Consider the following 56,713-nt stretch of genomic DNA (forward strand, 5'->3'; position numbering starts at 1 on the left):
GCCGGTCGCGGGGTCGATGGCGAAGAGCGCCGCATCCGCGCCGCCGGTGATGGCATAGGCCAGGCCCGCGCCCTCGCTGTCGTTGTCGTCGCTCGCCGAGACGTCGAGCGCCAGCGTCTGGTTCTCCGCCACCGAGACGGCGGCCGGGCTGGTGATCGAGGGGGCGGCGTTCTCGGGGGCATCCGTCACCGTGACGGTGATGTCCTGCACATCGGTCAGGCCGCCGGAATCGCTGACCGTGACCTGGACCTGGTAGGCATTGTCGCCGTCGGCATCGGCCGGGTTCTCGTAGTCCGGGGCGGCGAGGAAGCTCAGCGTGCCGGTCGCGGGGTCGATGGCGAAGAGCGCCGCATCCGCGCCGCCGGTGACGGCATAGGCCAGGCCCGCGCCCTCGCTGTCGTTGTCGTCGCTTGCCGAGACGTCGAGCGCCAGCGTCTGGTTCTCCGCCACCGAGACGGCGGCCGGGCTGGTGATCGAGGGGGCGGCGTTCGGGAACCTGATCGATCGCTCTGCGCTGTTGTCCGCCAGGTCAGTCGCTACGGCCGTATAGGTGACGGTGCCGCCTGCATAGTTCTCGTCAAGGAACTCCCAGCTCCCTCCCTCCGCTATCACCGTGCCGATCAGCACGCCGTCGCGGTAGATGTCGACGCTGGCACCCGCTTCCGCTGTTCCCTCAAGGCGCACTCCGCCAGCGGCTTCTTCGACGGCTGAGGTGATCTCTGGGTCCGGCGTGGTCGTATCAATGACGACGTCGAACGGATCGGAGGTTACGATGTGTGAGCCCTTGCCAGTTTCAGCGGTGAAGCTGTAACTGCCATCCGTCAGAACTCCGGTCGTGAAGGACCAATTGCCGCTATCGTCGGCGGTCGTGGTGCCGAGCAGCACGCCATTGGCGAAGAGACGTACTTCGATACCGGGATCGCTGGTGCCAGTGAGCGTCGGAGTGCTGTCGTTGGTCAGGTTGTCGTCGATACCACCTGAATTCTCGCCAAAGGCGGTGATTTCCGGGGCAATGAGTTCCCCTTGGGCCCAAGGCGGTTTCGGCATCGCAACTCTCCTTCACGCCACCCGTCGGCGGACATCGCTGACGTGGCGCGAAGCCCTGCAATGCCCGTAGCGCCTGGAGTCACCGCTGTCGAAAACGCTCCCAAGAAGGCGCTTGTCTCGCTGGCACCCGGAACCGTGTTTCGATCTGAAAAGCAGCCAACATAACTGGATATGACGGCCGCCGCGTTGCGAACGCAGCCAGATGAACCGCCGTGTCGTTTCCGAGTGTGTCAGTCGTCAGCCCCGCCCACCGTGCCGCGGGTGTCCGGCGGCGGACCCACCGGGCACAGATCACGACAAGCTGAGACCATGACTGTACCTTCGACGATACCAACTTGAGGCGTTCAAGCCATTCCAATTCTGGACTACCCCGAATGGGGTGTCCTTGGTGGGGACGTGCAGACCGGGCCACACACGTCTCGCCAAGGGCAGGACGCTGTCCCGTGTGTCACGCAAAGATCGCCCCAATCGGCAAGCGCGGTTCGTCTGAAGCTGGCTTCGGAACCGAGGGTGCAATCGGATATGACGTGATTGCTGGAGCCATGCCCGCGTGCGCTGCCGCCGCATCCGAGGGGACCGCTGTATCGTTCGGTCGCCGCGTCCAAACGGTAGGCTCGAGGTTCCTGTGGAATTTCATCCAACCGCCCGCCTTCGCGCGATCTGCCACCCCGGGCCCCGTCATCGCGGCATCGTCGGCCTCCACGCAATCGATCACGAGGGCATGTCGCTTGAGCGTTCGCCCAATGGAATTGAGGCCGTCTGCTTTCAGCTGTCGAGGCCGTCGCTCTCGTGATGGCCAGCACGCGAAAGGCAATGGCGCTCGCTGTGAGACCTCCCACCCTTCTCGTGGACGTGCCCAAACCGGTGGCCCCTTCGCCCCTCGACGCGACGTTCCCGGGTCCCGGCCGCAAACACCTGCCTGTACAGGCACCCGCAGAAGCGGGCCGGTTCATGGCTGATTGCGAGGCCCCGCGCGCGAAGAATTCCCACGGCGCTCCCGAGTGGCATCGTCAGAGACGGCATTAATCCGGGCGAAGAAACGCAGACCTTTCTTATCGGTCCGTGAACTTCGGCGACCCGGTGAAAGCCCGACCCAAGCGAAAGCCCGGACGCGGAAGATAGCGGGGCCCATGTACCATGCGGTCAAGACCCTTCCGGTTGAAGAGACTGCGCGCCAAGCCTCGGGAATTGCGCCAAAAGACTCGAAAGATCCGATGGATCTATTGGGTGCAAGGGAAAATGGCGGAGAGACAGGGATTCGAACCCTGGAGACGGTTTCCCGCCTACACACTTTCCAGGCGTGCGCCTTCGACCACTCGGCCACCTCTCCGGTGCGCGTGGGTTTATCCGCAACCCGGGGAGACATGCAAGGGGATAAACGCGCTTTCGTGACAGCTCGGTGCTAGTCGACCAGGTGCATGTTCACGCGGCGGTTTCGGGCGCCCTTCTTCTCGATCTTGCCGATGCGGATGCGGCCGATCTCGCCAGTGGTGGCGACGTGGGTGCCGCCGCAGGGCTGGAGGTCGATCTGGGCGGCACCCTGCCCGATGCGCACCAGCCGCACCCGGCCCTGGCCCTTGGGCGGGGCGACGGACATGGTCTTGACCAGGCCCGGGTTCGCGTCGAGTTCCGCGTCGGTGATCCAGTCCTCGGTGACCGGCAGGTCGCGGTCGATCAATGCCTGGAGCGCCGCTTCGAGCGCCTCCTTGTCCTCCGGCGCTTCCGGCATGTCGAAATCGAGCCGGCCTTTCTCCGAGGAGATCGCGCCGCCGGACACCGGAAGCGGAATCGCGACCGAGAGCAGATGCAGGCCGGTGTGGACGCGCATGTGGCGGAACCGCCGTTCCCAGTCCAGCGCCTGGCGCAACGCGGTGCCGACGGGCGGCAGGCCGGCGGGTTCGGCAGGCACCAGCACGATCTGGTCGCCCTCGCCCTTGAGAGTCGTCGCGATGCGCAGGATCTGGTCCCGCCAATGGAGTGCGCCGCTGTCGCCAGGCTGGCCGCCACCCTGCGGATAGAAGATCGTCGCATCCAGCACGATGCCGCCCTCGGCCGTATGGGCCACCACCGTGCCGATGGTTTCGCGGGCGTAGGGATCGGATCGGAACAGCATTTCGGTCATCGGACGTCCTCGCTTGGAAATTCCGGGTCGGAATCGGGCCGGATCGGGCCGGGCGTCGAAGCCGACCTCGTGTCTGTCCCCGTATCGGGCAACGGCGCCTGCGCGGGCGTCGGCGCGCCGCCGCGCAGGGCCTCGGGGTTGCGCAGCCAGATGTCGCGCTGCGCGAAGGGAATCTCGATCCCCTCTGCCGCGAAACGTTCGGCGATCTGGTGGTTGAGCTCGCTGCGGGTCCCGAGGCCGAAGTTGATGTCTCGCAGGATCACCCGCATCTCGAAATCGAGCGAATCCGCCCCGAAGCCCTGGAAGACGACCATCGGCGGCGGGTTGACGATCACCAGCGGGTGCGCCTCGGCGATTTCCTGGAGGATCTCGGCCACCTTGCGCGTGTCGCTGCCATAGGCCACGCCCACCGTCAGGATCAGCCGTCCGGTCAGGTTGCCGCGGGTCCAGTTGGTGACCTGTCCGGTCACGAAGTCGGAGTTGGGCACCACGACATCCGTCCGGTCGAAGGTCTCGATCGTTGTGGCGCGCACGGAGATCTTGCGTACTGTCCCCATCACGCCGCCGACCTCTACCCAGTCGCCTTCGGTAACCGGGCGCTCGATCAGCAGGATCAGCCCCGAGACGAAGTTCTGCACGATGTTCTGCAGGCCGAAGCCGACGCCAACGGAGAGCGCCCCCGCGACGATGGCGAGGTTGCTGAGGTCGAGCCCCGCGACCGAGACGGCGACCATGGCGGAGAGCGCGATACCGACGTAACCGAGACCGGAGATCATCGCCTTCTGGGCGCCCGGATCGAGCGAGGTGCGCGGCAGGACGGAGGAGGACAGAGCGCCCTGCACCAGCCGCGTCAGCAGGAAACCCGCGCCGAAGGCCGTTACCAGCACCACGAGCAGCGAGGGCGAGATCTGGGTGCCGCCGATGGTAAAACCGTCCCGCAGATGGGTCCAGATCTCGGCCAGGTCCGCGACGCGGGCGCCCCAGATCAGCGCGAAGAGCGGAAGCGCCGCGATCACGATCAGGAAGTTGATGATCACCGGCAGCAGGCCGTCGCGCGCCTGGCCCGGCTCGGAGAACAACCCGATGATGCCGGATGACAGGCGCTGGAGGTAGGCGATCAGCGCCAGCAGCCCCAGCGTGAGCCCCGGCGACAGGGTCAGTGCGATGCCTGCCCGCGTGTACCCGATCATCGCGAGCACCGGGCCGATAAACGCCAGCAGTCCCACGAAACGGCCGATGGCGCCCACGAGATTGTCGAAGAACCGGCGCTCGGCAGCCTCGGCGTCGGCCTCGTCGGCCTTGTCCACCCGCTTGCCGCTCGCCACGAGCAGGCGCGCCAGCCCCCCGACGCAGATCGCCGTCGCGACGATGATCGGAAACGCATAGGCCGAGATCGTGGCCGACCCGAGCGGGAACAGGTCGACAAGCTGGGTCACGACCACGGAGAGGCCCATCAGCACCCCGAGCGAGGAGCTGTAGAACCGACCGCGCACGCGCTCCCGCGAAGACAGGGTCAGGCTGGTGGGCCAGTTGTCGTCCTTGGGAAAGGTCTGACCGCCAAGCCAGCGGGCAAAGGCGAAGGCGATGCCGCCGCCCGCCATGGAATCGATCACGGATTCGCCCACGGGTCCGAAGGCGGCGGTCAGCTTCAGCGCCGCGGCCAGGACAGCCAGCCCGATCAACGGCAGCAGGAACTGGTTGATCGAGAGGATCATCGCCGCGACGAAGCGCTTGTCGCCGCCGGGACGGTTCTTGACCATTCGGCGCACCGTCCGGCCCATCCAGCCGCGACCTGAGACGAGCAGGAGCAGCGCCAGCGCAAGCATCAGCACGATCGATGGCAGGTTGTCCCGGAACTCCTGGCGATGGCTGTCCTGGGAGATCGCCTCCCGGACCTCTCCAGACAGCGTGCTGACGATCACCACGGCATCTTCGAGCGCCGCGCGCAGGCTGGACGGCATGATCGGCGCCGGATTCCGCTCCAGCAGGCGCTGTTTCTGGCGTTCGCGGATCAGGCGGTCGAAACGGCCGATCAGGCTCTGGGCAAGGGCGTAGCCTTCCTCCGCCCGAACGACCGGCGCAATGCGCGCCTGGTATTCATCGTTCAGGGCCGTTCGCCGGGCTGCGACGTCCTCGGCCTCGGTTGTCCCCTCCTCGGGAGGCGGGCCGAGCGCGTCGATCTGGCTTTCCAGCGTTCCGATCCGGTCGGCGTCGCGTTGCTGCTCGGCATTGAACCGGGAGCGCCAGTCGTTGAGGGTGCGGCGCAGGCTTTCCAGCTCGCTGATCGAGGCATTGCCGGAGTCGAGCATTTCCTCCGCCTCGGTCGCCTGTTCCTCCCAAGCCCGGTAGTCCGCATCGTCGAGCGGTGCGTTCGCATCGGACGCCGCGACGGTGCCCTGCGCCGCCTCCTGCGCCCAGGTCGCGCCCGAGAACAAACCGGCCCCGCCTGCCCCGTTGCCCCACTGGGCGGGCAGCAGCGCCGCGGTCGCAACGAGGACCAGCAGCGCGGCGAGCAGGCGGCGCATGATCACGCCTCCTCGAAGACGGCCGGCAGATCGCGTGGCGCTCCCTCGAGCCAATGTGGCACCGGCAGGCCCTTTTCCTTCAGGAATGCCGGGTTGAAGAGCTTGGACTGGTAGCGCGTGCCATAGTCGCAGAGCACGGTGACGATGGTGTGGCCCGGGCCCATCTCCTGCGCCATCCGCATCGCGCCGGCCACGTTGATGCCAGAGGAACCGCCGAGGCAGAGCCCCTCGTTCTCCAGCAGGTCGAACACGACCGGCAGCGCCTCCGCGTCGGGGATCTGGTAGGCCATGTCGGGTTGGAAGCCCTCGAGATTGGCGGTGATCCGCCCCTGCCCGATCCCCTCGGTGATCGAGCCGCCCTCCGGCGCGGCGGTGCCGGTCGCAAAGAGCGAGAACATCCCCGATCCCATCGGATCGGCCAGCCCGACCTTCACGCCCTTCGGCTGAAGCGCCGCGCCGACGCCCGCCAGCGTGCCACCCGAGCCCACGGCGCAGATGAAGCCGTCGACCTTGCCGCCGGTCTGCTCCCAGATCTCCGGCCCGGTGCCCTCGACATGCGCCTGCCGGTTGGCCACGTTGTCGAACTGGTTGGCCCAGATCGCGCCATTGGGATCGGTCCGGTTCAACGCCCCGGCCAGCCGGCCGGAATATTTCACGTAGTTGTTCGGGTTCTTGTACGGCACCGCCGGCACCTCGACGAGCTGTGCGCCGGCGAGGCGGATCATGTCCTTCTTTTCCTGGCTCTGGGTCTCGGGGATCACGATGACCGTCCGGAACCCCATCGACGCGCCCACCAGCGCCAGCCCGATGCCGGTGTTGCCGGCGGTGCCCTCGACGATCGTGCCGCCGGGGCGCAGCGTGCCCTTGGCGATCGCGTCGCGGATGATGAACAGCGCCGCGCGATCCTTGACCGACTGGCCGGGGTTGAGGAACTCGCACTTGCCCAGGATCTCGCAGCCCGTCGCCTCGCTGGCCGCGCGGAGCCGGATCAGCGGCGTGTTACCGACGGCATCGGCGAGGTCTGTCTTGATCTGCATCGTCTGGGCTCCCTCAACTAGGCTGCCCCCCTTGCTATCCGAGGGCGGGGCCGTGTCAACTGCCCGAGCGCAGCGTCTCCCTCAGACGTGAGAGGTGGAGAACCAGCAGGATCAGCGGCCCGACGTTGATCTCGCCGCTGTCGAGCAGCGCCATCGCGCGGTCGAAGCTGATCACGTGGCTGCGAATGTCCTCGCCCTCGCCCTCCAGCCCGGCGATCCCGGCCACCTCGTCGGGAAGGTCCGCCGTCGCGATGTAGCCATAGAGGAACTCGCTCTTCGCTCCCGGCGTCGGGTAGTATTGCGCAACAAGGTGGAGCTGGCCGAGCTCCAGCCCGGCTTCCTCCTGCGCCTCTCGGCGGGCGCTCTCCTCGGGCGTTTCGCCGCCGTCGATGCGGCCGGCGATCGCCTCCAGCATCCAGGGCTGCGCATCGCCGCGGGCGAAGGGCCCGGCGCGGAACTGCTCGATCAGAAGGACACGGTCGCGGATCGGATCGTAGGGCAGAACGGTCACCGCATCGGCAGAGATGAACGCCGTCCGGTTCAACTCCGGCCCGTGCTCGCCGGAAAACTTGCGGTGGCTGAAATCGTATTCCTCCACCGAGAAGAACTGCGAATAGGCAAGGCTGCGCCGCCTAAGGTGCACGTCCTCGGGGCGCGCACGGCGGCGCAGGGTCGTCGGCGCGGCCTTGCGCGCGTTGAGCCGCGCCTGCGCCCGCGCCCGCATCGGGCCAAAGCGCCGCGCCACCTCCGCCGGCGGACGCTGGTCCATGTCGGCCATCACCTCCTCGGCGGTCAGGCAGCTCAACGGGCCCCAGCGTTCCGCCCATTCGGCGAGATCCCAGGGCGCGCCGGGGGTCAGCCCGACCTCGGGCGGCACGTACATGCGCGCCCGCACGGGGCCTTCTTCGGCAATCACCTCGACCGGGACCAGCCGATAGCCGAAACCGCCTTCGTAGTAGTCGAGCCGCGCCAGCGCCTGCTCTCCAGGATTGGCCAGCAGGACGCCCAGAGCCTCCGCCCCGGCGCGTTCGAGGATCATGGGAAAGCTCTCGCCCTCGGCCCAGACGACCGCATGGCCCATCAGTCGCGCCGGCCGAACCTCTCCACCGCCGGGCGCGCCGGTCACCACCTCGCGCAGCGGCGCATGGCACAAGCTGCCATAGAGAAAGATCGGCGTCATGAGGTCAGCCCCGCTGCTTCAGGCGGGCCCGGGAGTCAGGCCCAGCGTTCGGCCGCCCATTCCGACAGGCACGCTGCGAGAATCCCCCCGCAGACCAGAACGATCGGCACCTGCGGATCGCTTAGCATCAGCATGAAATATTTTGCAATCAGGTCCATCACGGCAGCCAGGGCCTCGGTCGGGCCATCGTAATACAGCCGGGTCGAGCGCTTGAGCATCTCGTAGCAGGCCCAGATCAGCAGCACGTAGAACAGCATGACGCCAGTGGTGCGCACCCCGGCGCCCGCGGCCGAGTAATACCCGTGCCCGGCAAGGCGGCCCATGGTGGACCAGCCGCAGATCATGCCGACCAGCGTGTTGAGCGGAGTCAGCAGCCCGAACTGCGTGCCTTCGGGCAGCAGCGGCTTGTACACCTCGGAGGCGAAGAAGGCCACGAAGGCAAAGGCCACTGCGGCAAAGAGCTTGGCGGCGGTCGGCATTCGGATCGAGGCTCCTCTATGGCGCGTTTCACGCGGTCCGATTGACGGTGATCTGCGTTACATCACAGTTTCGGGACAAAAATGAGGCAGCACAGGCACAAAGATAGAACTCCCACATCCGGCGGAACCGCTCGTCGAAGCCGAGCGCCGAGATCTCGTCCCACCGCTCGTTGAATGTGGCGTGCCAGCGGCGCAGCGTCTGGCTGTAGCTGTCGCCGAACTCGACCGACCCCAGCACCGCCAGCCCGGCCTTCTCGACCTCGGCGCGCAACACCGACGGGCTGGGGAGCATTCCGCCAGGAAAAATGTACTTCTGAACGAAATCGACACCCTTGCGATAGATATCGAAGCGGCGGTCCTGCACGGTGATGATCTGGAGCGTGGCGTTCCGCCCGGGCTCGAGGCAGTTGCGCAGGGTTCGGAAATAGGTCGGCCAGTACTTCTCGCCCACCGCCTCGAACATCTCGATGGAGGCGATCCCGTCGTAGCGGCCGCGTTCGTCCCGGTAATCCTGCATCCGGATTTCCACCTGATCGGCAAGACCGGCGCGGGCGATGCGGGCGCGGGCGAAATCGTGCTGCTCCCGGCTGATCGTCAGCCCGGTGACCTTCACACCCCGCTCCCGCGCCGCGAACTCGGCGAAACCGCCCCAGCCGCAGCCGATCTCCAGCAGGTGGTCGCCGGGCCGCGCGCCCATGCCGTCCAGCAGGCTCGCGTATTTCCGGGTCTGGGCTTCCTCCAGCGTCTCGTCGCCCCGGTCGAAACAGGCCGAGGAATAGGTCATCGTGCGGTCGAGCCAGAGTTGGTAGAAATCGTTGCCGAGGTCGTAATGGTAGGAAATGTTGCGGCGGGCCTGGGCGCGGCTGTTGTCGCGCAGCCGGTGGCGCAACCGCTCGTAGAGCCGCACCAGCGCCATGCCGCGGAACTCGTCATAGATCTCGTCCTCGGCGCTGTGGACGTAATCCATGAAGGCCTGCAGGTCCGGCGTGGTCCACCAACCGTCCAGATAGGCCTCGCAGAACCCGAGATCGCCCTCGCGCACCAGCCTGGCAAAGATCTCCTCGTTGACCACGTCGAGCCGCGCCACCGGGCCGGGGCCGGAGCCCTCGGCGCGGAACACGCGGCCGTCCGGCAGGGCGATGTCCAGCCGCCCGCGCGGCACGAGGCGCGCACGGTCGAAGACGTGGGAGAAATAGCGCGGCAGCCCGGTTTCGCCCGTGGTGGTGGTCCTGATCTGCATGTTCCCCTCCGGCATGACGCCCCTGTCCCCTGTGCGCGGCCCGCTTCGGCCGCGACAGGATGATCGGACCCGAGCCTGACCCGCGCGTCAAGCCTCGGGCCACAAACCTTTGAAAAATCGGCCAGCCCCGGCCGTCGGCTCAGCTCCGGCGTTCCTCGTAGGCTGCAAGTGCCCGCGCCCGACCGTCCGGCAGCGAGACCACCGGCTCCGGATAGGCATCGCCCGGAGACAGGTTCCAGCCTTTCGGGATCGCCTCGTAATAGGCCAGCGCAGTCTCCGGCGGAGAGCCCTGCCCCTCGGCGATCCAGCGGTGGAGATAGCGCTCCTTGGGGTCGAACTTCTCGCGCTGCGTCTCTGGGTTGAAGATACGGAAATAGGGTGCCGCGTCGGGGCCGGAGCCCGCCACCCACTGCCAGCCCATTGCGTTGGAGGCCGGATCCCAGTCCACGAGGTGCTCCTCGAACCAACGCTGGCCGATCCGCCAGTGGGTCATCAGGTGCTTGGTCAGGTAGGAAGCCACGATCATCCGCACGCGGTTGTGCATGGTCCCGGTCACCTGCAACTCGCGCATCCCCGCGTCGACCAGCGGGATCCCGGTGCGGCCCTGTTTCCAGGCCAGTACCTCGGGGCGGTCCTCGTCCTCGCTCCAGGAAAAGGCGTCCCATTCCTCGCGCCAGTTGCGGTCGAGGATCCGCGGCGTATGCCAGGCGAGGTGCCAGGCGAACTCGCGCCAGACCAGCTCCTTCAGGTAGGTCTCCGCCCCCGCATTTCCCTCGTGCCAGGCCCGCATCGCACCGTGCCAGAGCGTGCGCGGGCCGATTTCGCCGGTGGCGAGAAAGGCGCTCATGCCGGAGGTGCCGTCTGCGGCCGGCGCATCGCGGTCGGCCTTGTAACTTTCGAGCCTCTCGTCGAGGAACCGCTCGAAGCGGCCGCGTGCGGCGGCCTCGCCCACCTCGACATGGCGCGCCAACACCGCCGCCCCGCGCCGCATCTCCGCGCCCATGGCCCAGTCGGTGAGCCGCTCGCTCTCGGGCCAGGCCTTCGGCGCGGCAATCCGCTTGGGCGCGGCACAGGGCGGCGCAACCTCCCTGCCCTTCACCGCCTTCCAGAACGGCGAATAGACCCGATACGGCCCACCATCCTTGGTCTGCACCTCCCAGGGCTCGAAGAGGAGCGCGCCCGCAAAGCTGCGCGCGCCGATCCCGGCGTCCTTGAGCCCCGCCTTGACGCCCGTGTCCCGCTCGACCGATGCCGGGTCGTAGGCGCGCGTCCAGTAGACATCCGTCGCGCCGGTCTCCTCGGCTAGCGCCTGCAGCGCCTCCTGCGGAGGACCGCTGCGCAGGATCAACCGCGAGTCCTTTGCCTCCAGCAGGTGTGAAAACACTTCCAGACCGCGCCCCAGCCGCCACTTCGGCGCCGCGCCCAACCCGTCGGTCAGCGCATCGCGAATGAACACGGGGATCACCGGGCGACCGGAGGCGCAGGCATCGGCCAGTGCGGGAGCGTCGTGGAGCCGCAGGTCGCGGCGCAGCCAGAGAAGGATCGGGGATGCAGACGTCATGATGCGGCCTCGTTGGGGAGCCTTGATCTAGCGCGTCCTGAAAAAGGGCAAGCCGCGGCGGTCACTTCCCGGCGGGTTTCCCGTCAGCGGCCGAGCAACGCGATCCGGATCACGTCCCATTCCTCCTCGACCGTGCCCGGGTGCCTCGTCTTGCCCGCCCGGCGATACCAGTAATCCGCATTGGAATAGTCGCCCTCGATCCGGTGCACCAGTGCGTGGATCCAGTCGAACGCCGGCGCGCCCTCGTGCTGCTGGCAGATCTCGTGCGCGGCCTCCATCTGGGGACCCGTCCGGAGGTCGCCTGCCTTCAGATGGTCCAGCGCGGCGCGTATCTGATCGTCGGACATGGTGGCTCTCCAGTGGCTGTTCCCTGTCGCCATCCTGGAGGAGCGACAAGGTCCATAAGAACGGCAGCGCGCACCGGGACGCAAGCGCCGCTAGAGCGTTGCATCGAGCGCGGCGATCAGCTTCTCGATCTCTGCCGCGCTGGTGTAATGCACGAAACTCAGGCGCAGAACGCCCTTCTTCCTGTCCACCCCGAGCGCCTCCAGCGGCCGCACGGCATAGAAATCGCCGCCCCCCGCCATGATCCCATGCCCGGCCAGTTCGCCCGCCACGGCCTCGGCATTGCGGTCGAGCGCCACCGCAACCGTGGGCGCCCGACCCTCCGCCTGCCGCGGGCCGATCAGCCGCAGGTCGTTGCGCCCGGCGAGGTAGTCCAGCAGCGGCTGCAGCAGCGCGGTTTCGTGGTCGCGCATCAGCGCGTGCACCGCGTCGCCGGTCTCGGCCGGGCTCTTCCCGGCGATCCCGTGATGGGCGGCCAGCGCCTCGATGTAATCGACCATGCCGGCGCAGGCGGCGACCTGCGCATGGTCCGGCCCCGCCGGGGTGAAGCGCTTGTAAAGCGTCTCGCCATTGAAGAAATGCGCCTGGTTGGGTAACTCGAAACCGAGCTGGCGGCGGATCACCATGATCCCCTGGTGCGGCCCGTAGGTCTTGTAGCTCGAGAACAGATACACATCCGCCCCGAGCGCGCCCACGTCCGGGAAGCCGTGCGGCGCATAGGACACCCCGTCGACGCAGACAAAGGCGCCCTCGGCATGGGCCAGCGCGGTGATCGCGGCGACGTCGTTGATCTCGCCCACCACGTTGGAGCAATGCGGGAAGCAGACCAGCCGGACGTTGCCATCGGCCAGCAGCGGCTCCAGCGCCTCCGGGTCGAGATGCCCGGTTTCGGGGTCGATCCGCCACTCGCGCACCTCGATCCCCTCGTCGGCGAGCCGCCGCCAGGGACCCGAATTTGCCTCGTGGTCCTGGTTTGTCACCACGATCGCTTCACCCGGCGTCAGCCAGCAGCGCACCGCATTGGCCAGCACATAGGTGTTCTGGGTGGTCGATGGCCCGAAGCTGAGTTCATCCGTCTCGACACCGAGCAGCGCCGCCAGCCGCGCGCGGGCCTCGTCCATCTCGGCGCCCCCGAGTTCGGCAACGGCATAGGGCGCATAGGGCTGCACCTTGCGCTGGTGGTAAAAGCGGGTCAGGCGGTCGATCACCGGGCCGCATGTATAGGAGCCGCCCGCGTTCTCGAAAAAGGCCTGGCCATCCAGCGAGGGTTCCGAAAAGGCCGGGAACTGCGCCCGGACGAAATCCACATCGAGTGCCATGGGTCCTCTCCATTCCGCCGCGTATGATCGCGCCATAGAAAGGACAAAGGGCGGCGATGCGCAAGCACCGCCGCCCGTCAATCGCCCCGGCATTCCCCGAGGTCAGCGCGGCTCGCTGGCCAGCCCCTTTCCGATCGCCACGCACATCAGCAGCAGGATGATGGTGAATGGCAGCCCGGTGGAGATCACCATCGCCTGCAGCGCCGTCAGCCCGCCGCCAAGCAGCAGCACGATCGCCACGGCGCCCTCGAAGGTGCACCAGAACACCCGCTGCGGCACCGGCGCGTCGACCTTGCCGCCCGCGGTGATCGTGTCGATCACGAGGCTGCCGGAATCCGACGAGGTGACGAAGAAAACGATCACCAGGATGATCCCGAGCGTCGAGGTGAGGCCGGCGAGCGGCAGCCCTTCGAGCATCGCGAACAGCGAGAGCGGCGGGTTGTAGCTGTCGATCACCTGCGCCTTAACCGGGCTGTTGACCGGGTCGGCCAGCACCTGCTCGATCGCGGCGCCACCGAAAACGGCCATCCAGAGCACGCAGACGAGGCTCGGGATGATCAGCACGCAGATCACGAATTCCCGAACGGTGCGGCCACGGCTGACGCGGGCGATGAACATGCCGACGAAGGGCGACCAGGAGATCCACCAGGCCCAGTAAAACGCCGTCCAGCCATTCATGTAGTCCGTATCCACGCGGTTGATCGGGTTGGAGAAGGCCACGAGATCGCCGAGATAGCTGACCAGCCCGGCACCGAAATCGCTGAGGATCACCATCGTTGGCCCGACCAGCAACACGAAGAGCAGCAGCGCCGCCGCCATCACCATGTTGACCTCGGAGAGCACCTTCACCCCACCGTCGAGGCCGCGCAGTACCGAAACCAGCGCGACCACCGTGATCAGCGTGATCAGAACCACCTGCACCTCGACGTTGTTGGGCAGGCCGAACACGTGCTCCAGACCCGCGTTTGCCTGCTGGGCCCCGAAGCCGAGCGAGGTGGCGAGACCGAAGAGCGTTGCGAAGACGGCCAGCGTGTCGATGACGTGGCCGGTCCAGCCCCAGACGCGCTCGCCGAAGATCGGGTAGAAGGCCGAGCGGATGGTCAGCGGAAGCCCCTTGTTGTAGCTGAACAGCGCCAGTGCCAGCGCGACGACGGCATAGATCGCCCAGGGGTGCAGGCCCCAGTGATAGATCGTCGCCGCAAGCCCCATCCGCTTGGCCGCCTCGACATTGGCCTCGATGATCGTGCCGTCCTCGGCGATCGGCGACGGCACCCCGAGCGGCTCGGAAATGGCCATGTGGTAGACCGGCTCCAGCACCCCGAAGAACATCAGCCCGATCCCCATGCCGGCGGCAAAGAGCATCGCGAACCAGCCGGCGTAGGAATAATCCGGTGTCGCATCCTGCCCGCCAAGGCGCACGCTGCCCCAGGGCGTGACGATCAGAGCAAGGCAGAACAATACGAAGATGTTCGCCGCTCCGAGGAAAAACCAGTTGAACGTGCTGGTCAGCCAGGGCCGGAGCGCGCCGAAGGCCTCGGTCGCCTGCTCGCGGAACACCAGCGCGTAAAAGACGAAGAGGACGATCGACAGGCCCGAGATCAGGAAGACCGGGTTGTGGACGTCGAAACCGAACGGTCCCACGCTGCCCTCGACATTGTCCTGGCCGATCTCGTAATCCGTCTCGATCAACTCTACCGGCCCTTCCGGCTCCGGAATTCCCTGCGGTGTTTCATCTGTCATTTCAGTCCCTTTCCGAAAAGTCTTGAGGCGTCGTCCTGGTCACGCGCAGTCAGGTGCGCACCACGAAGACCGAAGCCTTTGAATGCATTGCGATGGTGCCGCCGTTCGACGGCCAGACGTAGTCCATCGGGTTCGGCAGGTGGCTCGCCATGACGATCAGGTCCGCCTCGATCTCGCCCGCCGCGCGGATCAGCGCGGGATCGAGATCGATGGTCGGGTCATGGGACAGGATCGAATGGAAGCCCGTCTCGATCCCCTCTGCCTTGCCCTGTTCCTCGGCAAAGGCGGCCAGCAGGCGCGCGAATTCCTCCGGCGTGTGGGCCAGCTTGCCTGGCAGCGCCGTCGTCACGCCGGCATAGGTCACCGGCGCGCCATAGAGCCGGGACAGGTCCGCGGCGCATTTGAGCGCCTTCTTCAGCGTGCCGATGTGGGCGAGATCGACCGGAACCATGATGCGGCTGAACATCTTACACTCCCTGATTTTTCCGCAGCGTGCCGGGTCCCGGGGCCAACCCCGTCCGACACATGGTAGGGCCGACAGGGGCGATGCCCAGCGACCGGCGTGCGGTTTTGCCATCCTGCGGCCGGGAACGGGCCCCGACACCGCGCACGGCTCCAACCCTACGCCATTCCGTCAGAAAAAGCGAATGCTGCCCGTCGGTTGCCGCCGACAGTTCCCGAGTGGCGCGATCGGGGCCGGCCGCGTGCGATTACGCCTCCGCCCGCGTCAGGCGTTCACGTTGACAACGACACGGCCACGAACCCGCCCCTCCAGGATCTCTGCGGCGAGCCGCGGCAGATCCTCCAGCCGCGCCTCGACCATCATCCCCTGCAGCCGGTCCTTCGGGAGATCGGAGGCAATCCGCTGCCACGCCCGCAGTCTCGCATCGTAGGGCTGCATCACCGAATCGATGCCCAGCAGGTTCACACCGCGCAGCAGGAACGGCACCACCGTCGCCGGCAGTTGCGCTCCGCCGGCAAGCCCGACCGCCGCCACCGAGGCGCCGTGTTTCATCTGCCCAAGCACCCGCGCCAGCATCGCGCCCCCGACCGCGTCGACACAGCCCGCCCAGGTCTCCCGCTCGAGCGGACGTTTGACAGTATGGTCCAGTTCGTCCCGGCTCACCATCTTCGAGGCCCCGAGCAGCGCCAGGTATTGCGCCTGCTCCAGCCGCCCGGTGACGCCGGCCACCTCGTACCCGAGATTGGCCAGGATCGCCGTCGCGATGGAGCCCACGCCGCCGGTGGCGCCGGTCACCAGCACCTCGCCCGCCTCAGGGGTCAGCCCGTGATCCTCCAGCGCCATGATCGCCAGCATCGCGGTAAAGCCGGCGGTTCCCACCGCCATCGCCTGTTTCGTGGTCAGCCCTTCGGGCAGCGGCACCAGCCAGTCGGCCTTGACCCGCGCCTTCTGCGCGTAACCGCCCCAGTGCAGCTCCCCGACCCGCCAGCCGGTCAGCACGACCTTGTCGCCGGGGCTGTAGCGCGCGTCCTCACTGGCCTCCACGGTGCCGGCAAGATCGATCCCCGGCACATGCGGATAGGTCTTCACGAGGCCCCCGCCCGGGCCGATACAGAGCCCGTCCTTGTAGTTCAGGGTCGTGAACTCCACCCGAACCGTCACCTCGCCCTCCGGCAGGCGCGACTCGTCGATCTCCTGCACCGAGGCGCTGGTGCTGCCGTCCTCGGCCTGTTCCACGATCACGGCGCGCATCGCCCGACCCTCCCTGCTGTTCCGTTGCTGCCGGACCGCGGGCCGGCGTCAGATATCCTCCGGCATGAACACGAGGTCCGTGGCCGCCGGCTGCGCCCCGGCCGCTGTCAGCATCGCATGGACCTGGCCGCGGTGATGGGTCTGGTGATTGAACATATGCGCCACGCAGGTTGCAACCGGCCGCGACATTTGCCGCCCCGTGGAACCCGAGGTCCAGCGCAGCTCGCCCCGCAACGCTGCCGGTCGCAGCTCGCGCGCCCAGAGTTCAAGCCGGCCGTCGGCCCGCATCCGGTCCGCTTTCCACGCGGCCAGCGTCGGGCAGAGCGTGAGGCTCTCCGGGATCCCGCCCTCCGGCCGCACCCAGTCCGCGATCCGCGACATCCACATCCGGTCGGCCCAAAGCAGGTGGTTCAGGGTCGCAAAGATCGACCCGAAAAAGGCGCCGCGCGCGCGGGTCAGCTCGCCCTCGTCCAGCGCCTCGCAGCAGGCGATCACGGCGCTGTTCTGCCAACGGTTGTAGCGCGCCATCTCGCGGGCGTAATCCACTGAAATCATCGGACGAAGCTCCGTCTGCGACCGTGCGATGGCAATATCTCGACGCCGGCGCGCCCGCTTGTCAATGAGAATGCCGCGGCGCAGCAGCGCCACCCGCCGCGCGCATCGCGCGCGGCCACCCCCAACCGCCGGCGGCGCATCCCCGATGCGGCCCCGGCGGGCGGGAGCGCCCCGGCTACCGTCTCTAGCTGCTGCCGATCAGGATACCCGCCGCCAACACCAGCGCCCCGCCGAACACCACCTGCAACGCCGCCCGCCAGAACGGCGTATCCATGTAGCGTTTTTGGATCCAGGCGATGGTCCAGAGTTCGATGAAAACGACGCTCACCGCGATGATCGTCGCGGTCCAGAAATGCGGGATCAGGTAAGGCAGCGCGTGGCCCATGCCGCCCAGGGTCGTCATCACGCCCGAGGCGATGCCCCGCTTGACCGGGCTGCCCCGCCCCGACAGTTCCCCATCGTCCGATGCCGCTTCGGTGAACCCCATCGAGATCCCCGCGCCCACCGACGCCGCGAGCCCCACGAGAAAGGTGTTCCAGGTATCGCCGGTCGCAAAGGCCGCTGCAAAGATCGGCGCCAGGGTCGAGACCGACCCGTCCATCAGCCCCGCGAGCCCCGGCTGAACCCAGGTCAGCACGAACTGGCGGTGAGCATTGCGGTCCTCGGTATCCACCGCCTCCTCGGTCAGGTGCGTCTCGGCCAGGTCGTCCGCTCGCCGCTCGTGCTGCGCCTCGGCCGCCGCGAGGTCGCCCAGCAGCTTGCGGGTGGCGGCGTCGGTCACCCGGCCGGCGGCCGCCCGGTAGAAGCGCTCCGCCTGGAATTCCATGTCCCCCGCGATCTCGCGGATCTTCTCGAGTGGCAGCGACTCCATCAGCCAGACCGGCTTTCGGGCATAGAACCCGGCCACATGCTCTCGCCGCACCAGCGGAATCACCTCGCCGAACCGGCTCCGGAACAGCTCGATCAGCGCCGCCCTGTGCCCGTCCTCCTCCTCCGCCATGCCGTCGAATACGGCCGCGGTGGACGGGTAATCGCCGCGCAACCGTGCCGCGAAACCGCGATAGATCTGCGCGTCGTCCTCTTCGGAGGAGATCGCGAGGGCGAGGATTTCCTGCTCCGACAGATCGTCGAAGCGCTTTCGGCTGGAAAGGAGGGAGCGCATGGGGATACCCGGCATGAATTAGAATGATTCCAAACTATCACCCTGTCCCGTGTCGGCAAGCCCCGAATGACGCTTGAATCGTCGCAGCCAAAGCCCTATTTCTGTCATGTCTCTTCGGGGACTATGGCGATAAACGCGCTCGTAATAAGCGGCTCGGACCCGGGGGCGGTACCCGGCGGCTCCACCAAAAATCCCGCGTTGGGGGATCATGGGGCCGAAATAGGATCGACGGACGTCTAAAGGGGTTTGCTTTCGCTCGGTGAGGTACCACCGTTACCGGTCCGATAAGCATAATTGCCAACGACAATCGTGCTCCGGTGGCAGTCGCTGCGTAATGCAGTGACCAAAACCGAAATCTAAGCCCAGTCGCCTAGCAGCGGTCTGGCGGGGTTCGCAGGCACCTGGCAACAGAAGCCTGCACTTCCCTCCCTCCTTTCCTGCACCGGTTCAGCATTTGTTCAGCAATGGTCCGTAGCGTGACCCGTGCAATCAGGAGTTGAGCCATGGGTTCCAAGACAGACTTGCTTCAGGGCTTCTACGACCGGGTCTGGGTCGACGGCGCGATCGACGAAGCCGGGCGATTTTTCGACACCTCGGCAGAGGCCAGCGGCCTCATGCCCGATCTGGCGGTCGGAGCCGTGGAGTTCCACGAATTCGTCGCCGCGCTACTCGAGTTCCTCGAGGTTCACCGCGTCACCTTCGAGAAGACCGTCGAACAGGGCGAGTGGCTGTCGGTGATGGCATGTTTCGAGGCGAGCGTGCTCGCCAACGGCCAGACGATCACCGGCAGCGGCATGTTGATGGCGCGGATCGTCGACGACCGCATCGTCGAGGCATTCAACTGCATCGATTTCCTCGGCCTGTTCGAGCAACTCGGGCTCGTGCCGCCTGACGCCCTCGCCCTCGGCATGACCGGCCACCGATTTCAGTAGGTCCCTTGCGGGGCGATCCGTCGCGGAGTCCAGACGGACTGGCCCCGAACTCTCCATTCTGGCGGGCACCGGCACACGCTCGGCGGTTGCGGTGCCCTCCGCCCGGGGCCGGATTGACGCTCGCATGTGCGCATGAAACAAACGGGGCGGTCGCGGCGATCCCGGGCCAGAGGAGATCCAAGGAGCCGCCGTTGATCAGCCTGCCGCACCGGACCGTTTTCGTGCACATTCCCAAGTGCGGCGGTCAGAGCATCGAGGCGGCGTTCTGCGAGGATCTCGGTCTGGACTGGGCCCGGCATCGCCACCTGCTGCTGATGTTCGAGCGGCCGGAGAACGGAGGCTGGGGCGGCTCCGTCAATCGCCTCGCCCACCTGCCGGCCCGCGACTACGTCGACCACGACTACCTGCCCCGGGGGCTCTGGGAGACATTCTTCACCTTCTCGACGGTGCGCAACCCGTTCGCCCGTCTCGAATCGCTTTACTTCTATTCCCGGGCGAACAAGCGTGCGGATTTCGAGGCATTCGTGAATCGCATGGTCCCGCGCCGCATCGCCAACGAGATGTATCGCCCGCAGTCGACCTTTCTCACCGACGCGGAAGGCGAGGTTCTCGTCAGCCGGATCTACCGGCTCGAAACGCTCTCGCGCGACTGGTCCGACATCCGCCGGCGCGCCGGCCTGTCGACGGATCTACCGCACAAGAACCGCTCCACCCGCGCGCCGCTGGAATGGACCGACCGGATGCGGGACATTGCGCGCGAGGTCTATGCCGATGACTTCACGCTGCTCGCCTATGATCCGGAAACCGGCGCGCCGATGGGCGATGCCCTACCTTCCGGCGCCGGTCCCGCCACGGCGGGCGTGCCGTCGCATGGGCCCGGATGACCGGTTTTCCACACGCCGCCCCGCCACGCCAAGGAGGGGTATCATTCAATTCCAAATCCCCTATGCTGGCGCTGACGGGGATAGTTAACAGAGAGTCCTGACCACCCATGTCGCAGAGTATCGACTACGGAAAACTCATGCACCGGGCGATGCGCGGCCTGATCCAGGAGGTGCTTGGCGAAGTCGCCACACGCGGACTTCCGGGCCAGCACCATTTTTTCATCACCTTCGACACCACGCACCCCGACGTTGCGATCGCCGACTGGCTGCGCGACCGCTACCCGGAGGAGATGACGGTGGTGCTCCAGCATTGGTTCGACAACCTGGACGTGACCGACGAGGGCTTCTCCGTGACCCTGAATTTCGGGGACACGCCGGAGCCCCTCTATATCCCCTACGACGCGATCGCGACCTTCGTGGACCCCTCTGTCGAGTTCGGCCTGCGGTTCGAGACCGGCCACGCCGACGAGGATGACGAGGACGACGCCCATGCCTCCGAGCCCTATGACGAGGACGACGAGGAAGCCCCGCTGGCCGAAAACATCGAGCCCGAGCCGGTGAAGGACGCGGAAATCGTGAGCCTCGATTCCTTCCGGAAGTAACGCCGCCTCGCCACGAAACACCACCTGCCGCCGGGCCCATGGCATCCTGCGCCAATTGGCCCGGCCCGACGGGCATCTGTTGCTGTTGCCCCGTCCCGAACCTGCGGATAAACCCCATCCGACCGCCAACCGGAGGATGACCGCGATGTCGCAGACCCGCACCGAAACCGACAGCTTCGGCCCGCTTGAAGTTCCCGCAGACAAGTACTGGGGCGCCCAGACCCAGCGTTCGATCATGAACTTTCCCATCGGATGGGAAAAGCAGCCGGTGCCGATCGTCCGCGCGCTCGGTGTGATCAAGAAAGCCTGTGCCATCGCCAACACGGCCTCGGGCAAGCTGCCGAAGGACCTCGGCGAGGCGATCCAGACCGCCGCGCAGGAGGTGATCGACGGCAAGCTGGACGACAACTTCCCGCTCGTGGTCTGGCAGACCGGTTCGGGCACCCAGTCCAACATGAACGCCAACGAGGTCATCGCAAACCGTGCGATCGAGCTTCTCGGCGGCGTCATCGGATCCAAGGACCCGGTGCACCCGAACGACCATTGCAACATGGGCCAGTCGTCCAACGACACCTTCCCGACCGCCATGCACATCGCCACCGCCATGCAGGCGCGCGACGTGCTGCTGCCGGGCCTGCGCAAGCTGCACTCGGCGCTGCAGGCGAAGGTCGTGGAGTTCGACGGCATCATCAAGATCGGCCGCACCCACACCCAGGACGCCACGCCGCTGACCCTCAGCCAGGAATTCTCCGGCTATGTGCATCAGCTCAAAAAGTCCATCGAACGCGTTGAAATTGCTCTGAAAGATATCTACGAGCTGGCCCAGGGCGGCACCGCCGTCGGCACCGGGCTCAACACGGTCGAGGGCTGGGACGTGGAAGTCGCCGGCCACATGGCCGACATCACCGGCCTGCCCTTCGTCACCGCGCCGAACAAGTTCGAGGCGCTGGCCGCGCATGACGCGATGGTCGAGATGTCCGGCACGCTCAAGACCGTCGCCGCCTCGCTCTTCAAGGTCGCCTCGGACATCCGCCTGCTCGGCTCCGGCCCGCGCTGCGGCCTCGGCGAACTGCTGCTGCCCGAAAACGAGCCCGGCTCGTCGATCATGCCCGGCAAGGTCAACCCGACCCAGTGCGAGGCGATGACCCAGGTCTGCTGCCACGTCATGGGCAACGACATGGCGGTCGGCATGGCCGGCTCCCAGGGCCATTTCGAGCTCAACGTCTACAAGCCGATGATGGCCTACAACGTGCTGCAATCCATGCAGCTTCTGGGCGATGTCTGCTCGGCCTTCACCGACAATCTCGTCGAGGGGCTGAAGGCCGACCGGGAGCGGATCGAAAAGCTGCGCGACGAATCGCTGATGCTGGTCACCGCGCTCGCCCCGACCATCGGCTACGACAACGCCACCAAGGTCGCCAAGACCGCACACAAGAACCGCACCACGTTGAAGGAAGAAGCGATCAACCTCGGTTTCGTCGACGAAGCCACCTTCGACGCCGTCGTGCGGCCTGAAAACATGGTTGGCCCGAAGCCGAAAGGCTGAGCCAGCAAGTGCGCAAGATTGCCCCGCCCGCATACCGCGGGCGGGTTTTCCATTTAAGACAAGTGGTTACGCCTCGCCCTTGATGGGGGCTGCGTCTTCGGTCCGGTTGCCGAAAGGGTATCTTCCAACAAAACGCGTGGTGCGTCCTCCACGGGGCTTGCTCTAGCCGGCCCAGTCAGAGCAGGCGCTCTCAAGGTTGAGCGGTCCGCTGTCGAACCAGCCGAGCACCTCGCGCCCTCCCGCTCCGCCCTTGCTCAGCACCACCGCCACCCACGAGCCTTCCGGGATATAGCCGAAACCGATCCTGTCGCCGCGCTCGATCGTCGCCAGGTGCCGAGCACCGCCGGCGTATCCCGAGAGGAGCGGCACGGAGGGGCCGATCCAGTTCAGGCAGGCCGAAGCGCCGTTGTCAGGCAGCGGCATGTCGGACAGACGGCGGTAGTGCTCCATCAGTGGAAGCTCCAGGTATGTGGATCCGGTATCGACCTTGCAGCCGATCTGCCGCTCCAGCGTCTGGATCGCGGCGACCTGCCGGGATTGCGGCGCGGCGAGCGCCACATCCTTGCCGAGGCAGTCGCCGTTGTCATAGAGCGCCTGGCCGAGCGCGGTGCCGAAACAATAGCCGGCCCGGTCCATGATGAGGTTGCGCATGAACCAGAGCTGGTTGCACTCAGCCTGGCCGTAGGGCCAGACATCGGCGCCGGCGGGCGATGCGAGGGTCAGGAAGGCGGCGAGGAATACGCGGCGAAGGGACATTGAAAACACCTCATGAAAATGGCGGAACGCCTTGGGGTGCCGCCAGTATCCATGGGAAGCCCTCGCCGGTCGAGAGCCGGCGAAGATGTCTTTCACCGGAGGCGCGGCGGCGCTAGGCTGCTCGCATGGCAGACCCGATCAATCTCAACCGGTTTCGCAAGGCCAAGGCCCGCAAGCAGGCGCGCGAGGACGCCGACCGCAATTCCGTTCTGTACGGGCTACCAAAGGCCAAGAAGACGCGCGCGCGTGCCGAGGCCGAGCGAATTGCCCGCCTCCACGAGGGCGGTCGACGCGAGGACGGCTCGGAATCGGACGAGACCGGCGACTAGGGCTTTTCCGCCACAAGGATTCCGCGCCTGATTCGAGGGGCTTGCGCCATGGGGCGGCAGGGTCGATCCTGATTTCACAAGAACGAGGCGCGCCACGCGCCCGCGCCGCAACGACGGCCACGAGCAGGATCGGACCCCAAGGGCATGGAAAACGCCCCCAAGAGAGCCTTTGCACGGGCGCATCCCGTGCCGCGTGCGGAGCGTTTCCCGCACCCCCTGGTTTTGCGCCCGGAACATCTGTCGGACGGACCAGCGCGGGAGTTGCGTCCCGGTGCCTGGCTGGTTTCGGCAGTCGCCGCCGAGGCGCGGATCATGACGCCGACCGGCCCGTGCCCCGCGGGACGGCTCGTGCCGGGCGAACGTGTTCTGACACTTGGCGCCGGCGCCTGCCGCGTGTTGTGGACCGGACGGCGCTGCGTGACCGGCGGGCAGCTGGCGGGGTCTCCGGATTTCGGTGCGGTTCTCGTGCCCGAGGGGGCATTCGGTGGCGGTGCGCCGCGGCGTCCGCTGCGGCTCTCACCGCATGCCGGGGTGCTGGTGTTTCCCGAGGGCGGACCGGCGGAGGGGGTGCTGGTCCCCGCGCGCGATCTCTGCGGCCATGCCGGCATCGCGATGGCCCCGGCCGCGACCGTCACCTATGTCCAGCTGCTGCTGGAGCGGCACGCGGTGATCTTGGCAGACGGCCTGCCGGTGGAGAGTTTCCATCCCGGCGCACTCGATGAAGGCCCGTGGAACTGCGGGCTTCGCGCCGAGATCCTGAGCGTGCTGCCGGACCTGGAGCATGACCTCGGCCTCTACGGCCCCGAGGCCCGCGGCCGGGCGACGCGCCGGCGATGAGCCGTCCGGTCAAGCGTTCGCTGACCCTATCGGGGCACCGCACCAGCGTCTCGCTCGAGGACGAGTTCTGGCGCGCCTTCCGCGAGATCGCCGCCGAGCGCGGGCAACCGATCAACGCGCTTGCCGCGGAGATCGACCGCGACAGGGGGCTGGACATGGGCCTTGCCTCGGCGATCCGGTTGTTTGTGCTGGCGGAATATCGAAGTCGGCTTGGAATTTAGATTTTTCAGTGACTTGCGGGGCGACGTTCGTGCAGGCGCAGCCAGATCCCGTCCCGCGCCCTTACGGTGAGTTGCGCCTGTGGTACCGGCACTCGCCCGGCGACGGTTTCAAACCGGAAACGGTCCACCAGCAGCGCCAACAGCAACACGCCCTCGATCATCGCGAACCCCGCGCCCGGGCAGACGCGCGGGCCGGAAGAGAACGGGATGAAGGCGTCGCGCTGGCACCGCCGGCCGTCCTCCGTCTTCCAGCGGTCCGGGTCGAAGCCATCCGGGTTCTCCCAGATCCGGGTGTGCCGATGGAGGTGCCAGGGCGAAAGCACGATCTGGCTGCCGGTCGGCACCGCCCGGTCGCGGAATTGCTCCGGCCGCGTGGCCTGGCGCACCATCATCGGCACCGGCGGATAGAGTCGCAGCGCTTCGCGGAACACATTCCGTGTGAAACTCAGGCGGGAAAGGTCTGAAAAACCGACACTTCCTGCGCCAAGCGCTTCGACCTCCGCCGCCACCCGCGCCTGCGCCTCCGGGAACTCGGCCAGCAGGTAGAGCGCCCATGCCAGTGCGGAGGCCGATGTCTCGTGCCCCGCGAGAAAGAAGATCGCCACCTGGTCGACCATCTCCCCGGTGTCGAACGGCCTGCCCGTTTCCGGGTCCGGCGTGGTCATGATCTTGGTCGCAAGGTCGTCGGGCGCGGTACCGGCCCGGATGCTGGCCATCCGCTCTTCGGTCAGCCGCGAGATCAGCTGACGTATACGCGCCGCGCTGCGCCGGGTCCGGGTGCCATGCGGCCGTGGCAGCCAGCGCGGGAGCGGCAGGAAAGCCGCGAGATTGACCAGTGGTTGACTGCGCTGGAAGGCGCGGAACTCGGCAAAGACCTCGGCGGCAAGCTCGTGTTCGATCGGGATCGAGAAAAGGGTGCGAAAGATCACATCCGCCGCCGCGTGGCTCGCCTCGGCCTCGATCTCCACCGGCTGTCCGTCGGCCCGTGCCGCCAGCCGCTCCACTGCCGCCTCGGCCGCCGCCAGCATCGCCGGGAAGGCCTCGCGCAATCGCCCGCCCTCGAAGGCCGGGTCGATGATCCGACGCTGCCGCTCCCAGGTCGCGCCGTTGGTGACGAAGACGCTGTTGCCCAAGAGCGGCGCCAGCCCCTCGCGAACGCGACCGGACTTCGGGAAATCCTGCGGCCGCGCATTCAGCACCGTCTTCACGAGTTCGGGCTGGTTGACGAGAAAGCTGCGGAAGAACGGCGTCCTGAACTCGGCCATCCAGGCGCGGTAGAGCCGCTCCGGCTGGGCAGAGAGGATATCCTGCCGAAAGAGCCGCAGGTAGCGCAGGAGCGAAACTTTCTCCGCTCGCGAGGCCGGCTTCGGCGGACGCTTACCGGGCATCGCGCCGCTCCATCGACCTTTGCCGCGACACCGGTCGCCGGATGGCGCTGGCCGAGGAGGTGCGGTGCCCGAACCGGTCGCCGAGCGTCTTCGGTCCGGCGGTGATGCGGAAGTAATCGTAGTCCGCCGGCCGGTCGAAGGCGCAGAGATACTGGAAATGCAGCCGGAAGAACCGCCAGCGCAGCGCCTTCCATCGCTCCGGGCTCAGCGTTTGAGTGAAAGCGGCCGACAGGATCAGCGGCCAGCGTTGACCTTCGGGCGCCACCCCGCTGACAGCCGCGGGATCGCAGAGCGCGAAGGCACATCCGTCCCCGGGCGCGGTGATGTCGACCCAGACAAGCGCGTCGCTTGCCGACAGGAAGTGCAGGTCCGCCCGCAGCCGGCTGGCCGTGGGCAGGAAGGAGACCATCGGGATCACCTCGCCCAGGGTCAGCAGCGACAGCTCCGGGCGCGTACCGGCCAGGCGGCCGTCCCGGATCAGATCGGACAGGATCGACACCGCCAGATGGGCGCCCGAGGAATGGCCCACCACCAGCACTTCGTCGACGTCGCTCCGGCACGCCGCCTCCACCACCTCCGCGAACTCGGCCATCCGCACCTCCAGCTCCGGCGGGTTCGCGCCGCCGAACTGGGCCGAAAAGGCGAAGTTGTGCATGAGGTACCGGGCGAGGACGAGATTGTCGTGCCGGGCGAACCAGGTGAGCACCGGCGGCACCACCGCCAGGCCGGCCAGCGCCAGTCCCCCCGGCGCCACGCTAGCGATCGCCCAGCCGACCGCCGCGGCAAAGACCAGCGCGACCAGCAATTGCAGGATCAGAACCACCAGCGGATAGATCGCCGCGATGGCCGGCCCCTTGCGCAGCCGCAGGACGCCGCCAAGCGCCCCCGAGCCGACATAGACGCGCAACGTGCGCAGCGCCTGCAAATAGGCCTGGACCAGCCCGCGATCCATCGAGGCCTTGACGATGTCGGACCAGCCGAGCACCGAGACCTCGCTCTCGACCTCCGTACCCTCGATGCGGGCCCGCACCGACCAGCCGTAGGGGTCACCGCCCCGTCCGGCAATGGCGATCTCGTAGCCCGAGATCCCGGCCTGCGCCTGCGCCTCCTTGCGGTAGAGTTCGCGATAGCGCCGGGCGTGGAAGGGATCGTAGCCGGGCACATAGATCACCCGCCGCCGCCGCACCGGGCCGCCTGGCACTGGATCAAGGCTCTGGCCCATCTCTTCTTCTGTCCGAAAATATCCCGGGGGAGCGCCACCGGCCCGGCCGGTGGCGTCGGGGGCAGCGCCCCCTGCCCCTCAGCCCATCCGCCGCAGCCGCTTGAACAGCGACGACGTATCCCAACGCCCGCCACCCATCTTCTGCACGTCCTTGTAGAACTGGTCGACCAGCGCGGTCACCGGCAGGCTGGCGCCGGTCTCATCGGCGGTCGACAGGCAGATGTTGAGATCCTTGCGCATCCAGTCGACGGCGAAACCGTGCTCGAACTTGTCGTCCAGCATGGTCTCGTAGCGGTTGGACATCTGCCAGGAACCGGCGGCGCCCTGGCTGATCACCTCGACCACCGCGCGGCCGTCGAGCCCGGCCTTCTCTGCGAAATGCAGCGCCTCGCTCAGCCCCTGTACGAGCCCGGCGATGGCGATCTGGTTGGCCATCTTGGTCATCTGGCCCGCGCCGCTCTCGCCCAGCCTCCGGCAGATCTTGGAATAGGCCGCGATGACCGGCTCGGCCCGCTGGTAGGCGCCGGCGTCGCCGCCGCACATCACCGACAGCTGGCCGTTCTCGGCGCCGGCCTGGCCGCCCGAAACCGGCGCATCGACGAAGCTCACCTGGTGGCTGTCGGCCAGGGCCGCCATCTGGCGCGTGACCTTGGCCGAGACCGTGGTGTGATCGACGAAGACCGAGCCCGGCTGCATCGCGGCCAGCGCCCCGGCCTCGCCCGCGCAGACCTCGCGCAGATCGTCGTCGTTGCCGACACAGGACATCACGAAGTCCTGCCCCGCCGCCGCCGCCGCCGGGGTCGGCGCCGTTGCACCGCCATGGGCCTCCGCCCAGGCTTCCGCTTTCGCGGCGGTTCGGTTGTAGACCGTCACCGTGTGACCAGCCTTCACGAGGTGTCCGGCCATCGGATAGCCCATCACCCCCAGCCCCAAGAACGCAACCTTTGCCATGTTTTCCCTTTCGTCAGGCTTGTGCCTCCGCCGGCCCCGCGCGATGGCACCGCAAAAGCGGTTCCAACCGCCGAACTGGCGCTTTAGGTTCACCAAAGACCTACCCGGCTTGTCGCGGCGGTCAATAGAAAGGGGCAGGATGGAAGGGCTTTTCCGCTGGACGCTGCGGCTGTTCATGGTGCTTGTGGTGCTGATCACGGGGGCGGCATCGCTCGCCTATTACTTCGCGGCTGGCTCGTTGCCGGATTACAGCGCGACCTACCGGCTGAGGGGACTCTCCGCCCCGGTCGAGATCGTGCGCGACAATGCCAACGTGCCCCACATTCTCGGCCAGACCGACGAGGACAGCTTCTTTGGCCTTGGATTCGTTCATGCCCAGGACCGTCTCTGGCAGATGACCCTGCTGCGCCGGACCGCGCAGGGCCGGCTCTCGGAGCTCTTCGGCGCGCGGACCGTTCAGACCGACGAGCTGATGCGGCGGCTGGACATCTACCGCCTCGCCAGTGCGTCGGTCGAGGCGCAGGATGCCGAGACACAGAGCGCGCTTCGGGCCTATGCCGCCGGGGTGAACGCCTGGATCGAGACGGTGAACAGTGAGGCCCTCGGCCGTGGCGCGCCCGAGTTCTTCCTGTTCTCGCCGGAGATCGCCCCCTGGCAGCCGGCCGATTCCATCGCCATCGCCAAGCTCATGGCCCTCGACATGACCGCCCATATGCAGAACGAGATCCTGCGTGCCCGGGCCTCGCTGGTGCTGCCGTCCGAACGGCTGATCGACCTGATGCCCGATGTGCCTGCCGGGCTCGAGGGCACCCTGCCCGCCGATTACGGCGCGCTCTTTCCCGACCTGCCCCGCCATGCCCGCGCCTCCACGTGGCAACCCGACCCGCTGTCGCCGGTCGGGCGAGCGGCCTTCGCCGGGGCGTCCAACGTCTGGGCCGCGGCGCCGGAGCGCGCGGCGGCGGGCGCGGCACTCCTCGCCAACGACCCGCACATGCAACTGACCGCGCCCTCGATCTGGTACCTCGCCCGGCTGGAGCTTTCCTCGGGCGGCGTGATCGGCGGCACGATTCCGGGCATGCCGATCGTGCTCTCGGGGCGCTCCGACCGGCTCGCCTGGGGCATCGCCGTGGCCTACGCGGACGATCAGGACCTCCACATGGAGGAGCTGAACCCCGCCAACACCCAGCAGTACCGCACACCGAACGGCTGGAAGGACTTCCGCACCGAACGCTCGATCATCCGCGTCGCCGAGGAAGCGCCGGTGACCATAACCCTGCGCTGGTCCGACAACGGCCCGGTCCTGCCGCGCAGCCATTTCGACCTCGACCAGGTGACCCCGGCCAATCACGTCGCCTCCCTCTCCTGGACCGGGCTCGACGCCGCCGACACCTCGCTCAGCGCGGCGATCCGGATGATGCGCGCGAACAGCGTGGCCGAGGCCGTCGAGGCCGGGCGCGATTTCATCGTCCCCGCGCTCAACGTCGTCCTGGCCGATGGCGAAACCATCGGGATGCAGGTGTTCGGCGCCATCCCCGACCGCGACCCGGCGCATTACAGCCAGGGCCGGATGCCCTCGCTGGGCTGGATGCCCGAGAACGTCTGGCGCGGCCGCAAACCCTACGAGAGCAATCCGCGGCGGCTCTCGCCGGCCTCCGGCATCGTCGGCAACACCAACAATCGCACCACCGAGGCGCCGTTCCCCGACCATGTAAGCTTTGTCTGGGGCGACACGCAGCGGATCCAGCGCTGGCGCAAGCTGATGGCTGAGCGCGAGGTGCACACCCGCGAGAGCTTCATCGCGGCCCAGCTCGACACCGTGTCCGTCACCGCCCGCTCCCTGCTGCCGCTGATCGCGCGCGAGTTGTGGTACACCGGCGAGGCGGCCGAGGACGGCACGCCGGAGCGCCAGCGCCAGGTCGCCCTGGAGCTGCTCGCCAACTGGAACGGCGAGATGAACGAGCACCTGCCGGAGCCGCTTATCTATGCCGCCTGGCTGCGGCAGTTGCAGCACAAGCTCATCGTCGACGAGATCGGCCAACTCGAGAACGAGTTCCCCCATCCCGATCCGATCTTCATCGAGCGGGTGTTCCGCGACATCGACGGCGCCTCGGCCTGGTGCGACATCCAGCAGTCGACGATCACCGAGACCTGCGCCGACACCGCCCGGATCGCGCTCGACGAGGCGCTGCTCTGGATCGGGGAACGCTATGGCACGGCGCTGGAAAGCCTGCGGTGGGGCGATGCCCACCAGGCCCGGCACGATCACCTGATCCTCGGCGAGATCCCGGTGCTGCAATGGTTCGTCAACATCCACCAGTCGACCTCGGGCGGCGACAACACGATGCAGCGGGCGCTGACCGTCGGCACCGGCCCCGACCCGTTCGACAACGTCCACGCCGCCGGCTATCGCGGGGTCTACGATTTCGCCGATCCCGACGCCTCGGTCTTCGTAACGGCCACGGGGCAGTCCGGCCACCCGCTGAGCCGGCACTATGACGACCTCGGGGAGCGTTGGCGGCGGGGCGAATACATCCCGATGTCGTTGAACCCCGAACTGGCGCGCGCGGGCGCGGTGGGCACGACCATGCTGGAGCCGCGCTGACCCGCTTGTCGGACGCGCGTGGCCCGAAGAAAGCGAGGGGCCAGCCCCTCGCGCTCCCCGGGATACTTATGGACAGGAGATGGAAAGAGCGGCTCAGAGCCGCTCGAAGGCGTCCTTCTGACGAGCGGTCCAGCGGACCTCGATGTCCCAGCCGCTGTCATCCTGCCGCTCGGCGGTGACGAGCCGGTTCTCGTGCAGCCAGGCGTGCTTGCGCCCGTCGGAAAAGGCGAGCCGCACCTCGGCATCGCTGCGGATGCCGTCGAGCGCCTCGGTCACGGCCTCGACCAGCGCATCCAGCCCCTCGCCCGTCCAGGCCGACAGCGTGTGCACCTCCGGCCGGCGGGCGGCGAGCGTTTCCACCGCCTCCCGGCTCTCCGCCGGCACCAGGTCGATCTTGTTCCAGACCTCGAGCCGGGGCGTGTCCTCGGTGACGCCGAGGTCCTGCAGGATCGCCTCGACGTCCCGCGCCTGGGCCTCGGTTTCGACATGGCTGATGTCGCGCACGTGGACGATCAGGTCGGCGGAGAGGACCTCTTCCAGCGTGGCGCGGAAAGCGGCGACGAGCTGGGTCGGCAGGTCGGAGATGAAGCCCACGGTGTCCGACAGGATCACCTTCTGTCCGGTCGTCAGCTTCACCGCCCGCATCGTCGGGTCCAGCGTGGCGAAGAGCATGTCCTTGGCCAGCACCTCCGCCCCCGTCAGGCGGTTGAACAGCGTCGACTTGCCGGCGTTGGTGTAGCCCACCAGCGCCACCACCGGGAACGGCACCTTGGCGCGGGACGCGCGGTGCAGGGCGCGGGTCTTGACCACCTTGCCGAGTTGACGGCGGATCCGGGTGATCGCCTCGTCGATGGCGCGCCGGTCGGCCTCGATCTGGGTTTCGCCGGGGCCGCCGACAAAGCCCAGTCCGCCGCGCTGGCGCTCCAGGTGGGTCCAGGCGCGGACAAGGCGGGTGCGCTGGTAGCTGAGCGCGGCCAGCTCGACCTGCAGCACACCCTCTCGGGTGGCGGCGCGATCGGCGAAGATCTCGAGGATCAGGCCGGTGCGATCGAGCAGCTTGACGCCCCATTCCTTCTCGAGGTTGCGCTGCTGGACCGGCGTCACCGGGCCGTCGATCAGGACCAGGCCGATCTCCTCGGCCTTGATCTGCTGCTTGAGTTCCTCGAGCTTGCCGCTGCCGAACAGCGTGCCGGGCTGCGGCGTCCGCACCGGCACGACGGCGCCGCGCACGACGTCGAGCCCCGGCAGAGCCTCTGCCAGGGCGATGGCCTCGGCCAAGCCGGACGCCGCGGGGCGCCGGTGCTGGTCGGACTGGATATCGGGATGCAGGACGAGCGCGCGTTCATCCGGTCCGGAACGCGCCCCTTCCCCGCCGGCGGGCTGGGTCAGTCGTCACCCTCGTAGAGATTGATGGGCTGGGACGGCATGATCGTGGAGATCGCGTGCTTGTAGACGAGCTGCGACTGTCCGTCGCGGCGCAGCAGCACGCAGAAATTGTCGAACCAGGTGATCACGCCTTGCAGCTTGACGCCGTTGATCAGGAAAATCGTCACGGGGACCTTTGTCTTCCGGACGTGATTAAGGAATGCATCCTGCAAGTTCTGCTTATCTGCAGCCATTATTCTTGCCTTGTATTGTTATAGTTAGCGGATCGCCATCTTTCGATTCCGGGCGGCAACCCACCCTTCGCGACTCACTATTATATGGGAGCGCGGCAGATTCCAGCCCCGATCCCGCTTTACCCCCAAAGGTATTTCGCACCTGCGGCAATGTCTCGCGCCTCATCGACGCCAGAACTGCGGATTGAAGAGCGCCAGAAGGGCCAGAGTCTCCAGCCGTCCGAGCGCCATGGCGAGCGCGAGGATCACCTTGCCGGGATCGTTCAGCGCCGCGTAGCTGACCGGATGATCCAGCACCACGTGCCCCGCCGGACCGGTGGTGGAGAGCGCGGCCACCGCCATCACCATCGATTGCTCGAAATTCGCGCCGCTGGCGGACAGCGCTATCGACACCGCGGCAAAGGAGACCGCGAAGAGCATGAAGAAGATCCAGGCGACATAGGCCCCCTGGGTGCGGATGCCACGCGCCGCAGCGCCCGCGCCACCGACCGAATGCGGATAGACGAGCCGTTCCAGCTCGCGCTCGGAATGCTTGTAGAGCGCGTAGACCCGCAGCAGTTTCACGCCGCCCGCCGTCGTCCCGACGCCGCCGCCGATCAGCGCGAGCCCAAGCAGAACCAGCCCCGGCGTCTGGAGCCCCGACCAGGCGCTGGCGATGTCCCAGTCGGCGCTCACGAACCCGGTGGTCGACAGGAACGACAGCACGCTGAAGGTCGAGCCCCAGAGCACGTCGATGGCCGAGGGCAGCGCGTCGATCGTGTTGACCTCGTAGGCGCCGATCCAGTGGCGCAGGAACAGGAAGCTCGGCACAAGGATGACCAGCGCCGCGCCGATCCGCGCCTCCGGGTCCGCTGCGATGGCCTGCAGCCCCCGCTTGCTGAACGAACCGGTGAAAGTAAGCCGGGTGATCGCGAAGGCGAAGAAAAGGAAGATCAGCGCCTCGCCCGCCGTCCCGGCCTGCGACTGCTCCATGCTGGCGAGCGGGCTGATCCCGCTGGTGGCAAGCGTCGACATGGCGTGGCAGATCGCGGCCAGCGGCGCCTCGCCGAGGGCAAGCAGGCCGATCCAGAGTATCAGCGTCAGGCCGGCGTAGATCGGCAGCAGCTGCCGGGTGTAGCGCCAGAGACGTTCGCGGGGGGCGTTCGCCTCGAACCCCGTGCCGCGCCGGCCGGGCCGCGCGCCGGCGCCGAGCCGTGCCGCTGAAATCACCTCGAACCCGCCGAGGTTCATCGACGCCATCAGCGCGAAGGCCGCCACCCAGAAGAGGAATCCGCCCATCCAGCCGACCAGGGCCCGCCACAGGTGCAGCGGGTCCGGCAGGCGCGAGGCTTCGAAGAGCGTGGCGCCGGTGGTGGTGAGCGACGAGACCATCTCCACCCAGGCGTTCATGAAGGTCGTCGACTGCACGACCTGCTGGAACGGTACCGCCAGCATCAGCGGCAGCAGCGTGTAGGCGGCCACCAGCGCTGCGAGGTGGCTGCGCACCAGGCTGCGCGAGCGGTGGTTCGCCATCGCGAGCGCGATGATGGCGGTCAGGAAGAAGAACAGCGCCGCCGACTGGCCGAACACATGCGCCACCCGGTAATCCTCGATCGCCAACCCATGGATCGCAGGCACCAGCATCGCCAGCGCGCCGATGCCCATGAGAAGCACGATCAGCGGAAGTTCGAGCAGGCGGGCCATCGTCCGGCGCGGCTCAGAAGAAGTCGATGGAGACCTGCAGCAGCTGCTCCACCTCGCGCACGTCGTCGGCCATGGCAAAGATCATCACGATATCGCCTTCGAGAATCCGGGTCGTCCCGCGCGGCTTCAGGATCTCGTCGCCCCGCTTGATCGCGCCGACGAGCGCGCCCTCGGGGAACTCGATCTCGCTGATCGCCCGGCCAGAGATCGGCGAGGTCGACAGCACCTGCGCCTCGATCATCTCGGCCTCCGCGTCGCCGATCGAATAGACGCTGCGCACCCGACCGTGCCGGATGTGCCGCAGGATCGAGCTGACCGTGGTGGCCCGCGGGTTGACGTAGGCGTCGATGTCGAGCGGCTCCATCAGGCTCACCAGCGTCGGGTCGTTGACCAGCGCGATCGCCATCTTGCAGCCGGCGGACTTGGCGCGCACGGCCGCGAGGAGGTTCACCTTGTCGTCGTCGGTCACGCAGACCACGGCATCGGCGCGGTCGATGCTCGCCTCCGCCAGCACCTCCGAATCCATTCCGTCGCCATGCAGCACGATCGTGCGCTCCAGCGCGTCGGCGGCGCGTTCGGCCTGCGAGCGGTTGCGTTCGATCACCCGCGCACGGATACGAGTCTGGCCCTTCTCCAGCGCCTTGGCGACCGCGAGCCCGACGTTGCCGGCCCCGATGATCACCACCCGCTCCTGACGGTGCGTGGGTTTGCCGAAGATCTCCAGCGTGCGGTTCACATCCTCGGAGACGGAAACCACGTAGACCTGGTCCTGCGCGAAGAGCTGGTCGTTCGGTTCGGGCGCAAACAGCGTGCCTTCGCGGCGGATACCCACCACGACCGCGCGCAGGGTCGAGAACAGGTCGGTCAGCTGCCGGAGCGGCGTGTTCAGAACCGGGCAATCCTCGTCAAGCTGGATGCCGAGAAGCTGCACGCGGCCGTCGAGGAAGCTCTCTGTGTCGAAGGTCGTCGGCGCGGCAATCCGCTGGAGCGCGGCCTCGGCGACCTCCTTCTCCGGGCTGATCACCACGTCGATCGGCAGGTGATCCCGCTTGTAGAGATCGCGGTAGATCGCCTCGAGATAGGATTGCGCCCGGAGCCGCGCGATCTTGCGGGTCACGCCAAAGACCGAGTGGGCCACCTGGCAGGTGACCATGTTGACCTCGTCGGAATGGGTCGCGGCGATCACCATGTCGGCGTCGCGCGCACCGGCGCGGTCGAGTACGTCGGGATAGCTTGCAAACCCCGCGATCCCGCCGACATCGAGCGTATCGGTGGCCCGGCGGACCAGATCGGGGTTGTTGTCGACGACGGTAACGTCGTTCTGTTCGCTGGAAAGGTGCCGGGCGATCTGCCAGCCGACCTGCCCTGCCCCACAGATGATGACTTTCATCGCTCCAGCCTGTTGCCTCATGCGGTTGGCACAGGGATGGCAGAGCCCGGCGGGAGCGTCAACGCCTCGCGACACCGGCCCGCGATGAACCCGGCCGCCGGCGATCCCTAGGGACCATCCGGCGGCAGGTGAGATCGCGGATTACTCGGCCGCCTGGGAAGCCTCTTCCACATGGGCGACGCGCGTTCCGGCCTTGGAAGACGTCACCACGCCGAGCGATTTCAGTTTGCGGTGCAGCGCCGAGCGCTCCATCCCGACGAAGGTCGCGGTGCGGCTGATGTTGCCGCCGAACCGGTTGATCTGGGTCAGCAGGTATTCCCGCTCGAAAAGCTCCCGCGCCTCACGCAGCGGCAGCGTGGCCAGCGCCCCCGAGAGCACCACCCGGCCATCGTCCGCTTCGCCGCGCTCGGCGCCTTCCAGCTCGCGCACCCCGATCAGCTCCCCCGAGTCGCCGAGGATCAGCACCCGCTCGATCACGTTCTTCAGCTGGCGGACGTTGCCCGGCAGGTGCATCGTTTGCAGCAGCGCCTCCGCTTCCTCGCTCAGCTCCCGCACCGGCAGACCCTGGCTGGCGTTCAGGCTCTCGATGAAATGCCGTGCCAGTTCGGGGATATCCTCGCGCCGCTCGTCGAGCCCCGGCACCCGGATCGGCACCACGTTCAGCCGGTGATAGAGCTCCTGGCGGAAGTTGCCGGCATCGATCTCGTCCTGCAGGTTGCGATTGGTCGAGGAAATCACCCGGATATCGACGCGCACCTTGTCGGAGCCGCCCACCCGCTGGAACTGCTGGTCGACCAGCACCCGCAGGATCTTGGACTGGGTGCCGAGCGGCATGTCGGCGATCTCGTCGAAATAGAGCACGCCGCCATTGGCCTCTTCCAGCAGGCCCGGCTCGACGCCGCGGTCGCCCGCCTCGCGGCCGAACAGCACCTCCTCCATGCGCTCCGGCTCGATCGAGGCCGAGTTGACCGAAATGAAAGGCGCGTTGGCGCGGTTGGAATTGGCGTGGATGTAGCGCGCGGCGACCTCCTTGCCGGCCCCGGCCGGCCCGGTCAGCATCACCCGGCCGTTGGAGCGGGTCACCTTGTCGAGCTGGGCCCTGAGCGCCTTGAACGCGGCGCTGGAGCCGATCATCTCGGCGGTTGTCACGTCCTTGCGCCGCAGTTCGGAGTTCTCCCGTCGCAGCCGCGAAGTCTCCATCGCGCGACGAATGACAACCAGCAACTGGTCGATATTGAACGGTTTCTCGATGAAGTCGTAGGCGCCCTGCTTGATCGCGGCGACGGCGATCTCGATGTTGCCATGCCCGGAGATGATGACCACCGGGATCTCGGGCCGGTCACGTTTCACCGCCTTGAGGATGTCGATCCCGTCCATCTTGCTGTCCTTCAGCCAGATGTCGAGGATCATCAGCGCCGGCGGTTCCTGCTCGATCGCGCCCATGCATTCCTCGGAGTTCGCGGCCAGCCGGACCGAGAAGCCTTCGTCGCGCAGGATATCGCCGATCAGCTCCCGGATATCCCGCTCGTCGTCAGTAATAAGAATGTCGCCCATATTCCTGTACTCCCTCAATTGTTTCACTCGGCCGCCTGGTCGAGCGTGGCTGCGCAGGGCAACCTGATTTCTGCCAGCGCACCGTGGTGCGCGTTGCCTTCGAACGTCGGCGCGTCGATCAATTCGAGCGTGCCGCCGTGTTCCTCGATGATCTTCTTCACGATCGGCAGGCCGAGCCCGGTGCCCTTGGCCCGCGTCGTGACATAGGGCTCGAACAGCCGGCTGCGATCCTCCGGCAGGCCGATGCCATTGTCCGCGATGCGGATGACGGCCTGTCCGCCACCGGTTTCCAGGCTCACCCGCACCTCCGGCACATAGCCGTCCGGGGCACCCGCTTCCTCAAGGCTTTCAATCGCTTCGCCGCCATTCTTGATGAGATTGGTGAGCGCCTGGCCAATCATAGTCTCGTCAACCAGCGCAGGTGTCGGCGCCTCGGGAAGATCCCAGCTCAGCGCCTTGCCGAGCTGCTGTTTCTGAAGTGTCACCGCATCGCGCACCAGCCGCGTCAGGTCGGACTGACGCCGGTCGGGCTCGGGCATGCGGGCGAACTTGGAGAATTCGTCGACGATACGGCGCAGATCCTCGGTCTGGCGCACGATCACGTCGGTCATGGAGGTCAGCGCCTCGGCATCCTCGGCGTCGAGCTTGCGCGAGAACTTGCGCTGCAGCCGTCCCGCCGAGAGCTGGATCGGAGTGAGCGGGTTCTTGATCTCGTGTGCGATCCGCCGGGCGACGTCGCCCCAGGCGGCCATCCTCTGTGCCGAGACCAGCTCGGTCACGTCGTCGAAGGCAACCACGTAGCCCTCGAGCTCGCCCTCCACCGAGCGGCGTTCGGCCAGCCGGACCAGCAGGTTCTCGACCTTGCCGTCGCGGGTCAGTCGGATCTCCTGCTGGGTGACGGTGCGCTCGTCGTTCCGAAGGCGCGCGAGCAGCCCTGCGAACTCCGGAACCGCCTTGGCGATCGCCTCGTGGTGGTCGCCGGCCTCCGGGTCGAGCCGCAGCAGGTTCACCGCGGCGGGGTTCATGAAATCCACCCGCCCGTCCGGGTCGAGGCCGATGACCCCGGCTGTGATCGACGTCAGCACGGTCTCGAACAGGCGGCGGCGCGCCTCGATCTGTGCATTGGTCTCCAGCAGGGTCGAGCGCTGCGCCTCGAGCTGGCGGGTCATCTGGTTGAACATCCGTCCCAGCGTGGCGATCTCGTCGTCGCTGGATTCCTCGCGGACCTGCACCGAAAGATCGCCCTTGCCGACCTTTTCGGCCGCAGCGGCCAGCCGCCCGATCGGCCGCGACAGGCGCTCTGCAAACCACAGGCCAAGCCAGATCGCAGCAAGGATCAGGATCACCGCAAACCCGAGATAGAGCAGCGAGAACTCGAACAGGATCCGCCCGCGCTCGTCCTCCAGCTGGTTGTAGAGCCGGATCGATTCCTGGGTCTCGTCGAGCAGCGACAGGATATCGCCGTCGACATCGCGGCTGACGTAGAGATAGCGGTCGGCGAAGGCGTCGAGCTTCACCAGAGCGCGGAATTCGTTGATGTCCCAGTCCTCGATCACCACGATCTCGCCGGCCTCGGCGCGGGCGATCTCCTCGGCGGAGGGCTGCTCGTAGTCGAAGAGGTAGGATCGTTCGCCCCGCGAGCGCAGCTGGCCCGTGGAATCGATTACATAGGCTTCGCGCAGGCCCCGCTGCACCTGTGCCTGTCCCTGGGTCAGCAACTGCCGAACCTCGCCATCCGTAAGGCCCAGGCCGACCCCACCGGCCGCATCGAGGTAGTTGGCTAGGCCCTGGGCGTCCTGGCGCAGGTCGCGCAGGTGTTCGCCTTCGTAGGCCTCGGCCGCGGAGAGCGATGCGCCGACCACGTTGCGCACCCGATCCGAGAACCAGCCTTCAAGGCCGATGTTGATCGTCAGACCCGCGAAGATCGCCACCAGCACGGCCGGGATCAGCGCGACCAGCGCGAAAACTCCGGTCAGGCGCAGGTGCAGCTTGGAGCCTGCGGAATCCTTGCGGCGGGCGCCGAACATTGCCGCGACCCGCCGCAATACGAGGGTCGCGACGACGAGGATGTAGACCAGATCGACAAGGAGGACGAGGCGCAGGCCGAGCGAACCGGCCCCCTGCCCCAGCGGCCCCATTAGCAGAAAGGTCCAGACCACGAGCAACGGGCCCAGCACCACCAGGGCCAGGGTGGCCATGGTCTGTGCCGTTCGCGAGCGCCTGAGCTCTGCGAAGGACTCCAAATTCAGCCGCGAGAGAACGCCTGCCAAGCTTCGCCTCGTGATGTTTGCGCCACCCAGATCTGGTTTGACCCGGTGACGTGACCGCCATATCCCGTGATCGTTCCGGAGGGCGTGCCCCCGATGCCACGGCTCTGTTGCGGTTTTACATCAACTTGCGGCGTCGTGTCACGCGAATATCGAGGTCGGTGATCTTCTTGCGCAGGGTATTGCGGTTGATGCCGAGAAGATCGGCGCATTTCGCCTGATTTCCGCCGGTTGCGTCCAGCGCGATCTCGATCAGCGGGATTTCCACTTCCTTGAGGATGCGCTGGTACAGGCCCGGAGGCGGCAAGACTCCGCCGTGCAGGTCGAAATAGCGGCGCAGGTGCTTCGCCACGGAGGCCGAGAGCTTCTCGCCGTCGCCGCCGCCAACCAGCGGCTCGATCTCGGGCTGGTTGCCCAGCACCATCTCGACCTCGCTGCGGCCGATCTCCTCTTCCGGCGAGGTCACGACGAGCCGCCGGATGGTGTTTTCGAGCTGCCGCACGTTGCCCGGCCAGGAATAGGCGCGGATCAGGTCCATCGCCGAGCCGGAGAACCGCCGCGTGCCGACCCCGTCGCGCTCGGCGCGGGCGAGGAAGTGTTCGGCCAGCAGCGGGATGTCGTCCACCCGCTCCCGCAGGCTCGGCACGTTGAGCGTGACGCCGCTCAGGCGATAGAACAGGTCCTGCCGGAAGTTCCCGGCCTCCATCTGCCGCATCAGGTCGCCCTGGCAGGTGGCCATGACGCGCGGCGCCGTGTCGGAGAGCGCATCGAGCATCCGCACGATCCGGCCCTGGGTGTCGGCATCGAGGTCGCTCACCTCGTCAAACAGCACCGAGCCGCCACGGGCGCGCGACAGGATCGCCGCCGGGCCGTCGAGCGTCGACAACTCCTCCGCCCCGGCCACCACGAAGGGCAGCGTGCGGCGGTCGGAGAAATCGTGGATCGCGCGGGCGATGAGCGATTTTCCGGTGCCGGATTCGCCGGTGATCAGAACCGCGAGATCGGTGTTCATCACCCGCGCCACCAGCCGGTAGAGCGCCTGCATGACCGGGGTGCGGCCCACCAGCGGCAGATCCTCGGTGCCGCCCGTCGGCCGCTCCTCGATCACCGGCCGGGCCTGTTGCACCCGGCGCTTGGTCTCCAGCGCCTTGGAGGCGCGCTTCATCAGGTCCGGCAGGTCGAAGGGCTTGGGGAGGTAGTCGTAGGCATCCGCCTCCGCCGCCTGGATCGCGGTCATGATCGTGTTCTGCGCCGAGATCACGATCACCGGCAGGCCGGGGCGTTCCTCGGCGATCTTGGGCAGGGTGTCGAGCCCATTGCCGTCGGGCATGATGACATCGGAGATCACGAGGTCGCCCTTGCCCTCCTCGACCCATCGCATGAGCGTAACGAGGGACGAGGTTGCGTGCACCTTGCAGCCGGCGCGGGTCAGCGCCTGGGTCAATACGGTGCGGATCGTGCGGTCGTCGTCGGCGACAAGAACGGTGCCGTCCATTTATGGGGTCTCCTTGTCAGAATCCTGCTGGATGTGTTTGGGGGCGATCGGAAGAGAGATCCGGAACACCGTGCGCCCCGGCACGGAATCGACCGATATCCAGCCCTTGTGTTCGGAAATGATCTTGCTCACCAACGCCAGCCCGAGCCCGGTGCCATTCTCGCGGCCGGACACGAAGGGCTCGAAGATCTCGTCGGCGATGTCCGGCGGCAGGCCCGGACCGCTGTCGATCACCTCGACCTGCAGCGGCACGCGAAACGCCTGTTCCCCCTTGCGGCGGACCCGGAGGCTGGGCTCGTAGAAGGTCCGCAGGGTGATCGTGCCGCTTTCGGTCCCGGAGGCCTGGGCGGCGTTCTTCAGCAGGTTCAGGAACACCTGCAGCAACTGGTCGCTGTCGCCATAGGCGGGCGGCAGGGAGGGGTCGTAATCCTCCTTGATCGACATATGCGCCGCAAAACCGATGATCGCGGACTTCCGGGCACGGTCGAGCACGTCGTGGATATTGACCGGCTTCGCCTGCGGCGGGCGCAGGTTGCCGAACTGCTCGACCTGGTCCAGCAGCTTCACGATGCGCCGGCTCTCCGCGACGATCAGGTCGGTCAGCTCCAGGTCATCCTTGGACAGGTTCATCGACAGTAGCTGCGCCGCCCCGGTGATTCCGGCGAGCGGGTTCTTGATCTCGTGCGCCAGCATCTCCGCCATGCCGATGGCGGATTTCGCCGCCTTGTCGGCCGAAATGGAGCGGCCCAGACGCCCGGCGATCTCGCGCGGGGAAACGAGGAACAGCAGCCGGTTGGTGTCGTTGCTGATCGGGGCGATCTGCAGGTTGCACTCCACAGGAGCGCGCTCGCCGGTGCCCACGTCCACGTCGTTGATGAACAGCGGCGACCGGTTCTTCCGCACCCGCGCCAGCGCTTCCTCGATCGGCGCGTCGATCACCAGCCGGTCATAGACCAGCTCGCCTTCCAGCCCCTTGATCGTCTTGTTCAGGAACAGCTCGGCGGCCGGATTGATGGCGGTGATCCGGTCCTGCGGGTCGAGGACCAGCGCAGGAATCGGAAGCGACGCCCAGATTACTCCGGAGCCCGGCATCATGCGGCCTCCCGGGCGTCAGTGTCGAAGGCTTGCTGCACCAGCCGTTGAACCTCTTCGTTATCGGTTTCTGTTTGGAGACGGCGGCGCAGCCCGGCAGGGTCGCCGGCATGATCGAGGTACCAGCCAAGGTGCTTGCGGGCCATGCGGTTGCCCAGCACCGGCCCGTAGAACGACAGCATCGCCTCGACATGCGCGCCGACCATCTCGGCCAGTGCCCGCCCTTGCGGCACCTCGGGCGCGGGCGTGCCGAACAGGCCCGCGGCGATCTCCGCGAGCCGCCACGGACGGCCCTGTGCCCCGCGGCCGACCATCACGCCATCGGCGCCGGACTGGGCCAGCGCGGTGCGGGCGGTGGCCACGTCGACGATGTCGCCATTGGCGATGACCGGAATCGAAACCGCCTGTTTCACCGCGGCGATTGCGCCCCAGTCGGCACGTCCCTTGTAGAATTGCTGGCGGGTGCGGCCGTGGATCGTCACCATCTGCACCCCCGCGCCTTCAGCCCGCCGGGCCAGTTCGGCCGCGTTCAGGCAGTCATGGTCCCAGCCGAGCCGGGTCTTGAGCGTCACCGGGATCGACACCGCGCCGACCACCGCCTCGATCAGCGAAAGCGCATGGTCGAGGTCGCGCATCAGCGCCGAACCCGAGGCGCCGGCCCCGCTGGCGCTCGTCACCTTCTTCGCCGGGCACCCCATGTTGATGTCGATCAGTGCCGCGCCGTTGGCCTCGACCATCCGCGCTGCTTCGGCCATCCAGTGCGCCTCGCGCCCGGCGAGCTGCACCGAGGTATTGGCCTCGCCAAAGCCCAGCTCCGCCTTCTCGCGAACCCCGGGCTTGGCCTGCACCATCTCCTGGCTGGCAACCATCTCGGACACCACGAGACCCGCGCCGAAGCGGGCCACGAGCTGCCGGAATGGCAGGTCGGTGATGCCCGCGAGTGGTGCGAGAAGAACCGGGGGTGTCAGGGTCAAGTTTGCAAAGCAAACCGTCAATTGCTCAATCCTTGTGCAGTCAAATCGTCGTATAGCGAAGCTGGGGCCGGTTCCAAGCTGAAGACCACATCAATATGACCGCCAAACGAACAATGCACAAAAAACAGGCGAACTTCCGCCCGGTCGGCTTGCCCGTTGCCCTGCCTTCGGTCACCGATTAGACGGAAGCCATGACAGAGCCCTCATTGCCATCCACTTCCCCGGCCCCGTCCAGAAAGGTCGCGGCGCTGATCGTCGCCGCCGGTCGCGGCACGAGGGCCGGTGGAGACATTCCCAAGCAATATCAGGTTATTGCGGGAAAACCTGTGCTGGCGCATACGGTCGAGCGGTTTCGCGCGCACCCCGGCGTTCACAGCCTTCTGGTGGTGATCGGGGCCGAGGATGACGCGCTGGCGGCCTCGGCCCTGCCCGAAGATGTGGCACGCACCCCGGGTGGCGCCAGCCGCGATGCCTCCGTGCGGGCCGGGCTGGACGCCCTGCCCCCGGACATCACCCACGTCCTGATCCACGACGGTGCCCGCCCCCTGGTGCCGGATGCGGTGATCGACCGGGTGCTCACGGCGCTGGAAACCCATCCCGGCGCGGCGCCCGCGCTGGCGGTGACGGACGCGTTATGGCGGGGCGAGGACGGCCGCGTTCTGGCCCCGACCCCGCGCGACGGCCTCTTCCGGGCGCAGACCCCCCAGGGTTTCGACCTCGCCGCGATCCGGGCCGCCCATGCCGCCCATCCCGGCGGCGCCGCCGATGACGTGGAGGTCGCACTGTCGGCCGGGCTGGACGTTGCGATCGTCGAGGGGCACGAAGACAATATCAAGGTCACGTTGCCGGGCTGCTTCGCCCGTGCCGAACGGATGCTGGCGAAAGGAATGCCGATGGATGTGAGGCTGGGCAACGGCTACGACGTGCACCGCTTCGGGCCGGGAGACCACGTGGTGCTCTGCGGCGTCGAGGTGGCACATCCGCGTGGACTGCAAGGCCATTCGGATGCCGATGTCGGCATGCACGCGATCACCGACGCGCTCTATGGCGCGCTGGCCGAGGGTGATATCGGGCAGCACTTCCCGCCAAGCGATCCGCAGTGGAAGGGCGCCGCGAGCGAGATCTTCCTGCGCCACGCGGTTGGCCGGGTCGCCGAGCGCGGCTACCGGATCGCCAACGTCGACTGCACGCTGGTCTGCGAGCGCCCCAAGATCGGCCCACATGCCGAGGCGATGCGCGAAGCCCTCGCCGCGATCATGGGGCTCGATGCCGAAAGGATCAGCGTCAAGGCGACGACCTCCGAGCGGCTCGGCTTCACCGGACGCGAGGAAGGCATCGCCGCGATCGCCACCGCCGCGCTGGTCACGGCATGACCCCCGCGCGTTTCGTTGCCACTGTCTTCGGGGTCGGCCTGTTGCGCCCCGCGCCCGGCACCTGGGGCTCGCTGGCCGCGATCCCGCTGGCCTACGGGCTGCATGTGGCGGGCGGCTTCCCGCTGCTTGCGGCCGCGACATTCGCCGCGCTCGCCCTCGGCTGGTGGGCGACGGCAGTGCACAGCCAGGCGGTCGGCCACCCCGACCCCTCCGAGATCGTGATCGACGAACTCATCGGCATGTGGATCGCGCTCTGGCCGCTTTCTGCCGGACTCTGGCATGCCGGCGCGGATCCGCATGTCTTTCCCTATCCCGGCTGGATCGGCGCCTTTGTCATGTTCCGCCTGTTCGACGTCTGGAAGCCGGGCCCGGTCGGCTGGGCGGACCGCCGGCACGGGCCTGCGGGCGTGCTGCTGGACGATGTGATCGCGGGCTTCCTTGCCGCGCTCGTGGTCTCGGTCGCGGCCTTCGTCTCCCACACCTGGCTGATGGAATGAGCGCAGTGCTGGTCCAGCTGGCGACGCTCGGTCCGCTGGGACGCCTGCCCATGGTCGGCGGCCTCCTTGCAACCGTCGCCGGTCTGGCCGCGGCCATCGGGATGCACAGCCTCGTGGAGGCGCCGCGTGCACTGATCGTCGTCTGGGCGCTGCTGCTGACCCTGGCGATGCTCAGCATCCCGCGGGCGCTCGAGGCTGGCACGCCGCCGCGGCAGATCGTGCTCGACCGGTTCACCGGCATCTGGCTCGCCGCGGCGCCGGTCCTCCCCTTCATCGGGATCGCCACCACCGAACTCGGTCAGCCGGGCGTGCTGGCGCTCGGGCTGCCGCTGGTGATCTACAACCTGATCCTCGCCGGTCCGCTGCGCCGCATGGGCGCAAGCCCCCGCCCGCTGCTCCAGCTCGCCGACGACCTGATCGCCGCGACCCTGACGCTGCTGCTCGCGATCGGCATGATGGCAGCGCTGATCGCAAAAAGCGGAGCCATGCCGTGACCGACCTGATCCGGATCGCCGATCTCACCACCGTCAGCGCCGAGACCCTGCTCGCCCGTGCCCGCGCCCGTGGCCTTGTCGTCGCCACGGCGGAGAGCTGCACCGGTGGGTTGATCGCCGGCGCGATCACCGAGATCCCCGGCTCCTCGGACATCTTCGACCGGGGCTTCGTGACCTATTCCAACGCCGCCAAGCGGCAGCTTCTCGGGGTTTCCGAGGAAAGCCTCGTAAAATTCGGCGCGGTCTCCGAGGCCGTGGCGCGCGAGATGGCCGCCGGCGCCCTGATCCGCTCGGAGGCCGACCTTGCCGTGTCCGTCACCGGCATCGCAGGACCCGGCGGCAGCGAGCACAAGCCCGAGGGGCGTGTCTGTTTCGGCCTGGCCCGCAAGGGGCATGCCACGGTTGCCAAGACGGTCGATTTCGGCGCCCTCGGACGGACGGCGGTGCGCCAATACACGGTGAACCACGCGCTGGAACTGCTGATCGGCGCGCTGGAAGACGCCCCGCTGCCGCCCGAACGGATCGCGCCGCCCCGTCCCTGAACCGGCGACGTTGGCGCCGCCAGATTGCCCCGACGTCTGGCATACAAGACCGACCGGGATAAGTCACTGTAACCCCGATACATTCTGGCTCCACGACAGCCGACCATATGGTTTCGTCGGCTTCCGCAGCGTCCGTTAATATATCAACTGTTTACAACTCATCGGCCAAAAATTACAAATCTGTCCAAATTCGGAATGCTCGGCGGGAGGGCCTGAGCAAGTGGATTTCGGGAGGATACCATGAGACGAATCTGGCTTTTGAGCAGTGTCGCGTTTTCGGTTCTGGCGGGTGCGGCGATGGCCCAGACGCTGACCAACCCGGGCTTCGAATCCGGTTGGGGCGGCTGGACGGATGTCGATCCGAACAAGGACGCGACCTCGATCTCCGGCGATTTCAACAGCGGGGCGAAATCGGGCAAGATCAGCAAGGAAACCGGGCATTTCGAGCAGGCGATCACGCTCTACCCGGAGTCCGAATACGAGCTGAAGGCATACGTGCGCGGCCCGGGCGTCATCGGCATCGAAGTCGCCGGAGAGGAGCACACCGCCGCCTCCGAGGGCGACGGCAATACCTGGGTTCCGCTGAGCGTGCCGTTCACCACCGCCTCCGATGTCGAGGGCCGGGTCTTTGGCGGCTGGGGCGGCGCGGAAGGCCGCTTCGACGATTTCGAGCTGGTGGCGATCTCCGGCCCGGCCCTTGCGGCTGCCGAAGAAGCGGCGAAGGGTCCGCGCGAATACACCACCCTGCCCGACGCCTGCGAGGAGATGAGCCAGCTGCGCGTCGTCTCGGTGTCGGCGGAGGGCGATTACGACAAGGACTATGCGCCGGAGCTGGCCGTCGACCACGAGTTCATCGTCGATTCCCGCTGGTCCGCCGAAGGCGCCGGGCGCGAGATCATCCTCGACCTCGGGATGCCGCAGACCCTGAAGGAACTCGGGCTCGCCTTCTACAAGGGCCACGAGCGCAAGAACTTCTTCGAGATGGCCGCGTCCCCGGACGGCAAGACCTGGCAGCCGCTGATCCCGCGGACGGAATCTGCCGGCAAGACGACCGCAATCGAGCGGTTCGACTTCGACGACACGGTGGCGCGCTACGTCAAGGTCATCGGCTTCGGGAACGAGTCGAACGCCTGGAACTCGATCATCGAGATCCAGCCCTACGGCTGCGGCATGGGCATGATCGACTCCACCGGTGACGGATCGGACGTCGGCGCCTATTCCAACAAGGGGCTCTACGGGCTGTTCAACGACGTTCCGCCGTCGAAGAACTTCGACCTCTCCGCCTGGAAGATCACCGTGCCCTACGACAAGGACGGCGACGGCAAGGTGGACGAGATCCACGAGCAGGAGCTGACCTCCGGCTGGACCGATCCGGAGGTGTTCTACACCGATCCCACCACCGGCGGCATGGTGTTCCGCTCTATCCCGGGCGGCACGACCACCTCCGGCTCCAGCTATCCACGCTCGGAGCTGCGCGAGATGATGCGGGCCGGCGACACCTCCATCTCCACCCGTAACGACGATGGCACGCCGAACAAGAACGGCTGGGTGTTCTCCTCGGCCCCGGCGGAGGCGCAGGAAATGGCCGGCGGCGTCGACGGCGTCATGACCGCGACGCTCGCGGTCAACCAGGTGACCAAGACCGGCGAGACCGGCAAGGTCGGCCGGGTCATCATCGGCCAGATCCACGCCAAGGACGACGAGCCGATCCGGCTCTACTACCGCAAGCTGCCGCACAACAAGTTCGGCTCGATCTATTACGCCCACGAGCCGGTGGGCGAGGATGACAAGTGGTTCGAGATGATCGGGACCCGGAAGGACAATTCCGACAACCCCGCCGACGGCATCGCGCTCGACGAGATCTTTTCCTATGAGATCAAGGTCTCGGGCAAGGAGATCGACGGCGCGGTCAACCCGATCCTCGACGTCAAGATCATCCGGGATGACGGCACCGAGGTAACCTCGAGCTACGACATGTACGAGAGCGGCTACAACGTCTCCGATGACTTCATGTACTTCAAGGCCGGCGCCTATTCGCAGAACAACACCTCGCTGCCGGGGTCGCGGGATGCGGACCAGGTGACCTTCTACAGGCTCGACGTGCAGCACTGACGATCCCCCACGGAGCGAGGCCCGCCGCGCGACCTGCACGGCGGGCCTTTTCTCGTCCGGTGGGCATGGATGTGGAGCCGGCCTCAGCCGTTGTTCCAGCGGTAGCCCTGCCCGTTCCCGCGCCCGTTGCCGCCGCCCCTGCGCCCGAAATCGGCCGTCGTCAGAACGCCATTGCTGTCGCTGTCCATCCGCTGGAGCCAGGATTTCGACCCGGCCACGTACTCGGACCGGGAAACGACACCGTCGCCATTGCCGTCGAGGGCGTAGCGCTGAACACCGCGGCTGCCCTGCGGGCTGTTGCGACCAAGCTCGGCGACCGAGAGAACGCCATCGCCGTTGCGGTCGAGGCTCGCGAACTGGCCCGCGCGGCCGGCCTCGACCTCGGCCAGAGTGACCCGGCCGTCACGGTTGGCGTCCCAGCGGTCGATGGCCGTGGCGCCAGGCACGGCCTGTTGAGCGGCGGCCGCGGAGCCGGCGAGAAGGAGAACAAGGGTCGGGAGTGCGAAGCGTTTCATGGGATGGACTCCTGCGCATCATGAATGCATATCCATGATACGCCTTTCACGGCCGAGTTCCGTCGAAAAAAGTCCGCCCGTCAGACAGACCTTAACCGTAGAGTTCTTTCGCGCGCTTTTCGAAGGCGCCCATGATCTGCTTCTGCGCCTCGGTGAAGAACATGCCGGCGGCCTTCTGCAGGATCCTGTTCTTGAACTCGAACTCGACGTGGTAATCCACCTCGCAGCCGCCCTCGACATCTCGGAAGGCCCATTTCGAGATCAGGAACTTGAACGGCCCGTCGATATATTCGCTTACGATCGTTCCGGCCTTTTCGTCCAGCGTCACGCGGGTACCGAACTTCTCCCGGAACACCTTGAACGAAATCACGAGGTCCGCGATCTCGATCATCACGTCCCCCTCCGGATGCCGCCCGCGGATCCGCGCCGCCGCGGTCCAGGGAAGAAATTTCGGATAGGACTGGATGTCGGCAACGAGGTCGTACATCTGTTGTGCCGTGTACGGCATGACGCGCTTGTCGGAATGGGTGAGCATCGTGCGGCGATTGGCCCCTGTCGGTTGGTTCCCGTGTCAGGTTCAAGATGTCGTAGACAATGTCGGCAAGATCAAGGGAAGCCAATGTCTTCGCGACCATACGTCATCGATCAGATGATCTCCGCCAAATCCATCGCCGCCCGAATCGAGGAGCTGGCGCGGGAGATCGAATCGGAATTCGCAGATACCGACAAGCTGGTGGTCGTGGGGCTGCTGCGCGGCTCCTTCGTGTTCATCGCCGACCTGGTGCGGGAGCTGGAACTGCCGGTGGAGGTCGACTTCCTCGAGGCGTCCTCCTACGGCAACTCCATGAAATCCAGCCGGGAAGTACGGATTCTCAAGGACTTGCGCGGCGAGATCGAGGGGCGCGACGTGCTGGTGGTGGAAGACATCATCGACACCGGGCACACGATGGCGCGGGTCGTGGCCTTCCTCGGCGCCCGCAACCCCGCGCGCTTGCGCACCATCTGCCTGCTCGACAAGCCGGCACGGCGGGAGGTCGACTACAAGGCCAGCTGGACCGGTTTCGAGATCCCCGACAAATTCGTCGTCGGCTACGGAATCGACTTCGCGCAGCGCAACCGCAACCTGCCCTTCATCGGCTCGGTGCGGTTCATCGACGAGGGCAGCAGCCCGGCCGGAGACGGCGGCGACGCCTGATCCATGCTCGGTCCCCACTGGTTTCTGCGCATGAAGCGCTGGGTGCAGCACCCGCCTTCCGGACGCCGCGTGGCGCTCGTCCTGGGTGTGATCGCGGCCTGCCTGCTGATCGTGACGCTGGAGCGGCTGGGATACTGGCCGGAGTGGATGACGGCCGACCGAGTGGGCCGGATGCCGGGGCGCGGCGGTTTCTGATTGTGCGGAAACCTGCCTAAAAGTCAGCCGCCGGCCCTTTGCGCCGCATCGCAGAATTCCATAGGGTGCCGACGACAGGGAGAAGCCCAGCCAGCCCCGCGAGGGCGAGCGCCTGCATCTTCCCACCACCGCAAGGGGCTGACATGCGTCGCTTTTTCACCATCCTCCTCCTTCTGCTGCTGGCCATTGCCGGCGCCGGGCTGTGGTTCACCCGGCCCGATCCCCTGCCGAGCGATCTGGTCACCGGGGTGCAGGGGGATGCCGAGGCCGGGCGCAACGTGTTTCTCGCGGCGGGCTGCGCCTCCTGCCACGCCGACAGCGGCGCCGAGGCGCAGGAGGCGCCGCTGCTTTCCGGCGGGCGGCGGCTCACGACCGATTACGGCACTTTCATCTCGCCCAACATCTCGCCGGACCCGGTGCATGGGATTGGCGGCTACTCCATTGCCGATCTCGCGAGCGTTCTGAAGCGCGGCGTGACGCCGGACGGCCGGCACCTCTACCCGGCGATGCCCTACACGACCTACACCCGGATGAACGTCGCCGACATCGTGGACCTCAAGGCCTATCTCGACACCCTGCCCGCCGACAGCACCCCACGGCAGGCCAACCAGCTCGACTTCCCCTATTCGCTGCGCCCGCTGCTCGGGTTCTGGAAGAAGGCCTACCTGACCGACAGCTTCGTCGCCGCGGCCCCGAGCCAGCAGCTCGAACGCGGCCGCTACCTCGTGGAGGCGCTTGGTCATTGCGCCGAATGCCACACCCCGCGCAACCGCTTCGGCGCGCTCGACCGGTCCCGCTGGATGGCGGGCGCCCCGAATCCGGCCGGCCAGGGCATGATCCCCAACATCACGCCCGCCGCGCTCGACTGGACCGCCGGCCAGATGACCTGGTACCTGCAGAGCGGCTTTGCCCCCGACCACGACGAGGTCAGTCGCGAGATGGAATCGATCATCGCCGGGCTGAGCCAGTTGCCCGAGGCCGACCGCGAGGCCATCGCCGCCTACCTCGCCGGGCTCGCCCCGATGGAGTAAACGGCCCGCGCTTTGGCCCTCCGTCCCCGCATGTTACCTTGCGTCGCGAACGCGGGACAGGAGGGCGCCATGCCGACGGGAACGGGAATGCCGCAGCCACAACCAGGGCGGCTCTGGCTGACCGAGGGCGGGATCGAGACCGAAATCATGTACAAATGGGGGTTCGACCTGCCCCATTTCGCGATGTTCCCCTTGCTCGACGATCCGGCAGCCCTGCAGGCGATGAAGGACATGTGGCGGCGCTCGCTCGACGTCGCAGCGCGCCACGGGTTCTCTTTCGTGATGAACGGGCTCGATTATCGCGCCAGCCCCGACTGGGCGGCGCTGCTCGGCTATTCGCTCGACGGGCTGGTCGAGATGCAGCACCGCTGCATCGACTTCCTTCGTGAGCTTCGGGACGAATATGCCGGCCGGATCGACGAGATGATCCTCTGCGGCACGCTCGGGCCGCGCGGCGATGCCTATGGTCTGAACCGCGACATCACCGAGCGGAGCGCCGAGGATTACCACGCCGTGCAGCTGACCAACCTGCGCGCCGCCGGGGCCGATATGGCCTGGGCGATGACTTTCAACAACATCCCCGAGGCCATCGGCGCAGTGCGGGCGGCTCGGGCGGTGGGTCTTCCCATCGTAATCGGCCTGACGCTCGACAGCACGTCCCGCCTTCGGTCCGGCCCCACCCTGCGGCAGGCGATCGAGGCGATCGACGCCGCCCCCGAGGGCGGGCCTGAGTATTACATGATCAATTGCTCGCATCCCGTCGAGTTCGAACCGGCCTTCGACGGCGGCGACTGGCAAGGCCGCATCCGGGCGCTGCGGCCCAATGCCTCGAAGATGGAGAAGATCGCGCTCTGCAAGCTCGGCCACCTCGAGGAAGGCGACCCCGAGGAGCTCGGGCGGATGATGGGCGATCTTGCCCGCCGGATGCCGCAGGTCGACATCTGGGGCGGGTGCTGCGGCACCTGCGACACCCATCTCGACCTGATGGCCGGCCAGGTAAAGGCGGCGCGGCAGGCGGTGGCGCAAGGCGCTGTGCGAACCTAGTCGCCGTCGAAAGCGATCGGGCTCTGCCGGGCGCGATTGACCCTGAGGGTGAACACATCCGGCCGCGCGTAGTGTCCGCAGACATCGAACTTGCGCCGCGACGCCCGCGCCTCGGCCACATCGATCTCGGCGACCAGCAGCCCCTGCTCCTTGTGCATGGGCCCGGCGAGCGCGCCGCCAAAGGGCTTGTAGACCACGGCGTCGCCGGGATTGACCCATTCCTCGGGGTTGGGAAAGAGCTCTTCGCGAAACGGCACCGCCTCGGGCACGTCCGAGGCCTTGATCGAGCTGGCACAGCCGACCACCCAGCAGCCGCCCTCGCGCGCGATGTGCTGCATCGTCGCGAGCCAGGTGGCGCCGCTGTCCCAGGTCGGGGCACAGTAGATATCGATGTTCTGGGCGTAGAGCGCGAAACGCGCCAGCGGCATGTAGTTTTCCCAACAGAGCAGCGCGCCCACGCGTCCGACGGCGGTCTCCACCACGTTGAGCGTGGATCCGTCCCCGAAGCCCCAGACCATGCGCTCGGGGTTGGTCGGCATCAGCTTGCGGTGATTGTTGAGCAGCGTCCCGTCGGCATCGATGATCGCCACGCTGTTGAAGAGCGTGCTGCCGCTGACCGCGCCATCGAGCTCCTGATGACCGAGCACCACCACCACCGAATGCTCCCGCGCGGCCGCCTTGACGGGCGCGAGGTCGTCCTTGCTCAGGTCGATCGAGTTCGCCTGCGACAAGGCAAAAAGCGCGTCTGTCTTCTGCATCCCGGCGCCAGGGCTGAGCCGCCAGACAAAGGTGGGATAGCCCGGCAGCCAGGCTTCCGGAAACACGACAAGGCCGCAGCCCTGCCCTGCGGCCTCGGCCACGAGGTCCACGGCGCGCTCGATGGAGCGCGCCTTGTCGAGATAGACGGGCGGATATTGTACGACAGCGATTTTCATGGGGGTCCCTCCGGGGAGAAACCCTAACCACTTCCGCAACGTAAATCAAAACGCTGCGATCGCGTTCCTGTCGCGGCGCGCCGTCAGGCCTGGCCGAGCTTCGCCAGACGTGCCGTGCGAAGGCGTTCGAAATCGTCGCCGGCGTGATAGCTGGACCGGGTGAGCGGCGTTGCCGAGACCATCAGGAAGCCCTTGCCGAACGCGGCCTGCTCGTAGGACTTGAACTCCTCGGGCGTGACGAACCGCTCCACCGCGTGGTGCTTGGGCGTCGGCTGCAGGTATTGGCCGATGGTCAGGAAATCGATATCGGCGGCGCGCATGTCGTCCATCACCTGCAGCACGCCCTGCTTGTCCTCGCCGAGGCCGACCATGATGCCGGACTTGGTGAACATGGTCGGGTCCAGCTCCTTGACCCGCTGCAGCAGGCGTAGCGAGTGGAAGTAGCGCGCGCCGGGGCGGACGGTCGGGTACAGGCCCGGCACCGTCTCGAGGTTGTGGTTGAAGACATCCGGCTTGGCCTCCACCACGGTCTCCAGCACCGAGGGATCGCATTTCAGGAAATCGGGCGTCAGGATCTCGATGGTCGACTCGGGGGAGCGGTGGCGGATCGCGCGGATGGTTTGTGCGAAATGGTCCGCTCCGCCGTCTTCAAGGTCGTCGCGGTCGACCGAGGTGATGACCACGTGCTTCAGGCCGAGCTTCTGCACGGCATGGGCCACGCGGCCGGGCTCGAAGGCGTCGAGCGCCGAGGGCTTGCCGGTCGCCACGTTGCAGAAGGTGCAGCCACGGGTGCAGATCTCGCCCATGATCATCATGGTGGCGTGGCCGCGGGACCAGCACTCGCCGACGTTCGGGCAGCCGGCCTCTTCGCAGACCGTGGGAAGGTTGTTCTCCCGCAGGATCTTGTGGGTCGAGTTGTAGCCTTCGCCGCCTGGCGCTTTCACACGGATCCAGCTGGGTTTCTTCGGCTGGGCGTTGTCGGGCCGGTGGGCCTTTTCCGGGTGGCGTTGGCCGGGGATCTTCAGGTCGCGCATGTGATACCTCGCAGTTCCATCCCTCATATAGGTCCGGCGTCACAAAACCAATTCCCCTTTGTACCGCGCAACCCCGCCATGCATCCAGACGAAACGACCGCAGGGCGCCGGGCGTAGCGCCGCACCAACGGAAAAGGGCCACCCGCCGGGTGGCCCTGTGACTTCTCTCGACCCTTGGAGTGCAGTGTCAGCCGATCATGCCGCGGCCCGGGCCATAGGTCTCCTCGTAATGCCGCGCCAGACGCGCCAGCGCGATGCGCAGGACGATCTTGCCGGACCGGGCCGACCAGCCGAGCTGCCGCTCGGTCGCTTCGAGCCCTTCCAGAAAACAGCAGCAGCGCAGCACCATGTCGCCAAGTCCCGGGCCCAGTTCGTGCAGCGCGCGGGCCACGCGGTCCCGGGCGCCGGAGGGGCCGGAGGCCGGGTCGCCCGATCCGAAGCCGCCGCGGGCGCCGCCGGTCAGGAAACGCTCCCAGTTCTGGGCCACCCGCGGCCCCATCTGCGCCAGTTCGAAATCCTCGCGCAGCCGCTCGGCGGCGACAACGTGCTCGGGCTCAAGGAACGGCGTGCCGTCCCGGTCGCGGCGGCGCGCCAGCGTCACCACCGGGCTTTCGGCCATGTTGTAACGCACGCGGCGGCGACGCGGCGCGCCGCCCTCGTCGCTGTCCAGCACGACCTTGCTGCCCCAGTCGCGGTGCTGATCGCCGAAGGGCGTCGCCGCCTCCGCGAAACCGCCGGACGTCCCGTCCTCGGAGAGCATCCGCTTGAGCGCGGACCGGCCGGCCGCGGTGATCGTGTAGCGGGCCACGCGCCCCGGATTGCGGCAGCCGATCCACTCTTTCAACGCAAATGCCTGCGCCACCGCGCGGTCCACCACGGCGGTCCGGGTGGTGCGCCCATCCGGCATCTCGCGCAGCACCGCGGCCTTTTCCATGTCGGCGGCAACGGCGAGGACGGCGCCGCTCTCCGACAGGCGCCGCAGGATGCGGCGGGCCTCGCGCGTCACGGTCGCTTCGTCGCAGACCGTCTTGGGCGCGTCGGTGGGCATCGGGAAGTGGGCAGTCATGGGCAAGGGCTCCTCAGGTCCGGGGCGATTGGATCGTTCGGTCCTGAAATGCCGTGCGCCGAGGCTCGAGAGCGCCTCGTCCACCAACGGATCGTCCCGCCGCTGCTCGAAGCGGCGGATCCGGCGCAGGATGGTCGAGGCATGGCATCCCTCGGCGCGGGCGACCTCTCGGATCGAGAGCCCCTGCTCGGTATGCCGAAGGTAATGCATCGCGGCCTGTGGCACCCATCCGGGCACGTCGCCCGCCGGAGTTTCTTTTGACTGGCCTTCCATGCTGCCCCCCTGACGTCTCCTGCCTTCCGTTATCCTCGCCCGGAAAAAATCCGGCGAATTGGTTACGCACAGGTTAATTTCAGAACCTGCCGGCAGGATTGTTTAAAATTCGCAAACAATTCTAAGCGCCGCGCGCGGTCTTATCCACAAGACCGCAACACCGCCGGAAGTCGTGCCACGTTTTTGCCACATTCACGGAGACCAGCGATGCACGACCTTTCCACGACCCTCACCAACCTCCGCCGTCCGCGCCTTCTGCTCCGCGCCGCACGGATGGGCATGGCGTCCTACAACCGCGGCCGGGACCTGAAGCGGATCACCCGGGGCGATGTTGCCGACAGCTCCGGCCGGGTGCTACCCCGTCTGCTGGCGCTGGAAGAAGATCTCGAACACAGGCGTTGCAGCGGTGACGCCGGCTATTCCCCGGCCCGCCATGTCGACATCCTGATCGCGCTGATGGCCGAGGCGCGGCTCTGGCTGCGAACCACCGCCGCCGCCTGACCAAGCCTACCGGGAGCGGCCAGCCCCTGCTCCCGCCCGCCCCGACGCCGGAGCCCACTCACACGAAGGCGTCGGGCATCTCTTCCTTGCGACGCGCGACAAAGGCGTCCAGCGCCTCCCGCAGGCCCGCGTCCATTTCCGGCGGCTGGTATTGCTCAAGCAGCCGCCGCACCCGCGCCGAGGCCAGCGTCGCGGTATCGCGCGCGCCTTCCTCGTCCCATGTCTCGAACGGCTTGTAGTCGAGCAGGTCGCTGCGCCAGAAGGCATCCTTGAAATGCCGCTGGGTATGGGCGCATCCGAGGTAATGCCCGCCCGGCCCCACCTCGCGGATCGCGTCCATCGCCTGGGCCTCCTCATCGCCGGAAACTCCGGCGGCCAGCTTGTGCAGCACCCCGAGCTGGTCGGCATCCATCACGTATTTCTCGAACGAGGCCACCAGCCCGCCCTCCAGCCAGCCGCAGGCGTGGAGCATGAAGTTCACGCCCGACATCAGACCGGCATTCAGCGAGTTGGCCGATTCATAGGCCGCCTGCGCGTCCGGCAGCTTGGAACCGTTGAACGACCCCGCCGAGCGGTACGGTAGCCCGAGCCGCCGCGCAAGCTGCCCCGCCCCATAGGTGATCTGCGCGGCCTCGGGCGTGCCGAAGGTGGGGGCGCCGGAATTCATGTCGATCGAGGTGACGAAAGCGCCGAAGATCACCGGCGCGCCGGGCCGGATGAGCTGGGAATAGGCGACGCCGGCCAGCACCTCGGCCAGCACCTGCGTCAGCGTACCCACCACCGAGACCGGCGCCATGGCCCCGCCGACGATGAAGGGCGATATGATGCAGGCCTGGTTCGCCGCGGCATAGACCTCGAGCGCGCCCATCATCGTGGCGTCGAAGGTGAGCGGCGAGTTGATGTTGACGAGCGAGGTCATCACCGTCCGCCCGTCCAGCCCGCCGAACAGGATATCGCACATGTCGACCGAATCCTGCGCCCGGCTCGGCTCGGTGACCGATCCCATAAAGGGCTTGTCGGTCAGCGTCATGTGCGCGAGCAGCATGTCGAGATGCCGCTTGTTCACCGGCACGTCGGTCGGCTCGCAGACGGTGCCGCCGGAATGGTGCAGCCATTTCGTCATGTGACCGAGCTTCACGAAGTTCCGGAAATCCTCGATGGTGGCATAGCGGCGCCCGCCAGAGAGGTCGCGCACGAAGGGCGGGCCGTAGACCGGGGCCAGCACGAGGTTGCGCCCGCCAATCTCCACCGACCTCTCCGGGTTGCGCGCGTGCTGGATGAAGCTGCCCGGCGCCGTGGCGCAGAGCTGCCGGGCCAGACCGCGCGGGATATGCACCCGCTCGCCCCGCACATCCGCCCCGGCCTGCCGCCAGCGCTCCAGCGCGCCCGGATTCTCGACGAAGGCGACACCGATCTCCTCCAGCACGATCTCGGCATTGTGCTCGATGATCCCGAGCACCTCCGCGGTCAGCATCTCCACGTCGGGAATACGGCGCTCGATCACCTTGGCGCATTCGATCCGGACCGCCGAGCGCT

General features: G+C 67.2%; 52 protein-coding genes, 1 tRNA gene and 1 other RNA gene (1 of these 54 cut by a window edge). 19 read left to right on the top strand and 35 right to left on the bottom strand.

Annotated features, from left to right (window positions below):
- The 16 genes from CHB86_RS04240 to mbfA all read right to left on the bottom strand — a co-directional run.
- A partial coding sequence (locus CHB86_RS04240; RefSeq protein ID WP_141134824.1) for an Ig-like domain-containing protein occupies positions 1–1,047 on the bottom strand: 1,047 nt, incomplete at its 3' end.
- Between the two features lie 1,240 nt (positions 1,048–2,287).
- Positions 2,288–2,377 (bottom strand) — tRNA-Ser (locus CHB86_RS04245).
- Positions 2,378–2,449: 72 nt separating this feature from the next.
- Complete coding sequence (locus CHB86_RS04250) at positions 2,450–3,169, bottom strand: alanyl-tRNA editing protein (protein ID WP_089231644.1); 720 nt, start codon at positions 3,167–3,169, stop codon at positions 2,450–2,452.
- The gene (locus CHB86_RS04255; RefSeq protein ID WP_089231646.1) at positions 3,166–5,694 is read right to left on the bottom strand and encodes a mechanosensitive ion channel domain-containing protein; all 2,529 of its coding nucleotides are present in this window, start codon (positions 5,692–5,694) and stop codon (positions 3,166–3,168) included. Before CHB86_RS04255 ends, CHB86_RS04250 begins: the two co-directional genes overlap by 4 nt.
- Before the next feature lie 2 nt (positions 5,695–5,696).
- On the bottom strand, positions 5,697–6,731 hold the full coding sequence (locus CHB86_RS04260; RefSeq protein WP_089231648.1) for a cysteine synthase A: 1,035 nt from the start codon (positions 6,729–6,731) through the stop codon (positions 5,697–5,699).
- 55 nt (positions 6,732–6,786) lie between these two features.
- Positions 6,787–7,911 (bottom strand): NUDIX domain-containing protein, encoded by a 1,125-nt coding sequence (locus tag CHB86_RS04265; protein WP_089231650.1) that lies wholly within the window; start codon positions 7,909–7,911, stop codon positions 6,787–6,789.
- 35 nt (positions 7,912–7,946) lie between these two features.
- The gene (locus tag CHB86_RS04270; protein WP_089231652.1) at positions 7,947–8,390 is read right to left on the bottom strand and encodes a TrgA family protein; all 444 of its coding nucleotides are present in this window, start codon (positions 8,388–8,390) and stop codon (positions 7,947–7,949) included.
- Positions 8,391–8,418: 28 nt separating this feature from the next.
- A complete protein-coding gene (locus CHB86_RS04275; protein WP_089232553.1) occupies positions 8,419–9,630 on the bottom strand; it encodes an SAM-dependent methyltransferase in 1,212 nt (403 codons plus the stop codon).
- 139 nt (positions 9,631–9,769) lie between these two features.
- Positions 9,770–11,191 (bottom strand): cryptochrome/photolyase family protein, encoded by a 1,422-nt coding sequence (locus tag CHB86_RS04280; RefSeq protein WP_089231654.1) that lies wholly within the window; start codon positions 11,189–11,191, stop codon positions 9,770–9,772.
- Between the two features lie 83 nt (positions 11,192–11,274).
- Entirely contained in the window at positions 11,275–11,538 is a 264-nt protein-coding gene (locus CHB86_RS04285; RefSeq protein WP_089231656.1) for a hypothetical protein, read from the bottom strand.
- 90 nt (positions 11,539–11,628) lie between these two features.
- The gene (locus CHB86_RS04290; protein ID WP_089231658.1) at positions 11,629–12,855 is read right to left on the bottom strand and encodes an aminotransferase class V-fold PLP-dependent enzyme; all 1,227 of its coding nucleotides are present in this window, start codon (positions 12,853–12,855) and stop codon (positions 11,629–11,631) included.
- A 102-nt stretch (positions 12,856–12,957) separates the two neighbouring features.
- Positions 12,958–14,595 carry a BCCT family transporter gene (locus CHB86_RS04295; protein ID WP_089231659.1) on the bottom strand — a complete coding sequence of 546 codons (1,638 nt, stop codon included), beginning with the start codon at positions 14,593–14,595 and terminating at the stop codon, positions 12,958–12,960.
- Between the two features lie 49 nt (positions 14,596–14,644).
- Positions 14,645–15,061 (bottom strand): universal stress protein, encoded by a 417-nt coding sequence (locus CHB86_RS04300; protein ID WP_089231661.1) that lies wholly within the window; start codon positions 15,059–15,061, stop codon positions 14,645–14,647.
- Positions 15,062–15,322: 261 nt separating this feature from the next.
- On the bottom strand, positions 15,323–16,309 hold the full coding sequence (locus tag CHB86_RS04305) for an MDR family oxidoreductase (RefSeq protein WP_089231663.1): 987 nt from the start codon (positions 16,307–16,309) through the stop codon (positions 15,323–15,325).
- Between the two features lie 48 nt (positions 16,310–16,357).
- A complete protein-coding gene (locus tag CHB86_RS04310) occupies positions 16,358–16,864 on the bottom strand; it encodes a DinB family protein (protein WP_089231665.1) in 507 nt (168 codons plus the stop codon).
- A gap of 184 nt (positions 16,865–17,048) precedes the next feature.
- Positions 17,049–18,026 carry an iron exporter MbfA gene (gene mbfA, locus CHB86_RS04315; protein ID WP_089231666.1) on the bottom strand — a complete coding sequence of 326 codons (978 nt, stop codon included), beginning with the start codon at positions 18,024–18,026 and terminating at the stop codon, positions 17,049–17,051.
- Positions 18,027–18,095: 69 nt separating this feature from the next.
- On the opposite strand from mbfA, the gene ssrA reads away from it, so the two are divergent.
- The 5 genes from ssrA (at position 18,096) to fumC (ending at position 21,990) form a co-directional block, all read left to right on the top strand.
- Positions 18,096–18,448, top strand: a transfer-messenger RNA (tmRNA) gene (ssrA, locus tag CHB86_RS04320).
- 81 nt (positions 18,449–18,529) lie between these two features.
- Positions 18,530–18,958 (top strand): ester cyclase, encoded by a 429-nt coding sequence (locus CHB86_RS04325; protein ID WP_089231668.1) that lies wholly within the window; start codon positions 18,530–18,532, stop codon positions 18,956–18,958.
- A 191-nt stretch (positions 18,959–19,149) separates the two neighbouring features.
- Positions 19,150–19,842 (top strand): sulfotransferase family 2 domain-containing protein, encoded by a 693-nt coding sequence (locus CHB86_RS04330; RefSeq protein WP_176442768.1) that lies wholly within the window; start codon positions 19,150–19,152, stop codon positions 19,840–19,842.
- 107 nt (positions 19,843–19,949) lie between these two features.
- On the top strand, positions 19,950–20,444 hold the full coding sequence (locus CHB86_RS04335) for an SspB family protein (RefSeq protein WP_176442769.1): 495 nt from the start codon (positions 19,950–19,952) through the stop codon (positions 20,442–20,444).
- A 145-nt stretch (positions 20,445–20,589) separates the two neighbouring features.
- Positions 20,590–21,990: a class II fumarate hydratase gene (fumC, locus tag CHB86_RS04340; RefSeq protein WP_089232554.1), complete on the top strand. Its 1,401-nt coding sequence runs from the start codon at positions 20,590–20,592 to the stop codon at positions 21,988–21,990.
- 162 nt (positions 21,991–22,152) lie between these two features.
- Here fumC and CHB86_RS04345 read toward each other — a convergent pair whose 3' ends face one another.
- Entirely contained in the window at positions 22,153–22,746 is a 594-nt protein-coding gene (locus CHB86_RS04345) for a YARHG domain-containing protein (RefSeq protein WP_089231674.1), read from the bottom strand.
- A 125-nt stretch (positions 22,747–22,871) separates the two neighbouring features.
- Between CHB86_RS04345 and CHB86_RS04350 the strand changes: the two genes are divergently transcribed.
- The 3 genes from CHB86_RS04350 (at position 22,872) to CHB86_RS04360 (ending at position 24,133) form a co-directional block, all read left to right on the top strand.
- Entirely contained in the window at positions 22,872–23,075 is a 204-nt protein-coding gene (locus CHB86_RS04350; protein ID WP_089231675.1) for a DUF4169 family protein, read from the top strand.
- Positions 23,076–23,219: 144 nt separating this feature from the next.
- A complete protein-coding gene (locus CHB86_RS04355; RefSeq protein ID WP_089231677.1) occupies positions 23,220–23,912 on the top strand; it encodes a Hint domain-containing protein in 693 nt (230 codons plus the stop codon).
- Positions 23,909–24,133, top strand: a complete 225-nt coding sequence (locus tag CHB86_RS04360) for a ribbon-helix-helix domain-containing protein (RefSeq protein WP_089231679.1) — start codon at positions 23,909–23,911, stop codon at positions 24,131–24,133. Before CHB86_RS04355 ends, CHB86_RS04360 begins: the two co-directional genes overlap by 4 nt.
- A gap of 5 nt (positions 24,134–24,138) precedes the next feature.
- Here CHB86_RS04360 and CHB86_RS04365 read toward each other — a convergent pair whose 3' ends face one another.
- From CHB86_RS04365 to CHB86_RS04375, 3 genes are all read right to left on the bottom strand, one after another.
- On the bottom strand, positions 24,139–25,521 hold the full coding sequence (locus CHB86_RS04365) for a cytochrome P450 (protein ID WP_089231681.1): 1,383 nt from the start codon (positions 25,519–25,521) through the stop codon (positions 24,139–24,141).
- Complete coding sequence (locus CHB86_RS04370; protein ID WP_089231683.1) at positions 25,511–26,743, bottom strand: hypothetical protein; 1,233 nt, start codon at positions 26,741–26,743, stop codon at positions 25,511–25,513. The genes CHB86_RS04365 and CHB86_RS04370 overlap by 11 nt, the downstream gene beginning before the upstream one ends.
- A gap of 78 nt (positions 26,744–26,821) precedes the next feature.
- Complete coding sequence (locus CHB86_RS04375) at positions 26,822–27,694, bottom strand: NAD(P)-dependent oxidoreductase (protein WP_089231684.1); 873 nt, start codon at positions 27,692–27,694, stop codon at positions 26,822–26,824.
- Between the two features lie 139 nt (positions 27,695–27,833).
- Between CHB86_RS04375 and CHB86_RS04380 the strand changes: the two genes are divergently transcribed.
- Positions 27,834–30,296, top strand: coding sequence for a penicillin acylase family protein (locus CHB86_RS04380; RefSeq protein ID WP_089231685.1), 2,463 nt, complete (start codon positions 27,834–27,836; stop codon positions 30,294–30,296).
- Between the two features lie 93 nt (positions 30,297–30,389).
- Here CHB86_RS04380 and hflX read toward each other — a convergent pair whose 3' ends face one another.
- The 9 genes from hflX to dusB form a co-directional block, all read right to left on the bottom strand.
- Positions 30,390–31,685 (bottom strand): GTPase HflX, encoded by a 1,296-nt coding sequence (gene hflX / locus CHB86_RS04385; RefSeq protein ID WP_089231687.1) that lies wholly within the window; start codon positions 31,683–31,685, stop codon positions 30,390–30,392.
- Entirely contained in the window at positions 31,682–31,915 is a 234-nt protein-coding gene (hfq, locus tag CHB86_RS04390; RefSeq protein ID WP_089231689.1) for an RNA chaperone Hfq, read from the bottom strand. The genes hflX and hfq overlap by 4 nt, the downstream gene beginning before the upstream one ends.
- 162 nt (positions 31,916–32,077) lie before the next feature.
- On the bottom strand, positions 32,078–33,598 hold the full coding sequence (locus CHB86_RS04395; RefSeq protein ID WP_089231691.1) for a TrkH family potassium uptake protein: 1,521 nt from the start codon (positions 33,596–33,598) through the stop codon (positions 32,078–32,080).
- A gap of 13 nt (positions 33,599–33,611) precedes the next feature.
- Complete coding sequence (trkA, locus tag CHB86_RS04400) at positions 33,612–34,988, bottom strand: Trk system potassium transporter TrkA (RefSeq protein ID WP_089231693.1); 1,377 nt, start codon at positions 34,986–34,988, stop codon at positions 33,612–33,614.
- A gap of 141 nt (positions 34,989–35,129) precedes the next feature.
- Positions 35,130–36,542: a nitrogen assimilation response regulator NtrX gene (gene ntrX, locus CHB86_RS04405; RefSeq protein ID WP_089231695.1), complete on the bottom strand. Its 1,413-nt coding sequence runs from the start codon at positions 36,540–36,542 to the stop codon at positions 35,130–35,132.
- A 23-nt stretch (positions 36,543–36,565) separates the two neighbouring features.
- Entirely contained in the window at positions 36,566–38,740 is a 2,175-nt protein-coding gene (locus CHB86_RS04410) for a sensor histidine kinase NtrY-like (protein ID WP_089231697.1), read from the bottom strand.
- Between the two features lie 187 nt (positions 38,741–38,927).
- Positions 38,928–40,304: a response regulator gene (locus CHB86_RS04415; RefSeq protein ID WP_089231698.1), complete on the bottom strand. Its 1,377-nt coding sequence runs from the start codon at positions 40,302–40,304 to the stop codon at positions 38,928–38,930.
- On the bottom strand, positions 40,305–41,396 hold the full coding sequence (locus tag CHB86_RS04420) for a two-component system sensor histidine kinase NtrB (RefSeq protein ID WP_089232555.1): 1,092 nt from the start codon (positions 41,394–41,396) through the stop codon (positions 40,305–40,307).
- Positions 41,396–42,370, bottom strand: coding sequence for a tRNA dihydrouridine synthase DusB (gene dusB / locus CHB86_RS04425; protein WP_245837740.1), 975 nt, complete (start codon positions 42,368–42,370; stop codon positions 41,396–41,398). The genes CHB86_RS04420 and dusB overlap by 1 nt, the downstream gene beginning before the upstream one ends.
- A gap of 206 nt (positions 42,371–42,576) precedes the next feature.
- Between dusB and CHB86_RS04430 the strand changes: the two genes are divergently transcribed.
- From CHB86_RS04430 to CHB86_RS04450, 5 genes are all read left to right on the top strand, one after another.
- Complete coding sequence (locus CHB86_RS04430; RefSeq protein WP_245837741.1) at positions 42,577–43,743, top strand: bifunctional 2-C-methyl-D-erythritol 4-phosphate cytidylyltransferase/2-C-methyl-D-erythritol 2,4-cyclodiphosphate synthase; 1,167 nt, start codon at positions 42,577–42,579, stop codon at positions 43,741–43,743.
- Positions 43,740–44,240 carry a phosphatidylglycerophosphatase A family protein gene (locus CHB86_RS04435; RefSeq protein ID WP_089231703.1) on the top strand — a complete coding sequence of 167 codons (501 nt, stop codon included), beginning with the start codon at positions 43,740–43,742 and terminating at the stop codon, positions 44,238–44,240. The genes CHB86_RS04430 and CHB86_RS04435 overlap by 4 nt, the downstream gene beginning before the upstream one ends.
- A complete protein-coding gene (locus CHB86_RS04440; RefSeq protein ID WP_141134825.1) occupies positions 44,237–44,734 on the top strand; it encodes a phosphatidylglycerophosphatase A in 498 nt (165 codons plus the stop codon). The genes CHB86_RS04435 and CHB86_RS04440 overlap by 4 nt, the downstream gene beginning before the upstream one ends.
- A complete protein-coding gene (locus CHB86_RS04445; protein ID WP_245837742.1) occupies positions 44,731–45,276 on the top strand; it encodes a CinA family protein in 546 nt (181 codons plus the stop codon). The genes CHB86_RS04440 and CHB86_RS04445 overlap by 4 nt, the downstream gene beginning before the upstream one ends.
- Before the next feature lie 240 nt (positions 45,277–45,516).
- Complete coding sequence (locus CHB86_RS04450; protein ID WP_089231707.1) at positions 45,517–47,388, top strand: polysaccharide lyase family 7 protein; 1,872 nt, start codon at positions 45,517–45,519, stop codon at positions 47,386–47,388.
- Between the two features lie 83 nt (positions 47,389–47,471).
- Here CHB86_RS04450 and CHB86_RS04455 read toward each other — a convergent pair whose 3' ends face one another.
- Together CHB86_RS04455 and CHB86_RS04460 are read right to left on the bottom strand one after the other, a co-directional pair.
- On the bottom strand, positions 47,472–47,903 hold the full coding sequence (locus CHB86_RS04455) for an EF-hand domain-containing protein (protein WP_089231709.1): 432 nt from the start codon (positions 47,901–47,903) through the stop codon (positions 47,472–47,474).
- Between the two features lie 91 nt (positions 47,904–47,994).
- Positions 47,995–48,438: a type II toxin-antitoxin system RatA family toxin gene (locus CHB86_RS04460; protein WP_089231711.1), complete on the bottom strand. Its 444-nt coding sequence runs from the start codon at positions 48,436–48,438 to the stop codon at positions 47,995–47,997.
- Positions 48,439–48,522: 84 nt separating this feature from the next.
- On the opposite strand from CHB86_RS04460, the gene hpt reads away from it, so the two are divergent.
- The 4 genes from hpt (at position 48,523) to CHB86_RS04480 (ending at position 51,368) form a co-directional block, all read left to right on the top strand.
- Complete coding sequence (hpt, locus tag CHB86_RS04465) at positions 48,523–49,098, top strand: hypoxanthine phosphoribosyltransferase (RefSeq protein ID WP_089231713.1); 576 nt, start codon at positions 48,523–48,525, stop codon at positions 49,096–49,098.
- 3 nt (positions 49,099–49,101) lie between these two features.
- Positions 49,102–49,293, top strand: coding sequence for a hypothetical protein (locus tag CHB86_RS04470; protein ID WP_089231714.1), 192 nt, complete (start codon positions 49,102–49,104; stop codon positions 49,291–49,293).
- A gap of 143 nt (positions 49,294–49,436) precedes the next feature.
- Positions 49,437–50,324 (top strand): cytochrome c, encoded by an 888-nt coding sequence (locus tag CHB86_RS04475; protein ID WP_089231716.1) that lies wholly within the window; start codon positions 49,437–49,439, stop codon positions 50,322–50,324.
- A gap of 69 nt (positions 50,325–50,393) precedes the next feature.
- Entirely contained in the window at positions 50,394–51,368 is a 975-nt protein-coding gene (locus CHB86_RS04480; protein WP_089231718.1) for a homocysteine S-methyltransferase family protein, read from the top strand.
- Here CHB86_RS04480 and CHB86_RS04485 read toward each other — a convergent pair.
- From CHB86_RS04485 to CHB86_RS04495, 3 genes are all read right to left on the bottom strand, one after another.
- The gene (locus tag CHB86_RS04485) at positions 51,365–52,303 is read right to left on the bottom strand and encodes a carbon-nitrogen hydrolase family protein (RefSeq protein WP_089231720.1); all 939 of its coding nucleotides are present in this window, start codon (positions 52,301–52,303) and stop codon (positions 51,365–51,367) included. The genes CHB86_RS04480 and CHB86_RS04485 overlap by 4 nt on opposite strands.
- Positions 52,304–52,386: 83 nt before the next feature.
- Positions 52,387–53,337 carry a lipoyl synthase gene (lipA, locus tag CHB86_RS04490; protein WP_089231722.1) on the bottom strand — a complete coding sequence of 317 codons (951 nt, stop codon included), beginning with the start codon at positions 53,335–53,337 and terminating at the stop codon, positions 52,387–52,389.
- 187 nt (positions 53,338–53,524) lie between these two features.
- Entirely contained in the window at positions 53,525–54,676 is a 1,152-nt protein-coding gene (locus CHB86_RS04495) for a DUF6456 domain-containing protein (protein WP_089231724.1), read from the bottom strand.
- 207 nt (positions 54,677–54,883) lie between these two features.
- Between CHB86_RS04495 and CHB86_RS04500 the strand changes: the two genes are divergently transcribed.
- The gene (locus CHB86_RS04500; protein WP_089231726.1) at positions 54,884–55,177 is read left to right on the top strand and encodes a DUF6477 family protein; all 294 of its coding nucleotides are present in this window, start codon (positions 54,884–54,886) and stop codon (positions 55,175–55,177) included.
- 58 nt (positions 55,178–55,235) lie between these two features.
- On the opposite strand, the gene CHB86_RS04505 is transcribed toward CHB86_RS04500, so the two are convergent.
- Positions 55,236–56,713, bottom strand: partial view of a trimethylamine methyltransferase family protein gene (locus CHB86_RS04505; RefSeq protein ID WP_089231727.1) — the 3' portion only. 64 nt of this gene lie beyond the right edge of the window; only the last 1,478 of its 1,542 coding nucleotides appear in the window; its start codon lies off the right edge, out of view; its stop codon occupies positions 55,236–55,238.

Origin of the sequence: Tropicimonas sediminicola (assembly GCF_900188335.1) — a bacterium.
GTDB lineage: Bacteria > Pseudomonadota > Alphaproteobacteria > Rhodobacterales > Rhodobacteraceae > Tropicimonas > Tropicimonas sediminicola.

Coding starts and splice junctions, on each gene's coding strand:
- hpt (WP_089231713.1), top strand. CDS start 48,523: ATGTCTTCGCGACCATACGTCATCGATCAGATGATCTCCGCCAAATCC.
- CHB86_RS04300 (WP_089231661.1), bottom strand. CDS start 15,061: ATGTTCAGCCGCATCATGGTTCCGGTCGATCTCGCCCACATCGGCACG.
- CHB86_RS04250 (WP_089231644.1), bottom strand. CDS start 3,169: ATGACCGAAATGCTGTTCCGATCCGATCCCTACGCCCGCGAAACCATC.
- CHB86_RS04380 (WP_089231685.1), top strand. CDS start 27,834: ATGGAAGGGCTTTTCCGCTGGACGCTGCGGCTGTTCATGGTGCTTGTG.
- lipA (WP_089231722.1), bottom strand. CDS start 53,337: ATGCGCGACCTGAAGATCCCCGGCCAACGCCACCCGGAAAAGGCCCAC.
- CHB86_RS04295 (WP_089231659.1), bottom strand. CDS start 14,595: ATGACAGATGAAACACCGCAGGGAATTCCGGAGCCGGAAGGGCCGGTA.
- CHB86_RS04270 (WP_089231652.1), bottom strand. CDS start 8,390: ATGCCGACCGCCGCCAAGCTCTTTGCCGCAGTGGCCTTTGCCTTCGTG.
- CHB86_RS04310 (WP_089231665.1), bottom strand. CDS start 16,864: ATGATTTCAGTGGATTACGCCCGCGAGATGGCGCGCTACAACCGTTGG.
- CHB86_RS04255 (WP_089231646.1), bottom strand. CDS start 5,694: ATGCGCCGCCTGCTCGCCGCGCTGCTGGTCCTCGTTGCGACCGCGGCG.
- CHB86_RS04470 (WP_089231714.1), top strand. CDS start 49,102: ATGCTCGGTCCCCACTGGTTTCTGCGCATGAAGCGCTGGGTGCAGCAC.
- CHB86_RS04410 (WP_089231697.1), bottom strand. CDS start 38,740: ATGGCCACCCTGGCCCTGGTGGTGCTGGGCCCGTTGCTCGTGGTCTGG.
- CHB86_RS04495 (WP_089231724.1), bottom strand. CDS start 54,676: ATGGAAGGCCAGTCAAAAGAAACTCCGGCGGGCGACGTGCCCGGATGG.
- hfq (WP_089231689.1), bottom strand. CDS start 31,915: ATGGCTGCAGATAAGCAGAACTTGCAGGATGCATTCCTTAATCACGTC.
- trkA (WP_089231693.1), bottom strand. CDS start 34,988: ATGAAAGTCATCATCTGTGGGGCAGGGCAGGTCGGCTGGCAGATCGCC.
- CHB86_RS04265 (WP_089231650.1), bottom strand. CDS start 7,911: ATGACGCCGATCTTTCTCTATGGCAGCTTGTGCCATGCGCCGCTGCGC.
- fumC (WP_089232554.1), top strand. CDS start 20,590: ATGTCGCAGACCCGCACCGAAACCGACAGCTTCGGCCCGCTTGAAGTT.
- CHB86_RS04395 (WP_089231691.1), bottom strand. CDS start 33,598: ATGGCCCGCCTGCTCGAACTTCCGCTGATCGTGCTTCTCATGGGCATC.
- CHB86_RS04350 (WP_089231675.1), top strand. CDS start 22,872: ATGGCAGACCCGATCAATCTCAACCGGTTTCGCAAGGCCAAGGCCCGC.
- CHB86_RS04290 (WP_089231658.1), bottom strand. CDS start 12,855: ATGGCACTCGATGTGGATTTCGTCCGGGCGCAGTTCCCGGCCTTTTCG.
- CHB86_RS04480 (WP_089231718.1), top strand. CDS start 50,394: ATGCCGACGGGAACGGGAATGCCGCAGCCACAACCAGGGCGGCTCTGG.
- CHB86_RS04450 (WP_089231707.1), top strand. CDS start 45,517: ATGAGACGAATCTGGCTTTTGAGCAGTGTCGCGTTTTCGGTTCTGGCG.
- CHB86_RS04280 (WP_089231654.1), bottom strand. CDS start 11,191: ATGACGTCTGCATCCCCGATCCTTCTCTGGCTGCGCCGCGACCTGCGG.
- CHB86_RS04305 (WP_089231663.1), bottom strand. CDS start 16,309: ATGCGCGCCGTGATCGTGGAACAGGCCGAGGACGGCAGCACCAGCGCC.
- CHB86_RS04260 (WP_089231648.1), bottom strand. CDS start 6,731: ATGCAGATCAAGACAGACCTCGCCGATGCCGTCGGTAACACGCCGCTG.
- CHB86_RS04335 (WP_176442769.1), top strand. CDS start 19,950: ATGTCGCAGAGTATCGACTACGGAAAACTCATGCACCGGGCGATGCGC.
- ntrX (WP_089231695.1), bottom strand. CDS start 36,542: ATGGGCGACATTCTTATTACTGACGACGAGCGGGATATCCGGGAGCTG.
- CHB86_RS04485 (WP_089231720.1), bottom strand. CDS start 52,303: ATGAAAATCGCTGTCGTACAATATCCGCCCGTCTATCTCGACAAGGCG.
- CHB86_RS04325 (WP_089231668.1), top strand. CDS start 18,530: ATGGGTTCCAAGACAGACTTGCTTCAGGGCTTCTACGACCGGGTCTGG.
- CHB86_RS04435 (WP_089231703.1), top strand. CDS start 43,740: ATGACCCCCGCGCGTTTCGTTGCCACTGTCTTCGGGGTCGGCCTGTTG.
- CHB86_RS04500 (WP_089231726.1), top strand. CDS start 54,884: ATGCACGACCTTTCCACGACCCTCACCAACCTCCGCCGTCCGCGCCTT.
- CHB86_RS04420 (WP_089232555.1), bottom strand. CDS start 41,396: ATGCCGGGCTCCGGAGTAATCTGGGCGTCGCTTCCGATTCCTGCGCTG.
- CHB86_RS04475 (WP_089231716.1), top strand. CDS start 49,437: ATGCGTCGCTTTTTCACCATCCTCCTCCTTCTGCTGCTGGCCATTGCC.
- CHB86_RS04455 (WP_089231709.1), bottom strand. CDS start 47,903: ATGAAACGCTTCGCACTCCCGACCCTTGTTCTCCTTCTCGCCGGCTCC.
- CHB86_RS04355 (WP_089231677.1), top strand. CDS start 23,220: ATGGAAAACGCCCCCAAGAGAGCCTTTGCACGGGCGCATCCCGTGCCG.
- CHB86_RS04415 (WP_089231698.1), bottom strand. CDS start 40,304: ATGGACGGCACCGTTCTTGTCGCCGACGACGACCGCACGATCCGCACC.
- mbfA (WP_089231666.1), bottom strand. CDS start 18,026: ATGCGCTCCCTCCTTTCCAGCCGAAAGCGCTTCGACGATCTGTCGGAG.
- CHB86_RS04375 (WP_089231684.1), bottom strand. CDS start 27,694: ATGGCAAAGGTTGCGTTCTTGGGGCTGGGGGTGATGGGCTATCCGATG.
- CHB86_RS04370 (WP_089231683.1), bottom strand. CDS start 26,743: ATGGGCCAGAGCCTTGATCCAGTGCCAGGCGGCCCGGTGCGGCGGCGG.
- CHB86_RS04360 (WP_089231679.1), top strand. CDS start 23,909: ATGAGCCGTCCGGTCAAGCGTTCGCTGACCCTATCGGGGCACCGCACC.
- CHB86_RS04440 (WP_141134825.1), top strand. CDS start 44,237: ATGAGCGCAGTGCTGGTCCAGCTGGCGACGCTCGGTCCGCTGGGACGC.
- CHB86_RS04345 (WP_089231674.1), bottom strand. CDS start 22,746: ATGTCCCTTCGCCGCGTATTCCTCGCCGCCTTCCTGACCCTCGCATCG.
- CHB86_RS04275 (WP_089232553.1), bottom strand. CDS start 9,630: ATGCAGATCAGGACCACCACCACGGGCGAAACCGGGCTGCCGCGCTAT.
- CHB86_RS04460 (WP_089231711.1), bottom strand. CDS start 48,438: ATGCTCACCCATTCCGACAAGCGCGTCATGCCGTACACGGCACAACAG.
- CHB86_RS04285 (WP_089231656.1), bottom strand. CDS start 11,538: ATGTCCGACGATCAGATACGCGCCGCGCTGGACCATCTGAAGGCAGGC.
- CHB86_RS04365 (WP_089231681.1), bottom strand. CDS start 25,521: ATGCCCGGTAAGCGTCCGCCGAAGCCGGCCTCGCGAGCGGAGAAAGTT.